This window comes from Oscillibacter sp. (assembly GCF_028693505.1).
GTDB lineage: Bacteria > Bacillota > Clostridia > Oscillospirales > Oscillospiraceae > Oscillibacter.
The window spans coordinates 1-57,671 of record NZ_JAQUVF010000014.1 but is presented as its reverse complement, the minus strand read 5'-3'; the positions used below and the strand labels follow the sequence as shown (position 1 = coordinate 57,671).

Annotated in this window: 46 protein-coding genes, 1 riboswitch and 1 other annotated feature (1 of these 48 running past the window's edge); of the genes, 28 read left to right on the top strand and 18 right to left on the bottom strand. The window is 57.8% G+C overall.

Going from position 1 to position 57,671, the window contains the following annotated elements; translation table 11 throughout:
* The 4 genes in view from PHI30_RS06030 to PHI30_RS06015 are tightly spaced (at most 2 nt apart) and all read right to left on the bottom strand, a layout consistent with a single transcriptional unit that may run on beyond the window.
* On the bottom strand, window positions 1-286 hold the beginning of the coding sequence (locus PHI30_RS06030; RefSeq protein WP_367186342.1) for a MurT ligase domain-containing protein. 1,037 nt of this gene lie to the left of the window's left edge; the window shows 286 of its 1,323 coding nt (coding positions 1-286); the start codon lies at window positions 284-286; its stop codon lies beyond the left edge, outside the window.
* Window positions 287-288: 2 nt separating this feature from the next.
* The gene (locus PHI30_RS06025) at window positions 289-960 is read right to left on the bottom strand and encodes a cyclase family protein (RefSeq protein WP_300025285.1); all 672 of its coding nucleotides are present in this window, start codon (window positions 958-960) and stop codon (window positions 289-291) included.
* Window positions 957-2,858: a tRNA uridine-5-carboxymethylaminomethyl(34) synthesis enzyme MnmG gene (gene mnmG / locus PHI30_RS06020; RefSeq protein WP_300025303.1), complete on the bottom strand. Its 1,902-nt coding sequence runs from the start codon at window positions 2,856-2,858 to the stop codon at window positions 957-959. Before mnmG ends, PHI30_RS06025 begins: the two co-directional genes overlap by 4 nt.
* A complete protein-coding gene (locus tag PHI30_RS06015) occupies window positions 2,858-3,724 on the bottom strand; it encodes a metallophosphoesterase (protein ID WP_300025283.1) in 867 nt (288 codons plus the stop codon). Before PHI30_RS06015 ends, mnmG begins: the two co-directional genes overlap by 1 nt.
* 45 nt (window positions 3,725-3,769) lie before the next feature.
* On the opposite strand from PHI30_RS06015, the gene PHI30_RS06010 reads away from it, so the two are divergent.
* The 5 genes from PHI30_RS06010 to PHI30_RS05990 all read left to right on the top strand — a co-directional run bounded on the left by PHI30_RS06010 (window position 3,770) and on the right by PHI30_RS05990 (window position 9,400).
* Window positions 3,770-4,180: a hypothetical protein gene (locus tag PHI30_RS06010; protein WP_300025281.1), complete on the top strand. Its 411-nt coding sequence runs from the start codon at window positions 3,770-3,772 to the stop codon at window positions 4,178-4,180.
* A 296-nt stretch (window positions 4,181-4,476) separates the two neighbouring features.
* Complete coding sequence (locus tag PHI30_RS06005; protein WP_300025278.1) at window positions 4,477-5,163, top strand: hypothetical protein; 687 nt, start codon at window positions 4,477-4,479, stop codon at window positions 5,161-5,163.
* Window positions 5,164-5,375: 212 nt separating this feature from the next.
* Window positions 5,376-7,463: a sodium-translocating pyrophosphatase gene (locus PHI30_RS06000; RefSeq protein WP_300025275.1), complete on the top strand. Its 2,088-nt coding sequence runs from the start codon at window positions 5,376-5,378 to the stop codon at window positions 7,461-7,463.
* A 227-nt stretch (window positions 7,464-7,690) separates the two neighbouring features.
* Window positions 7,691-8,383, top strand: a complete 693-nt coding sequence (locus PHI30_RS05995) for an iron-sulfur cluster assembly scaffold protein (RefSeq protein WP_300025272.1) — start codon at window positions 7,691-7,693, stop codon at window positions 8,381-8,383.
* Window positions 8,384-8,401: 18 nt separating this feature from the next.
* A complete protein-coding gene (locus PHI30_RS05990; protein ID WP_300025269.1) occupies window positions 8,402-9,400 on the top strand; it encodes a GGGtGRT protein in 999 nt (332 codons plus the stop codon).
* A gap of 241 nt (window positions 9,401-9,641) precedes the next feature.
* Here the strand turns inward: PHI30_RS05990 and PHI30_RS05985 are convergent, their stop codons facing one another.
* Window positions 9,642-10,823 carry a helix-turn-helix domain-containing protein gene (locus PHI30_RS05985; protein ID WP_300025266.1) on the bottom strand — a complete coding sequence of 394 codons (1,182 nt, stop codon included), beginning with the start codon at window positions 10,821-10,823 and terminating at the stop codon, window positions 9,642-9,644.
* Between the two features lie 546 nt (window positions 10,824-11,369).
* Here PHI30_RS05985 and PHI30_RS05980 point away from each other — a divergent pair.
* From PHI30_RS05980 to PHI30_RS05950, 7 genes are all read left to right on the top strand, one after another.
* Window positions 11,370-12,437, top strand: coding sequence for a TRAP transporter substrate-binding protein (locus PHI30_RS05980; RefSeq protein WP_300025264.1), 1,068 nt, complete (start codon window positions 11,370-11,372; stop codon window positions 12,435-12,437).
* 299 nt (window positions 12,438-12,736) lie between these two features.
* On the top strand, window positions 12,737-13,804 hold the full coding sequence (locus PHI30_RS05975; RefSeq protein WP_300025261.1) for a TRAP transporter substrate-binding protein: 1,068 nt from the start codon (window positions 12,737-12,739) through the stop codon (window positions 13,802-13,804).
* 148 nt (window positions 13,805-13,952) lie between these two features.
* Window positions 13,953-14,465, top strand: coding sequence for a TRAP transporter small permease (locus PHI30_RS05970; protein WP_300025258.1), 513 nt, complete (start codon window positions 13,953-13,955; stop codon window positions 14,463-14,465).
* 4 nt (window positions 14,466-14,469) lie between these two features.
* Window positions 14,470-15,750, top strand: coding sequence for a TRAP transporter large permease (locus tag PHI30_RS05965; protein ID WP_300025255.1), 1,281 nt, complete (start codon window positions 14,470-14,472; stop codon window positions 15,748-15,750).
* A gap of 73 nt (window positions 15,751-15,823) precedes the next feature.
* Entirely contained in the window at window positions 15,824-17,095 is a 1,272-nt protein-coding gene (locus PHI30_RS05960; protein ID WP_300025252.1) for a hypothetical protein, read from the top strand.
* A gap of 54 nt (window positions 17,096-17,149) precedes the next feature.
* Entirely contained in the window at window positions 17,150-17,296 is a 147-nt protein-coding gene (locus PHI30_RS05955) for a hypothetical protein (protein WP_300025249.1), read from the top strand.
* Between the two features lie 57 nt (window positions 17,297-17,353).
* Window positions 17,354-17,989, top strand: a complete 636-nt coding sequence (locus tag PHI30_RS05950; RefSeq protein WP_300025247.1) for a corrinoid protein — start codon at window positions 17,354-17,356, stop codon at window positions 17,987-17,989.
* 258 nt (window positions 17,990-18,247) lie between these two features.
* Here the strand turns inward: PHI30_RS05950 and PHI30_RS05945 are convergent, their stop codons facing one another.
* Window positions 18,248-19,288, bottom strand: a complete 1,041-nt coding sequence (locus PHI30_RS05945; RefSeq protein ID WP_300025244.1) for a uroporphyrinogen decarboxylase family protein — start codon at window positions 19,286-19,288, stop codon at window positions 18,248-18,250.
* A gap of 300 nt (window positions 19,289-19,588) precedes the next feature.
* On the opposite strand from PHI30_RS05945, the gene PHI30_RS05940 reads away from it, so the two are divergent.
* Window positions 19,589-19,885, top strand: a complete 297-nt coding sequence (locus PHI30_RS05940; protein WP_300025241.1) for a cysteine-rich small domain-containing protein — start codon at window positions 19,589-19,591, stop codon at window positions 19,883-19,885.
* A gap of 78 nt (window positions 19,886-19,963) precedes the next feature.
* Here the strand turns inward: PHI30_RS05940 and PHI30_RS05935 are convergent, their stop codons facing one another.
* Window positions 19,964-25,186: an S-layer homology domain-containing protein gene (locus PHI30_RS05935; protein WP_300025238.1), complete on the bottom strand. Its 5,223-nt coding sequence runs from the start codon at window positions 25,184-25,186 to the stop codon at window positions 19,964-19,966.
* Window positions 25,187-25,798: 612 nt separating this feature from the next.
* Between PHI30_RS05935 and PHI30_RS05930 the strand changes: the two genes are divergently transcribed.
* The 6 genes from PHI30_RS05930 (at window position 25,799) to PHI30_RS05905 (ending at window position 34,287) form a co-directional block, all read left to right on the top strand.
* Complete coding sequence (locus tag PHI30_RS05930; RefSeq protein WP_300025235.1) at window positions 25,799-27,370, top strand: ASKHA domain-containing protein; 1,572 nt, start codon at window positions 25,799-25,801, stop codon at window positions 27,368-27,370.
* Window positions 27,371-27,384: 14 nt separating this feature from the next.
* The gene (locus PHI30_RS05925) at window positions 27,385-27,921 is read left to right on the top strand and encodes a DUF2284 domain-containing protein (protein WP_300025232.1); all 537 of its coding nucleotides are present in this window, start codon (window positions 27,385-27,387) and stop codon (window positions 27,919-27,921) included.
* A 24-nt stretch (window positions 27,922-27,945) separates the two neighbouring features.
* A riboswitch (cobalamin riboswitch) is annotated at window positions 27,946-28,163 on the top strand.
* A gap of 116 nt (window positions 28,164-28,279) precedes the next feature.
* Window positions 28,280-29,905: an S-layer homology domain-containing protein gene (locus PHI30_RS05920; RefSeq protein ID WP_300025229.1), complete on the top strand. Its 1,626-nt coding sequence runs from the start codon at window positions 28,280-28,282 to the stop codon at window positions 29,903-29,905.
* 14 nt (window positions 29,906-29,919) lie between these two features.
* Window positions 29,920-30,741, top strand: a complete 822-nt coding sequence (locus PHI30_RS05915; protein ID WP_300025227.1) for a DUF4430 domain-containing protein — start codon at window positions 29,920-29,922, stop codon at window positions 30,739-30,741.
* On the top strand, window positions 30,686-31,678 hold the full coding sequence (locus PHI30_RS05910; RefSeq protein WP_367186341.1) for an energy-coupling factor transporter transmembrane component T: 993 nt from the start codon (window positions 30,686-30,688) through the stop codon (window positions 31,676-31,678). Before PHI30_RS05915 ends, PHI30_RS05910 begins: the two co-directional genes overlap by 56 nt.
* A complete protein-coding gene (locus PHI30_RS05905; RefSeq protein ID WP_300025225.1) occupies window positions 31,651-34,287 on the top strand; it encodes an ATP-binding cassette domain-containing protein in 2,637 nt (878 codons plus the stop codon). The genes PHI30_RS05910 and PHI30_RS05905 overlap by 28 nt, the downstream gene beginning before the upstream one ends.
* Before the next feature lie 102 nt (window positions 34,288-34,389).
* On the opposite strand, the gene PHI30_RS05900 is transcribed toward PHI30_RS05905, so the two are convergent.
* The 6 genes from PHI30_RS05900 to pta all read right to left on the bottom strand — a co-directional run bounded on the left by PHI30_RS05900 (window position 34,390) and on the right by pta (window position 40,799).
* Window positions 34,390-35,532, bottom strand: a complete 1,143-nt coding sequence (locus PHI30_RS05900) for an amidohydrolase family protein (RefSeq protein ID WP_300025222.1) — start codon at window positions 35,530-35,532, stop codon at window positions 34,390-34,392.
* Window positions 35,533-35,623: 91 nt separating this feature from the next.
* Window positions 35,624-36,922, bottom strand: coding sequence for a TRAP transporter large permease subunit (locus PHI30_RS05895; RefSeq protein ID WP_300025219.1), 1,299 nt, complete (start codon window positions 36,920-36,922; stop codon window positions 35,624-35,626).
* Complete coding sequence (locus PHI30_RS05890; protein WP_300025216.1) at window positions 36,919-37,419, bottom strand: TRAP transporter small permease; 501 nt, start codon at window positions 37,417-37,419, stop codon at window positions 36,919-36,921. Before PHI30_RS05890 ends, PHI30_RS05895 begins: the two co-directional genes overlap by 4 nt.
* 47 nt (window positions 37,420-37,466) lie before the next feature.
* On the bottom strand, window positions 37,467-38,537 hold the full coding sequence (locus PHI30_RS05885; protein WP_300025213.1) for a TRAP transporter substrate-binding protein: 1,071 nt from the start codon (window positions 38,535-38,537) through the stop codon (window positions 37,467-37,469).
* Between the two features lie 187 nt (window positions 38,538-38,724).
* A complete protein-coding gene (locus PHI30_RS05880) occupies window positions 38,725-39,435 on the bottom strand; it encodes a FadR/GntR family transcriptional regulator (RefSeq protein ID WP_300025212.1) in 711 nt (236 codons plus the stop codon).
* A gap of 383 nt (window positions 39,436-39,818) precedes the next feature.
* Window positions 39,819-40,799 (bottom strand): phosphate acetyltransferase, encoded by a 981-nt coding sequence (pta, locus tag PHI30_RS05875; protein WP_300025209.1) that lies wholly within the window; start codon window positions 40,797-40,799, stop codon window positions 39,819-39,821.
* Window positions 40,800-41,109: 310 nt separating this feature from the next.
* Here pta and PHI30_RS05870 point away from each other — a divergent pair, with 310 nt between their 5' ends.
* Window positions 41,110-42,951: a peptidoglycan DD-metalloendopeptidase family protein gene (locus PHI30_RS05870; protein WP_300025206.1), complete on the top strand. Its 1,842-nt coding sequence runs from the start codon at window positions 41,110-41,112 to the stop codon at window positions 42,949-42,951.
* A gap of 73 nt (window positions 42,952-43,024) precedes the next feature.
* On the opposite strand, the gene PHI30_RS05865 is transcribed toward PHI30_RS05870, so the two are convergent.
* Complete coding sequence (locus PHI30_RS05865) at window positions 43,025-43,708, bottom strand: FadR/GntR family transcriptional regulator (protein WP_300025203.1); 684 nt, start codon at window positions 43,706-43,708, stop codon at window positions 43,025-43,027.
* Between the two features lie 562 nt (window positions 43,709-44,270).
* Here PHI30_RS05865 and PHI30_RS05860 point away from each other — a divergent pair.
* Window positions 44,271-45,128 carry a sugar phosphate isomerase/epimerase gene (locus PHI30_RS05860; protein ID WP_300025201.1) on the top strand — a complete coding sequence of 286 codons (858 nt, stop codon included), beginning with the start codon at window positions 44,271-44,273 and terminating at the stop codon, window positions 45,126-45,128.
* Window positions 45,129-45,141: 13 nt separating this feature from the next.
* Complete coding sequence (locus PHI30_RS05855; protein WP_300025199.1) at window positions 45,142-45,894, top strand: SDR family NAD(P)-dependent oxidoreductase; 753 nt, start codon at window positions 45,142-45,144, stop codon at window positions 45,892-45,894.
* Between the two features lie 40 nt (window positions 45,895-45,934).
* On the opposite strand, the gene PHI30_RS05850 is transcribed toward PHI30_RS05855, so the two are convergent.
* On the bottom strand, window positions 45,935-46,453 hold the full coding sequence (locus PHI30_RS05850) for a CarD family transcriptional regulator (RefSeq protein ID WP_300025196.1): 519 nt from the start codon (window positions 46,451-46,453) through the stop codon (window positions 45,935-45,937).
* A 320-nt stretch (window positions 46,454-46,773) separates the two neighbouring features.
* Window positions 46,774-47,029 (top strand) — a binding site (T-box leader).
* Between the two features lie 73 nt (window positions 47,030-47,102).
* Here PHI30_RS05850 and PHI30_RS05845 point away from each other — a divergent pair.
* The 6 genes from PHI30_RS05845 (at window position 47,103) to PHI30_RS05820 (ending at window position 55,262) form a co-directional block, all read left to right on the top strand.
* Window positions 47,103-48,617 carry a 2-isopropylmalate synthase gene (locus tag PHI30_RS05845; RefSeq protein WP_300025193.1) on the top strand — a complete coding sequence of 505 codons (1,515 nt, stop codon included), beginning with the start codon at window positions 47,103-47,105 and terminating at the stop codon, window positions 48,615-48,617.
* A gap of 15 nt (window positions 48,618-48,632) precedes the next feature.
* Window positions 48,633-49,901, top strand: a complete 1,269-nt coding sequence (gene leuC / locus PHI30_RS05840; RefSeq protein ID WP_300025190.1) for a 3-isopropylmalate dehydratase large subunit — start codon at window positions 48,633-48,635, stop codon at window positions 49,899-49,901.
* Window positions 49,898-50,395 carry a 3-isopropylmalate dehydratase small subunit gene (locus PHI30_RS05835; RefSeq protein ID WP_300025187.1) on the top strand — a complete coding sequence of 166 codons (498 nt, stop codon included), beginning with the start codon at window positions 49,898-49,900 and terminating at the stop codon, window positions 50,393-50,395. Before leuC ends, PHI30_RS05835 begins: the two co-directional genes overlap by 4 nt.
* The gene (leuB, locus tag PHI30_RS05830) at window positions 50,392-51,462 is read left to right on the top strand and encodes a 3-isopropylmalate dehydrogenase (protein WP_300025184.1); all 1,071 of its coding nucleotides are present in this window, start codon (window positions 50,392-50,394) and stop codon (window positions 51,460-51,462) included. The genes PHI30_RS05835 and leuB overlap by 4 nt, the downstream gene beginning before the upstream one ends.
* Window positions 51,463-51,687: 225 nt before the next feature.
* Window positions 51,688-53,526, top strand: coding sequence for an NAD(P)-binding protein (locus PHI30_RS05825; protein WP_300025181.1), 1,839 nt, complete (start codon window positions 51,688-51,690; stop codon window positions 53,524-53,526).
* Window positions 53,520-55,262 (top strand): NADH-dependent [FeFe] hydrogenase, group A6, encoded by a 1,743-nt coding sequence (locus PHI30_RS05820; protein ID WP_300025178.1) that lies wholly within the window; start codon window positions 53,520-53,522, stop codon window positions 55,260-55,262. Before PHI30_RS05825 ends, PHI30_RS05820 begins: the two co-directional genes overlap by 7 nt.
* Window positions 55,263-55,320: 58 nt before the next feature.
* On the opposite strand, the gene PHI30_RS05815 is transcribed toward PHI30_RS05820, so the two are convergent.
* From PHI30_RS05815 to PHI30_RS05805, 3 genes are all read right to left on the bottom strand, one after another.
* On the bottom strand, window positions 55,321-55,884 hold the full coding sequence (locus PHI30_RS05815; protein ID WP_300025175.1) for a chromate transporter: 564 nt from the start codon (window positions 55,882-55,884) through the stop codon (window positions 55,321-55,323).
* Window positions 55,881-56,444: a chromate transporter gene (locus PHI30_RS05810; RefSeq protein WP_300025172.1), complete on the bottom strand. Its 564-nt coding sequence runs from the start codon at window positions 56,442-56,444 to the stop codon at window positions 55,881-55,883. Before PHI30_RS05810 ends, PHI30_RS05815 begins: the two co-directional genes overlap by 4 nt.
* A gap of 93 nt (window positions 56,445-56,537) precedes the next feature.
* Window positions 56,538-57,671: gamma-glutamyltransferase family protein (locus PHI30_RS05805; RefSeq protein ID WP_300025169.1), on the bottom strand; the 1,134-nt coding region annotated here is incomplete at its 5' end.

Here is a 57,671-nt window from a genome sequence, read left to right as displayed (position 1 = left end):
GCGTTGCGTGGGTGAGGACCAGTGTGGTGACGCCCTCAATCTGGTTGGAGCCCTCTTCGTTGTAGACCACGTTCCGGCCGTCCGCCCGGAGGATGGCCGCGATCATTTCCACGGTGGAGGTCTTGCCGTTGGAGCCGGTGACGGCGATGATGTGGGGCGGCATCTGGACCCGGCGCAGAATGTCCGGGCAGATTTTCAGGGCAAATTTACCGGGCATGGAGCTGCCCTTGCCCACCAGCTTTCCCACAAATCTGCCCAGCTTGCATACCAGAATCGCCAGAAACATTCTCACGGCGTTTCCATCTCCTTTTCGGAAAACTCCCGGAACTCGGCAATAGCGCGCACCGGCGCGCCGTCCGCGTTTTGAAACTTCAGTGGCAGAGCAAAGAGCATGAATTCCTTCCGGCAGACCACCTTTTTCAGGCATAGGTTCTCCAGAATGACCAGACCGCCGCCCAGCAGCGCCTTGTGGGCCAAAAAGGCGGGGTCCCGCAGGGTGTCCACGCTCAGCGCGTCGGTGCCCACGCCCTTGAGTCCGCAGGAGACCAGATACTTGGCCGCCGCCTCGTCGGGGACGGGGAAATCGTCCGCAAAATAGGCGTCCGTGCCCCAGCGCTTTTCCCAGCCGGTATAAAACAAAACGAAATCCGCCGAACGGATCAGATCGCATTTCTCCCGCAGAAGGTCCGTTGTGATGATGCTGTTGGGAGCAAGGGAGGATACGTCCAGCACCACGGCGCGCCCGCAAAACTGAGATACCGGCAGCACCTCCAGCGGCGCGCCGTCCCGCAGCAGATGGGCGGGGGCGTCCATGTGGGTGCCGGTGTGGGAGGTCAGGGACAGGCGCGTCTCCCGGTACCCGGTGCGGGTCAGGGAGCCGGTGGAGGTCAGCGTGGGGGTGGCGGAACCGGGATACGCGGGAATGTCGGGGGTGATGGTATGGGTGAGATCAATGATCATTGCTCCGTTCCTTCCTGCCTGAAATGGCCAGCGGGTTTGTTTTCGAGATAAATCATCAAAGCGGCGATATCTGCCGGAGAGACGCCGGAAATCCGACCTGCCTGTCCCAGATCCAGCGGGCGGATGGCGGTGAGCTTTTCCCGGGCCTCCAGACGCAGACCCTGCATGGTAAGATAGTCAAGATCGGGGGGCAGCCGATGGGATTCCATGCGGCGAAACTCCGCCACCTGCTTTTGCTGGCGAAGAATATAGCCCTCGTACTTAATGGAAATCTCCACCTGCTGGGCAATGTCCACGCGCAGTGCGGGCCGCTGGGGATCGAAGGGGGACAGCTCCGCGTAGTGTACGTGGGGACGCCGCACCAGCGCAATGAGGGGGCAGCCGTCGGCAACGTCGGCGGTGCCCTTTTCCGCCAGGAAGGCGCTGAGGGCGGGGGAGGGGCACACGCCCGTGTGGGTGAGCCGTTTGATCTCCCGTTCCACGGCGGCGTACTTTTCCTCCGTGGCGCGCAGCCGCTCCGGGGAGACAAGGCCAAGCTCGAAGCCCCGGCGAGTCAGCCGCCGGTCCGCGTTGTCCTGGCGCAGCAGCAATCGGTATTCGCTGCGGGAAGTCATAATGCGGTAAGGCTCCTCCGTGCCCTTGGTCACCAGATCGTCGATCAGGGTGCCGATGTAGCTTTCGCTGCGGGAGAGGATGAAGCTTGGCTTACCCAGCAGCTTGTGGGCGGCGTTGACGCCAGCCACAAACCCCTGCACGGCGGCCTCCTCATAGCCGGAGGAGCCGTTGAATTGCCCCGCGCCGTAGAGACCGGACACCGCCTTGCACTCCAGCGTGGCGCGCAGGGCCAGCGGGTCGATGCAGTCGTATTCGATGGCGTAGGCGGGGCGGGTCATCACCGCTCGGGAAAGGCCCGGCACGCTGTGCAGCATCTGCATCTGGATTTCCTCCGGCATGGAGGAGGAAAGTCCCTGAATGTACAGCTCCTCGGTTTGCAGCCCCATCGGCTCCACAAAAAGCTGGTGGCGGAGCTTGTCCGGAAAGCGGACGATTTTCGTTTCAAAGGAGGGGCAGTACCGGGGGCCGACGCCCTCAATCAGCCCGGAGTACATGGGCGCGCGGGATAGGTTTTCCTGCACGATGCGCTTCGTTTCCTCCGTGGTCCAGGTGAGATAGCACACCGCCCGGTTTTCCGGCGGCGTGACGGTGGCGTAGGAGAATGGCTCGGGCTGTTCGTCCCCCTGCTGAAGCTCCATCTCGTCAAAATCCACCGTGCGGGCGTTGACCCGTGGCGGCGTGCCGGTTTTAAAGCGCCGCAGGGGAAGGCCCAGCGAACGCAGGGAGTCGGTGAGGCGCACGGCGGCGTGCATCCCGTCGGGGCCGGATTCCTCCACGCACTCGCCCACGATGGTGCGCCCGCTCAGATAGGTGCCGGTGGCGAGAATGACCGCGCGGACGTCAAACACCGCGCCGGTGGACAAAACCACCTGACGCACAGCGCCCGCCTCCGCCCGCACCGCGATCACCTCGCCCTGACGGACGGTGAGGTGGTCTTGCTTTTCCAGCGTGTGCTTCATCCGCTCCTGATACCGGCGTCGGTCCGCCTGCGCCCGCAGACTCCATACCGCGGGGCCTTTGCCCTTGTTCAAAAGGCGGTACTGAATGCAGCATTCGTCGGCGGCTTTCGCCATCTCCCCGCCCAGCGCGTCCAGCTCCCGGACCAGATGGCCCTTGCCGGTGCCGCCGATGGCGGGGTTGCAGGGCAGGTTGCCCACGGCGTCCAGATTGATGGTAAAGACCACCGTTTCCAGTCCCAGTCTGGCCGCAGCCAGCGCCGCCTCGATGCCGGCATGTCCGGCGCCCACGACGGCAATATCAAATTGTCCGGCATAAAATTCCATCATGATGGTAAACCTCTGTGCAGCGTTAAAACGGCCACCTCCGGCCGGTTGAACAGCCGGAGCGAAGGGCCGGAATTGCCAAGCCCCCGGGTGACGAACAGGGCGGAGCCGTTTTCCTCATACAGCCCGGCGGTGTAGGAGGGAAACAGGGTGCGGTCCGTGGAGAGCAGCCCGTCGGTAAAGGGCAGGCGGATGATGCCGCCGTGCCCGTGACCGGACACCACCAAATCGGCGCCCAGCAGACTGTATTGCTTTTCAAACCGATCGTTGCGGTGGGCCAGCAAAAGCCAAAAGGGGTCGCCGCACTCCGCGTAGATCTCGGCAGAGAGTTCCTCCGGCGTTTTCTGATCGGCGTAGCCGTTGGGATCGTCGATACCGGATAGAATCACGGAATCGCCGCCGCGCTCCAGCACCTCAAACCGGTTGGAGAGCACGGTGACGCCGTGGGCCGTCAGGGTCTCCTTCAAAGCCGGTACGTCGCCCACGGCCCATTCGTGGTTGCCGGTGACGTAGTAGGTGGGGGCGATGGCGCTCAGTCCGTCCGCCACGGCGGCGGCATAGCCCTGCGGAATCTCCCGCATGCGGTCCAGCAGGTCGCCCAGCAAAAAGATGTATTCCGGGGACTGGGCGCGGACCGTCTCAAACAAAGCTTTGTTCCCCTCCCCGAAGGAAGTGCTGTGCAGGTCCGCCAGCACGACGATCCGGCAGCCGTCAAAGCCAGTGGGCAGACGGGAAAAAACGGGGTCAAAGGAAGTGACCTGCAAGGCGGTGTTGTCCCAGCGGACAAAGCACCCGACAAGGATAACAGAGAGCAGAAAAATCAGAAACGCCCGGACCGGGCGATGCCTTTTCGCGTGTTTTCGCATAGAGGGCGGCCCCCTTTGCCGCCGAAATAAAACGCGCCGAAGCGCGTGAAAAAAGCAAATGCAGGCAGTCTTTCAAACGGTGCATTGACACAAAGAACGCCTCCTGCGCGGCGCGGAAATTCGATTGCATTCATAGAATCAATTGATTATATCATAGGAAGTATTTGCATAGCGAGAGAAAAAATATACAAAGAACGCTTAACTTTTGGGGGAAATTCCGAGGGTTCCGGGCGTTTTGCACACGAGTCACAGAAAATCGGCAAACTATACAAAGAATTAACACAAAGTTCATTAAATATGACTATTGACCTCTTGCGTATTTTGAAAAGGCATGCTATAATCAACTCAATTACAAAAGAAGGAGGAAACTATATGACAGAATGGACTGTGCTTCGCGCAGCAGATGTAGATGATCTGATTTTTCACGATGATGTTTGGTCTTACAGCGAGCGGTAAAGCAAAGAAAAGGAAACCACGCCCGGTTGGCGTGGGTTTTTTCTTTTTTCGCCGCTGAGAGGAACTACCGAAAAAAATAAACGGCAGCCGCCACCGCGGTTGCCGCGCAGATTGCCGCCGCCCGTAAAAACGGGCGGTTTTTTTAATAAACTTTAAAAAAAGAGTAAGAAAAGTCGAAAAAAAGAAAAAAGACCGTGGAATTTCGTGAAGAGATATGATACGCTCTTCTTGGAAGAAACATCCTTTTGCGAGGCTTCCTGAAGCGGGAAGGGATGGCCCTTCAAGGAGGAGAGAGTATGAAAAGAATTTTATGCCCCCTGCTGCTGGCGGCGCTGCTTCTTTCAGGCTGTGCAAACACGGCGCAGATGGCTCCGCAGGTCAGTGAGGAGCCCCGGTCGGCTCCTGCTGCCGGGCCGACAGCGGCCCCCGCCGTGGAGACTGCCGCCGCGCCTGCGCCGACGCAGACGGAAGGGAATTTATCCGCCGCGCTGGTGGAGAGCGAGCCGCGCCCGCTGTCGGAGGATGAAATTGCCGGGGCCTATGAGCGGGCGGTGACGGCATACGGCTGGTTTGTCCTCTCGCCGCTGCCGGACACGGGGCAGGTGGTGATGGAGGGCGATACCGCCTATCGCCGGGTAGACACCCGGGGAATGACCGAGCTGGACGACCTGCGGACCTATCTTGGCGGGGTGTTCTCGCCGGAAATTATCGAGCGTTTGCTGGATGGAGAGGGCGAGGGCGTGGCCTATCGGGATATCGACGGAGCGCTGTATGTGACCGGTGTGGGCCGCAGACGGGATAGCGCCAAGGGCGCCACCCGGCTCCAGACGAAACAGCTCAGCGGCACAGAGTATTCCGTCAATGTGACGGTGGAAGTGCTTGACAGCACGCAGGAAACGGTTACCGGCCTGGAGTGCTGGTCCTTTCCCTACGTATTTACCGGCGACCGATGGGTCTTTACGGATTTTCGCCTGATATTTTAAAAAATGAGTAAGGCCGGGACATCGTATGTCCCGGCCTTTTTAAAATGAGACTGCAATGGGGATAATGCAAGAAAACAACCGGTGTTTTTAGCTAAAACGTAAAAGTACGTACGATTGCGCAATTAACGATGGAATGTTGCTTGAAAAACCATAAGTCTGTGCTAAAATAAGTAAGACTGATGGTACGAAACCAATATTGGAGGGGAACGAACATGGAAAACCTGTTCTGGATCGGATTTGTCGGCGCGTTGATCGCGGGTATTTTTGCTTGGACGCAGGCAAGAAAAGTGATGGCCTATTCTGAGGGTACCGAAAAGATGCGCAAAATTGCCGCCAATATCCGGGAGGGCGCCAACGCGTATCTCAAGCATCAATACGCAACGGTGTGCAAAGTATTTGCCGTGGTATTTGTGATCCTGCTGCTCATCGCCTTTGCAACCGGCGGAAAGATGCTCTCCCGGTTTACGCCCTTCGCCTTTGTCACCGGCGGAATCTACTCTATGCTGGCCGGTTTCATCGGCATGAAGATCGCAACCAACGCCAACGCGCGGACGGCGCAGGCGGCCTCGGAAAGCCTGAATCGCGGGCTGCGGGTGGCCTTTTCTTCCGGCTCGGTCATGGGCTTCACCGTGGTGGGCCTTGGCATGCTGGACGTCACCATGTGGTTTTTCATCCTGCACATGGGCTTTGGCATCACGGACCCCCTGGAACTGGGCAACATTATGGTCATGAACGGCATGGGTGCATCCTTTATGGCGCTGTTTGCCCGTGTGGGCGGCGGTATTTACACCAAGGCTGCCGACGTGGGCGCGGATCTCGTGGGCAAGGTGGAAGCAGGCATTCCGGAGGATGACCCCCGGAACCCCGCCACCATTGCCGACAACGTGGGCGACAACGTGGGCGATGTGGCCGGTATGGGCGCGGACCTGTACGAATCCTATGTCGGCTCCATTCTGGCGACTTTCGCGCTGGGCGCGGCGGGCGGGTACGGATTTTCCGGTATGCTGCTGCCGTTGCTGCTTGCCGCGGTGGGCATTGTCTGCTCCATCATCGGCTCCTTCTTTGTCCGCACCAAGGAGGACGCGGATCAGATGTCCCTGCTGCGCTCTTTGCGCACCGGGACCTACCTGGCGGCCGCACTCTCCGCTGTGGCGGCGGCTCCCCTGACGTATTTTACCGTGGGCAACTGGGGCGTCTATGTGGCGATCCTCTGCGGCCTTGTGGGCGGCTGCGCCATTGGGTACTTTACGGAATATTACACCTCCGACAGCTATAAACCCACTCAGGAGCTGGCGGCGGCCTCCGAAACCGGCTCCGCCACCATCATCATTGGCGGAATTTCTCTGGGACTCAAATCCACCATGGTATCCATCCTGATCGTGGCGGCGGCGACGCTTATCAGCTTCTTCGCAGCCGGCGGCAGGGCTTCCTTTAATCTGGGCCTGTACGGCATCGGCATCACCGCCGTGGGCATGCTCTCCACGCTGGGCATCACGCTGGCTACCGATGCTTACGGTCCCGTGGCGGACAACGCCGGCGGCATCGCGGAGATGAGCGGGCTTCCGGAGGAGGTCCGTCAGCGCACCGACGCGCTGGATTCTCTGGGCAACACCACCGCGGCCACCGGCAAGGGCTTTGCCATCGGCTCTGCGTCCCTGACGGCGCTGGCGCTGCTGGTTTCCTATGTGAACATTGTGCAAAGCGGCACGGAGGAGGTGCTGGACCTCTCCCTCACCAACCCGCTGATTCTGGTGGGATTGTTTCTGGGCGCCATGCTGACCTTCGTGTTCTCCGCCTTCACCATGAGCGCGGTGCAAAAGGCGGCCCAGTCCATCGTGATGGAGGTCCGCCGCCAGTTCCGGGAGATTCCCGGCATCATGGAATACAAGGCCGACCCGGATTACGCTTCCTGCGTGGGTCTTTGCACCAAGGGCGCGCTGCGGGAGATGGTGGCGCCCGCCCTGCTGGCCATCGTCGTGCCCATCCTCACCGGACTGGTCCTCGGTCCCATCGGCGTGGTGGGGCTGCTGGGCGGCGTGTCCGTCACCGGGTTTGCCATGGCGGTGTTCATGTCCAACGCCGGCGGCGCATGGGACAACGCCAAAAAGTATATCGAGGGCGGACATCACGGCGGCAAGGGCTCTCCCCAGCACAAGGCCGCTGTGGTGGGCGACACTGTGGGCGACCCCTTCAAGGATACCTCCGGCCCCTCCCTGAATATCCTCATCAAGCTGTGCTCCACGGTTTCCATCGTGTTCTCCGGATTGATTTTGTCCTTCAACCTGATGAATCTGCTGTAAAAGCACCCCTCCGGCGCCCTCCGCTTTTGCGGAGGGCGCCGTGCCGCTTCCGGTTTCCCGTTTGAGGCAAAACAGGCAGTGCCCGGAAAAAGAAAATAATATTGGGAAGCGTGCCGGGTTGCTTGACAAGGTAATCGTTTACCGATATAATTAACAAGGAAAACCTGCGGAAGCCGTGAAGAATTCCGGCATTCCGAAAATACATACGAAGAAAGGATTGTGCGAACATGATCTACTCTACCGAAGTACAGAATATGTGCCCCGTTGCCAAGGGCGCGTATCATGGCCCCGCCCCCATCCCTGAGGAGGGGAAATGGGTGCAGGCCAAGGAGATCAAGGATATCTCGGGCCTGACCCACGGCGTGGGCTGGTGCGCGCCCCAGCAGGGCGCCTGCAAGCTGACGCTGAACGTGAAGGAGGGCGTCATTGAGGAGGCGCTGGTGGAGACGCTGGGCTGCTCCGGCATGACCCACTCCGCCGCCATGGCGTCGGAAATCCTGATTGGCAAAACGCTGCTGGAGGCGCTGAACACCGATTTGGTGTGCGACGCCATCAACACCGCCATGCGGGAGCTGTTTTTGCAGATCGTTTACGGGCGGACCCAGACGGCCTTTTCCGAGGGCGGATTGCCCGTCGGCGCTTCCTTGGAGGATCTGGGCAAGGGCCTGCGAAGCCAGGTGGGCACCATGTTTGCCACCAAGGCCAAGGGACCCCGCTATCTGGAGATGGCGGAGGGCTATGTGACCCGGGTGGCGCTGAACAAGGACGACGAGATCGTCGGGTATGAGTTCATCAATCTGGGCAAGATGATGGACAGCATCAAAAAGGGTGTGGATGCAGGCGAGGCACTGGAAAAGGCCAAGGGACACTACGGCCAGTTTGAAAATGCCGCCAAATACATCGACCCCCGTCAGGAATAAGAGAAGGAGGAATTGAACATGGCTCTGTTTGAAAGCTACGAAAGAAGAATCGATAAAATCAATTCCGCCCTGACGCAGTACGGAATTTCCAGTGTGGAGGAGTGCCGCGAGATCTGCAAGGCCGCCGGCTTTGACCCCTATGAGATCGCGAAGGGGATTCAGCCCATCTGCTTTGAAAACGCCTGCTGGGCGTACTGCGTGGGCGCTGCCATCGCGCTGAAATCCGGCGTCAAGACCGCCGCCGAGGCCGCCGAGGCCATCGGAATCGGCCTTCAGGCCTTCTGCATCCCCGGCTCTGTGGCCGAGGACCGGAAGGTGGGTTTGGGTCACGGCAACCTGGGCGCCATGCTGCTGCGGGACGAGACCAAGTGCTTTGCCTTCTTGGCGGGCCACGAGTCCTTTGCCGCCGCTGAGGGCGCCATCGGCATTGTCCGCAACGCCAACAAGGCCCGCAAGGCCCCGCTGCGGGTGATTTTGAACGGCCTTGGCAAGGACGCCGCCCAGATCATCTCCCGCATCAACGGGTTTACCTATGTGCAGACCCAGTTTGACTATTATACCAGCGAGCTGACCATCGTCCGGGAAGTCCGCTATTCCGAGGGCGAGCGGGCGGACGTGCGCTGCTTTGGCGCGGACGATGTGCGGGAGGGCGTGGCCATCATGCACCACGAGGGCGTGGACGTCTCCATCACCGGCAACTCCACCAACCCCACCCGGTTCCAGCATCCCGTGGCGGGCACCTATAAAAAAGAGTGCATCGAGCAGGGGAAGAAGTACTTCTCCGTGGCCTCCGGCGGCGGCACCGGCCGCACGCTGCACCCGGACAATATGGCTGCCGGACCTGCCAGCTACGGCATGACCGACACCATGGGCCGGATGCACTCCGACGCCCAGTTTGCAGGCTCCTCCTCCGTCCCCGCACACGTGGAGATGATGGGCTTTCTCGGCATGGGCAACAACCCCATGGTCGGCGCGACCGTGGCCGTCGCTGTGGCTGTTGCTGAGAGCCAGAAGTAAGGAAAACAGCGGTTTTCCGAAATTTTTTACTGCAAATGAAAGCACCCGATTCCAATTGGAATCGGGTGCTTTTGCCAGTTTGTCAACAGGTTGTCAGCCAAATCTTTCGGAATGAAACCTTGCGCCTGAAAAGCCAAATCCAAAGTGGGTGACCAACGACGCGGAGTTCCGCTTATTTTGGACAGCAAGCGCGCTTCGTTGCTTCATGCAAATAATTGGTCAACTTAGTCGGAGACTTTGCCTATTTTTTATTTTTGAATCGCACTTCCCGATACTTACACGGCGCTGTGCCCACATTTTTTTTGAAGATTCTGGTGAAATAGCTCTGGTCGTCGAATCCCACGGAATAGGCGACCTCCGCAATGGGGAGGGCCGTATTGCTCAGCAATTCCTTCGCCTTTTCGATGCGCAGCCGGTTGACGTACTCCGTAAAGGTGCAGCCCAGCTCGCTTTTTATCACCCGGCAGAAATAGGACTTGGACAAATAGGCCTGCTCCACCACCTGATTCAGCGACAGCTTTTCGGCCAGATGCTCCTTGATGTAGGCTGTGGTCTTGTAAATGGTGTTGCGGTGCTTGATATCGCTGAAATCAAACACAAAACTCACGAATTTGTGCAGAATCAGCCCGATCCAGCGATTCAGCTTTTCAATCCCATCCATAGAACCGGCCTCTTGATCGTAGCGGCGGCAAAGGGAAAAGATCTCATCCATGTCGGCGCCGCCGTCGATGGCGGCCCGACTCATCAGAACCAGCAGCTCCCGCATGCGGGTCTTGATTTCCTCCAGATTGTTTTCAGAGGCACTGTACAGGTGCACCAACAGCTCGTTGAGCAGGTTCTGGGCAGCTTCCTTGTCCCCCACGCGGATATGCTCCTGCAACAGCCGTTCCTTTTCAATGGGATAGCTGCTGCCCTCTTTGCCGGTCAAATCGTACATCATCTGGAGCATTGCGGCCTGAGAACCGGAGTCCACATCCGGCGGCGCCTCTGCCAGTGAGAAGGATGCCACCGCGGCTGCAATCATTTCGCACAGGGAATGGGTTTGAGCCGTCGTCAATTTGGGGACCGGCTGCAAAGTCTCCGCCTGCCCCATGGGGTCCTCAAAAAGGTCATCCGTGTCATTGGTCATCATGACGGGACCGACGATCAGGCTGTATCGAATGCTCTCCCACTCTCCGGCGGGAGTTGCCGCAATGAATACCAGTCCCCGCGGGCAGTAGTAGATATATTTCATTCCCCATCGCTCCGCCTCATAGGTGCCGTATAAATGGGTTGTGTATGCATCGCAATTGCAGGCGGAGCAGCCAATGTGGAAGGGCTCCCGTAAAAAGGACCGTTCCTCCACATCCAGTAAAGTCGTGTGAATGCCGGTGAGCGTCTCGATATGTCGGCACAAATGCATACAGCGTTCTGACAGTTCCATGCAGGTTCCTTTCTCTGTTTCTCTCGTGCTGCCTGAATAGGAGTCCCGCTCCTTCAAATTCGCCGGGGCTTCCAAACAGGGGCGCTGGCATAAAACCACGGGCAAACGCGCTCTGTCGACAAAATTTATCCGCCTGCCAAATAGAAGGTTTGCCGCAGCCTGTTGTAATTACGTACGAGTATCTTAGTAAAATTATAGGGATAAATTATTTATTTTGTCAATGAATAGTGTATTAGTTTCCGATCTTGAAGTCAATCTTTTGTTTTAGGAGTATTTAGCCATAAAATTTTAGACCTTTTTCGACCGTTCTTTGTATTAAATTTTTATTTTTGGGAAAATCTCATCCAGTTTCGGAAAACGAGTTGACTCTTCTTGGAATTCATATTAAATTTTGGACAGATCAATGGTATTGGGTCCTGCGCCGCTGCCTTCGCTGCTCCCCTCCATCGGTAAGATGGAATATCTGATGTGGTGGGCAGAAAAGTGCCTAGGGGCGCTGGAACCGGTTCCAAACAGCTAACAAACCGAAAGAATGGAGAAAATGGTATGAAAAAGATACTCAGCATCGTTTTGGCCCTTGCTCTGATTGCCTCTCTCGCGGCCTGCGGCGGTTCCAAAACGGACGCAGCTCCTGAGACCACAGCTCCCTCCGACACGACACCCGCCGCCTCCGGCAGCGGCTACACAGGCGGAGAGTACAAGCTGACGGCCTCCTCTCACATGGCTCCCGAAGATCTGGTTTCCATGTACATGGATGATTTCTGTGATCGCGTGGAGGAGAAGTCTGAGGGAAAAATCACGTTTGACCGCTTCTATTCCAGCCAGATCGCCAATCAGGCCGAGTCTGCGGAAGGCCTCAAGGTAGGCACCATCGATGTTTCCCTCAACGACTGGGGCAGCATGGCGTCCGTAAACGGGTATACCAAGGGCAGCGTGGTATCTCTGGGCTACCTGTTTAGCAGCTACGATCACCTGAAGGCTTTTGCTGCCAGCGATGACTATAAGCAGATGCAGCAGGAGCTGATTGACCAGACCGGTATCCGCAATCTGGCAATGGGCGCCAGCGGCTTCCGTCATGTGGCTACCAAGAATGCACCCATTACCTCCGTGGACGATTTTAAGGGCCTGCGTATCCGCGTGCCTGATATCGCCATCTACGTGAATACCTTCCAAGCGCTGGGCTGCGCCACCACCATCGTGGCAAACTCCGAGGTCTACACTGCTTTGCAGACCGGCATCGTGGATAGCGTTGAAAACCCCATTCAGACGATCTGGAACATGTCCTGGTATGAGCAGATTGACTACATCAACGAAACCAACCACATTTTCTGCGATCAGGACCTGTTTATGAATGAGGACTCCTTCCAGAACCTGGATTCCGAGGCCCAGGCGGTGGTTCTTGAAGCCGCCGCAGAGGCCAGCGCCGTCAATATGGAGCTGGCGGAAAGCAAGAGCGAGGAGTTCCTGCAAAACTGCATCGACGCGGGCGTGGAGTACAATACCTTTGATACTGCGCCCATCGTTGACATTATGAAAAATCAGGTGTGGCCGTCCTTCTTTGCGTCGGTTGACGGCGGCGAAGAGCTGGTCAACCGCATCCTCGCGCTGGCCTGATTCCGTTTTCCCGCGATCAATATAAAACTGCGCGGCGATATGAACACCATACCGCCGCGCAGTTTTCCACAAGGACTGGAGCTGCTCAGTGCGGCGCACAGAAGCGGCAGGGCGCCTGCACGGCCGAAAGGTTTAAGATAGCAGTTTGATATGTTTTTGTATTAGATTTTTATTTTTTGAAGGATTTGACCCAAATGGGTTGTAAAGATTGAAAAAATGTCGGCGGTAGATTATTCTTAATTTTAGAAAATGTGACAAATGTAGGTTCTGTATAAACCGAAAGGATGGAGAAAAAAATGATGAAAAAAGTGTGTAGCTTCTTTTTGGCGCTTACGTTAATGTGCTCCCTCGTGGCCTGCGGCGGTTCTGGGACAGAAAAGACCCCCGAGTCCACGGCACCCGCCGACGCGGCTTCCACCAACTCCGGCAGTGGCTACGCGGGTGGAGAGTACAAGCTGATGGCGTCCTCTCATGTTGCGCAGGAAGAACTGGCTTCCATTTACATGGCCAATTTCTGCGACCTTGTGGAAGAGCGGTCTGAAGGCAAGATCACGTTTGACCGGTTCTATTCCAGCCAGATCGCCAACCAGGCCGAGTCTGCCGAAGGGCTGAAGGTCGGGACAATGGATGTCGCCATCAACGATTGGCCTTCCATGTCCTCCGTCAACGGCTTTTCCAAGGGCGACGTCATGGCTTTGGGGTATCTGTTCAATAGCTTCGATCATGTCAAAGCCTTTGCCGCCAGTGATGATTATGCGCAAATGTGTCAGGAATTGATCGACCAGTGCGGAATCCGATGCCTGGCAGTGGGCGCCAGCGGCTTCCGTCAGGTTGCCACAAAAAATGCCCCCATTACCTCAATTGATGATTTCCAGGGCCTCAGAATCCGCGTGCCGGATATCTCTATTTATGTAAATACCTTCCAGGCGCTGGGCTGCGCTACCACGATTGTGGCAAACTCCGAGGTCTATACGGCGCTGCAAACTGGAATTGTGGACAGCGTTGAGAACCCGGTTCAGGGTATTTACAATATGTCCTGGTATGAGCAGCTCAATTACATCAATGAGACCAACCACATTTTCTGCGACATTGACTTGTTTATCAATGAAGAGAAATTCCAGTCTCTGGACAAGGAGGCACAGGCCGTGCTGATGGAGTGTGCGAAGGAGGCCAGCGGCCAGAATCTGGAGATGACGGAGGAAAAGAACGACGAGTATATCAAGCTGTGCGAAGAGGCCGGCTGTAAGTACTCCACCTTCGATACCGCGCCCATTGTCGACGTGATGAAAAGCCAGGTGTGGCCCGCTTATTTTGCAGCCGTTGACGGCGGCGAAGAGCTGGTGAACCGGATTCTTGCGTTGGCTTGATCGGCCTTGTATCCGTTTGCCGCGCTTTCCGGCAGCATTTTAACAGAGCGGTTGTGAGGTGATACACAGGACTGCGCCGCCCCTCTTTGTTACAAGAGGCTCTTTACTCCATGTTGCTGTGGTTCATAAAGATTAGGAGAAATTTAATATGCGAAAATTTTGCGATTTCATAGAAAAATTCTATAAGTTCTTTTTCTATCTTTCCGGTGTGTTTCTGTTTATCATGTTTTTTGTTTGCGCGTATAGCGTCATTACCAGACTTTTTGGCGCACCCTCCATCTGGGCGGACGAGCTGATCCGTTTTCTGATGGTATTCATGGCCTTTACCGGCGCGCCCTGGCTGATTAACACCAAGGGCGATCTGGTGGTGGATCTGAGTGAGATTTTCTTCTCCAAAAAGAAGAAGCTTCTGCACGCCAACCATCTCATCGGCGATGTGATCACCCTGGCCATCCTGGTCTATCTGATCTTCCCTACGTACAGCATGTCCATGAAAAATATGACATCCATGACGTCCGCCATGCAGTGGACCCTGGGCTATGTCTATTTGTGCATGCCTGTCAGCTTTGGCTTCTGCGCCATTGCACAAATCAAAAATATCGTAAAATTTCACATCCTCCCGAAAAAAGAAGAGGGTGTTTCCGTGAAGGGGGAGGCGTAATCCAATGGGTTTGGCTTTAACTTGTTTTGGAATTTTTCTATTCCTGCTGCTCTTTGCAGTGCCGCTGGGCCACGCGATGGCGGCGGCCGGTATCGTGGTCATGGCGGTGGACGGCATCAATGCCGTGGGCGCCGTGCAGCGCATTTTTGCAGGCATCAACTCGATTTCGCTGATTGCCGTGCCGTTTTTCATTCTCTCCGGTCTTTTGATGGAGGGCGGCAATATTTCAAAGGGCATCGTCGATTTTTCCCGCGCGTTCTTCGGGCATATTCGCGGCGGCTTAGGCCACGTGTGCGTGGTGTCCTGCATGATCTTCGCCGCTGTTTCCGGTTCCGCCATGGCCACCGCTTTGGCATTTAGCAACCTCCTCTCCCCCGCTATGAAGGAGGACGGCTACGAAACGGAGTTCATTGCCGGCCTGCAAGCCTGCGGCGGCACCCTCGGTCCCATTATTCCGCCCAGTATCCTGATGATCATGTACAGCTCCTATGCCGGTATTTCCGTGGCATCGCTGTTCATGGCCGGTATCATTCCCGGCGTTTTGATGGGAATCGGCCTGATGATCTGCTGTTACCGGTATGCCAAAAAGCGCAACATTCCGCTGCGACCCAAGATTGCCGGTAAGGAACGGGCAAAGATCATCGGCAAATCCATTTGGGCGCTGCTCATGCCCGCCATTATCATTGGCGGCACGATGGCTGGCTTCTGCAGCCCCTCCGAGGCCGGCATGGTGGCCTGCCTGTACGGTCTGCTGGTCGGCATGTTCATCTACAAGGGCCTCAAGATTCGGGATCTGCCGAAGCTGTTCGCCCGGGCTGCCATTACATCCACCACCGTTCTGATTCTGATGGGACTTGCAAATATGATGGGCTATATGCTTGCCCGCTTGAATTTTGCCAGCACCATCGCCAATTTCTTCGCGTCCTTCACCGACAGCGCCATTCTGGTGTTCCTGATCATTGTCGTGTTTTTGCTGCTGCTGGGCATGGTCATGGAATCCAATGCCGCCACCGTCATCTTTGCGCCGGTGCTCTATCCGATTGCCAACGCGTTCGGTATCGACCCCATCCAGTTTGCTCTGGCAGTCGTCATCTGCGAGTGCATTGCGCAAATCACGCCTCCTGTGGGCGCGCTGCTTTCCGCCACCGCCTCCATTCAGGGAGTTTCCCTCCAGAGCACTGTCAAACATGTGATGCCCATGCTGGCCGCCCAATGTGCCGTGCTGCTGCTGGTTGTATTCATTCCGACCCTGTCCACCTTCCTGCCCAATTTGCTGCTGGGCTGATCTCACCGGCAAAGCTGGGCAGACGCCGCGACTGCGGCGGGATAAACGTTTTGATTGCTATGGAGGTTAATCAATGATTCAATACACGAAAAAGGACGTGGAGCGGCTGCGGGATTTGGGCCGCAAGGTCCACGAGCTTGCGGAGCTTCCCATCCAGAAAGAGCGGATCGCACTGTGGACCAACGTGAACGACTTGCGCATGACCAAGCCGGTATTGTATCACCGCGATACACCGGCCGCCGTTTTGAATGACAACAATGAGCTGACTACCCAGATCGAGGATCCCTTTTGGAATAAGGTGGAAGCGGATTTGTTGATGCGCCTGTATAACTGGAAGCACATGCCCCTTGACTACGTGGTGGAAGATTCCGTCAAATGCGAGTGTGCAATCCACGACAATGGCTGGGGAGAGCTGGTCATGTACGATTCTGACCTGACCAAAGACCGTCAGGGACAGGCCACCGTGCACTTCAAAGCCCTCATCAACACCATGGATGATGTGGAAAAGATCAAAACCCCTGTGGTGGAGCATGACGAGGCCGAGACCAAGGAGCGTTGGCGCGTGATGAACGAGATCTTCGACGGAATCCTGAAGGTCCGGCTCCACGGACGCTGCTACTGGAATATTGCCCCTTGGGACGATATTCTGGAGTGGATGGGTATGGGCGACGCCATGATGCGCTTTTACGAGGACCCTGACTTGATGCACGCCTGCGCAAAGCGCTACATTGACTGCAGTATCGAGTGGTACAAGAAGTATGAATCGATGGGACTGCTTTCCTCCAATAACGGATATGAGAACATCCTCAATAACAACCCCGGCTATACTACCGAATTGCCAGCGCCGCCGGAGGGCGGCATCGGCTGCAAGCTCAAGGACATCTGGGGCGCCTGTTCCGACCAGATCATGACGTCGGTCTCTCCCGCCACGTCCAGAGAGTTTGGCTTCGCGTATGAGAAGGAATTTGCAAAGCTCTTCGGTAAATTCGGTTATGGCTGCTGTGAGAGACTGGACCACAAGATGCTGGATGTGATCGACGCCTTCCCCAATCTGCGTATGGTCTCTGTTTCCCCGTTCAGCAAGCCGGAACCTGCGCTGGAAGCGCTGGGCAGCAAGTACGTTGCCTGCTTCAAGCCCAACTCCAATTATCTGTTCCAGCCGAACTTTGAAGACGCCAAGGAGCACTTGACCAAGGAAATGGAGAACATTCTTCAGCTGAGTCAGAAGTACAACACCAATTTGGTCATCAATATGAAAACCATTATCACACTGCGCGATGAGCCGCAGCGGCTGTGGTGGTGGAGCGAAATGGCCAGAGAAATGGTTGAAAAGTACTATAACTAAGATTTTTTCTTAGGCCGGCCACTGCGTGCGCGGCCTCTCCACAGAAGGGAAGGGATGGCGATCGATATGGTCTCCATCCCTTGCTTTCACGGAAGGCGGAAGGAGACGCGGCAAATGGCGCGTCTTTTTTCAGAAGAGAAAATCGTTCAAAAAAAACATAAAAAATTTCAAGATATTCCGCCTGTTTTTATGCTACTATAAATACATAAAGGAATATGTTGCGCAACGCCTGTGAAATCAAAAATGGAGGACATCAACGTGAGCATTTTAGATGATATCAACTCTGCGCTGCAGCAGGGACGGGTCCCGAAGGTAAAAGAGTATGTGCAGCAGGCTCTGGATGAAAACATTCCTGCCGGTGAGATTTTGGAGCAGGGACTCCTCAGCGGTATGAATACGATTGGCGAAAAATTTAAGAACAATGAGGTTTTTGTGCCGGAGGTGCTGATCGCCGCCCGCGCCATGAGCAAAGGGACGGAGATTCTGCGCCCCTATCTGGTTGCTGCCGGCGTTGAGGAAAAGGGAACCGTTGTGATCGGCACAGTCAAGGGCGACCTGCATGACATCGGCAAAAACCTCGTCCGCATGATGATGGAGGGCAAGGGCCTGAAAGTGGTGGATCTGGGGGTCGACGTGCCTGTGGAAACCTTCCTGGACGCCGCTCGGGAGCATCATGCCCAGATCATTGCCTGCTCGGCACTGCTGACGACCACCATGGGCGAAATGCGCAATGTGGTGGAAGCGGTGAAAGCCTCCGACCTGGGTGACACGGTAAAAGTCATGATTGGCGGCGCCCCCATCACGCAGGACTACTGCGACCAGATCGGCGCGGATAGCTACACTGCGGATGCGGCCAGCGCGGCAGGCGTGGCGCTTGCGTTTTGCACGAAATAAGGAGTTCACCGCGCTTTCCAATGGGAGCGCAGAAATTCCAAAGGCGGCGGACCCTGCCTGAAAAGGAGAGCCGAGCGCCGAAATTACTGCACACAAGGCCGCTGAAAAGGCCGAGCTTGGCAAATATAAGCGAAAGGACCGCCCCGAAAGGGGCGGTCCTTCAGCATTGCTTTTTACAGGCAATGCCGCCAGCGCCGGATGGCGCTGGCGGCATACTCTTTTTGCAAACTTGGTTCCGGTGGCGTTTCCCGGGCGGAGTCAGTTGTGTTCCGCGTAAAAATCATCCACCGCCTGAAAGAAGGCGTCAATATTGGCCCAGTTGGACAGCGGGGGGATGTCGCAACCGGAGGAGATCGTAAAGTTGGGATGGGTGCAGCAGCGCTCCATCAGGGACAGCGTGGCCTTGCGGACCGAAAACGGCGTTCCGTTGCGGAACTGACGGGCGGGATCCACATTGCCCAGGGCCGGAATGTCGGCGGGGAGCTTTTCCAAAAGCTCCTCCATATCCACTGCGTTGCCGAAATGGTATGCATTTGCGCCGCAGGAAGTGATGGAATCCAGGGTAATGGTGGCGGTGTTGCCGCAGTTGTGATAAATAACGGCGAAATCCTCACTGCGAACGGCCTCTACAATGCGCTTGCAGTAGTCGCCGGAAAATTCCTGCGCCAGCGCGGGAGACAGCAGACCTGCCAGAGGTTCGGCAATCACAACGCCATTGACGCCGATCTCCTTATAGGCAAGAATATATTTTATGATAAACGCAGTGGCCTTTTCCAGAACCACATGAACCATGTCCGGCTCGCTATAACAATAGACCATGGTTTCCGTCACATCCATCAAACGCCCGGCCAGAGAAAAGGGACCGATGACCCCGGCAAAAACCGGACGATCCGTAATAAGCTCCATAGCCTTCTCCATGGCGTCAAGATAGATTTGTGTGCGGCCGGCGCCCACAGAAGGCACTTCCAGCGCCTTTGCGGCTTCCATACGTTCATCCTCATCCACGTCCACAGACAGGACGGGGCCGGTAACCGTGGGGACTTCATCATCGGAGATGTGAATGGGTGCGCCAAAGCATTCCGCCTCAACGGATAAATCCATCAAACTGACGGAACCGCCGGCCTTGGGTGTCCGGTCAGCAACCGCCTTCATGCCCCGTGCCTGCGTATCACTGTCCGAAATCAGGTCACGGACGGTAACGCCCAGCAGTTGAATGGAGGGGAAGGACAAGACTGGCAGGGCCTTTTTGACCTTGGCGGACAGCAATTCGCTGGTCCATTGATCCATGTTTCGTTTCATAGGCAATTCCTCCTGATATTAGGTAATTATGAAAAACATGTAGGTTCTACACTGTAAAGAATAGCATGTCCGGGCTGTTTTCTTTAGTAGGAAGTTGTGCTTGTTTGGGACACTTTTGCCGTTTTAAACGGGACGGTGGAAAAAATTTTAAATGTATGAGAGAATATGCCTGCCGGGTCCCGGCCTGACCTGCCGGACGGACTTTTTGAAGGCGCGGATGTGCCCGAATGCCCACCGCCGCAGGCCCGCAGGGCGCGTTTTGGAACATATCAAATACCAAAAAGTGAAAGGGATGCGAGGATGGAGAAAACTTTTTCCCCGAAAGAGCCGCCGAATGAGCGGCGGTATGCCTTTTTTCAGCATCGGTCGTGCGAATACTTTCCCTGCCACGCAACGCAGCATCCTGAGACCTTCAACTGCCTGTTTTGCTATTGCCCGCTGTACACCTTTGGGGAGCGGTGCGGCGGAAATTTCACGTATCTCAAAAACGGAGCGAAAGATTGCAGCGGGTGCCTGTTTCCCCACCGGAAGGAGCGGTACGACGAGGTGATTGACAAATTTCGGGAGCTGAACGAGCAGGGGCGACAGAACAGATAAAGAATGGCTCGTATTTCAAAAAGGACCCCGGAAATCTGCGGCGCGCCGCAGATTTCCGGGGTCCTTTGCCGGAGAAAATTACGCGCGCACCGTCTCGCAAAAGCGCTGTAAAATCACAGCGACCTGCGCGCGGGTGGCATTGCCCTGCGGGGTAAGAGTCGTTTTGCCGGTGCCGCCGACCAGCCCTGCGGCATTGGCCCATGCGAGGGCCTCCTGCGCGTAGGCGCTTACCTGTGCGGCGTCGGTAAAGACGGAGAGGTCTGCCCGGGCGGAGCTCTCGTACTTCATCAGCTGCGCATAACGGAACAGGAACGCAGCCATTTGCTCTCGAGTGATGGGCGCATTGGGCCGGAAGGTTGCGTCGGCATAGCCGTTGGCAAGCCCGTTTTCACAGGCCCAGGCAATGGCCTGGGCACAATAGGCGGTGTCAGCCACATCCCGGAAGGAGGTCTTGCCTGCGGCGGGGCTGCCGGCCATGCGCCAGAGAATGGTTACGATTTGACCGCGGGTGGTGGTGCCGTTGGGGCCAAAGGTGGTGGCGGTGCTTCCCTGCATCAGATCATGGTCATAGACGTACTGGATGGCATCCAAGGCCCAGCTGCCGTCAACGTCCGTAAAGGGCAGGGGTGCTTCCGCTGTGACGACGAAGGTGGACAGGTGGCCGGTGGAGATGCGGACCACCGGCACACTGCCGGACTTTACGCACTGCCCGTGTGTGCGCTCTACCTTGCCGTCGTCGGAAATAATGTATGCGCGGTAGCTGCTTCCCACAGAAAAACGCTTTGCATCCACAGCCAGCTCGATGGTGAGCTCCTGTCCATCGAAGGAGGTGAGTTTTTCTCCATTGGAGCAAATGCTTACTTCTGCGATGCAGGGGGCGGTCAGTTCCCGTCCGGTCAGCGTTTCCGCCAGCGCTGCGTCTTTTTTGGCGATGATGATTTCAATGCTGCTGCCGCTGGCTTGCGCGGCGATGGCTTTCAGTGCCTTACTGGGGATGGAGACGGTTCCGTGGGCGGTTTCAATCACCAGCGCAGCATTGGTGCCCGAGACGATGGACTGGACGGCGGATTTGGGCATGGTGACCGAGACGGTGCCTGCCTCGCCGATATTGGAGGGCTGAATGGTGATCGTCTCTCCGCCGCGGGTCTTAACGGAAGCGATGGCATCGCTCATTTCCTTGGCGGTAACAGAGACGCTGGCGACGCCCTTGGAGACGGACGCGTCGGTGCGGATGACGGAGCCGGACCCGGTGGCGGGGTTGTAGCTTTGTCCAACGTCGCTGCCGAGGTCTCTGGTGTATAGCCATTCTACATAGTCGCCGGACCTTAACGTCACAGAGGAGGCGCTTTCGGAGGCAAATTCACCGTTTACCCGGAACATCCAGCCGCTTTGAGAGCCTTCGTCGTATTCCCCCAGTCCCTCAATCCGCTTTACGTAGGCGCCGAACTGGGAGAAGGAGGCCTCCACCTCGAGGTCCGTCATACACAGCAGTTCGTAAGCGGTGGTGCCGCTGGAGACGGTGTAACCGGTCTTGGTGAGATAGGTGCTGCCCTGGGGGTCGGCTACGGATATGAATACGGGGAAGGTGGAAGGGGAGGTGGTGGTGTCAATGGTTACGGGGATGCTTTTGGGGGTGTGGGCGACCTCCTCCTCCGCGGTGACGGTAAAGGACCCGGAGGCGGAGTCCCCGCCCTTGGCGGCAGTATAGGTATAGGTTCCCGCAGGCAGATCGTACACGTAAGCGGAACTGCCGCAGGGGACGGGATTGCCGGCGCTGTCCTTCACCGTCAGCACGGCGTCGGAGGGGGTGATCGTGAAGATCACGGGACAGTGAGCGGACTCCGCCGGGGCAACGGCAAAGAGGTAGCCGGAGTCATTGGCAAAATACAAAACGCCGTTTGCGTCGCACATGACATTGGCGATGCTGTAATTCTGCCGGGCGGCGCTTGGCACAAACAACTCGCTAAGCTGCATGGCACCGGTCCTGTCATCCACGCACAGCGCCTGAATACCGCCGGGTCTGGCGTTGCAGACAAAATAGAGATATGTCTTTTCCTGATAGGCGGTGGAGGCCAGGAACGAGGACTGGGAATATGCCGGTGCGGCAACCGTCTCTACGTCGCCGCTGCTCAAATTGATCTGGGCGATGGTGCCGTTCCGCACGCCTACGTAGGCATACCCGTTCACCACCACGGGCGTGGAGGTGCTCTCCCCGCCGATGGACGCGAAGCGGGTCAGCTCCCGGATCTGACCGGCTTCGTCGATCACAGCGGTATAAAAGCCACCGCCCTTGGTAACAAAGCAGATCTTGCCATCCCAGGCGGCGATGGAGCAGCGGATGTCCCCATCCACGTCTTCGCGATCAACCAGCGCACCGGTCTGCCGGTCTAGGGTCAAGAGTGCGGCATTGTCTCCGCCCACCGTCAAATAGCCCTCCGTGAGATAGGCGCCGGACCAGTAAAAGCCGCCCTTGTGGGAAAAAGTCCACGCGGCATATTTGGGTTCCGTTCCGGAGGAGGGGACCTCGTCTGCTGTTTGAATGCAGACCCAGTTCTGCGTTTGGGAGGAGGCGTCGTTGCCGAATCCGGTATAGAGATGCCCGTCGGCATAGGTCATGGCGCTCAGGGCCTGCCCGCCCAGGGCGTCCGTATAAAGCCACTTGGACTCCAGCGTCCGCGCGTCAAAGGCCTGAATTTTGCCGTCGGACAGGGAGACGAAGAGCATGCCGCCGCCATAGACCGGCGGCATATAGCCATACCCGCGGCTATCTGCCATGGTGGCGGATTTTTCGATGGCGCCGGTATCGCTGTTGAGCAAATACAGTTTTGTGCCTGAGGCGGCCACGACCTTGCCGTCCACCATCAGATACGTGACGGGAGAATAGCCCTCTCCAACGGAGGTCTCCCATTTCAGTTCCGCCCCGGCGGCGCTGACGGGCGTTTGAGCGGACACCACCGCCATGTTGCTGTCGCTGTTGCGGAAATTTTTCCACTCCGCCGTGATGTCGGAGACGGGCGCCTCGGCGGCTTCCAAATCCACATCCAGCGCGGGGTGCTCCGCCGTGGGGACAAACGTGCCGCCCTTGGCGGTGTGACCGTATTGACCAACGGTATAACGGTAGGGTTCCCCGCACATCAGCCTGGGGATACGGTAGGTATCCCTTCCGTCCGCGCTGGTGGGCGCTGAGAGGGAGAGACTGTTCCCCGAGGGGTCCGTCAGGCTGAGAAACGCGCCTTCCGGAACGGTTATGACGGCGTCTGCCGCCGCAATGCCAACTACGCTGAGCGTGTACTCCCGCTCGCCGATTTGATCGAGATCCTTGCTGACGGCGCGCAGGGTAAAGATGTTTGCGCCCTCGCCCACGGGATATCCGCTCTCGGAGAGGTCCTCATAGACCCCGTCCCCCTGCGTTACCTGAAATTTGGAGCCTGTGGGCTCTTCGGCGGTGGGGAGGAGCTTCACGGTGGACCCCGCCGCCAGCTTTGCGGTATAGGCTGTGGTGTTTGCCGTAAACGACGGAGCCAGCGCCACAGACCGGTCGTCGCCGTCCGTCAGAGCGATGGATTTCACGGCGGCCTGTCGACTGACGGTGTAGGTGTAGGTTTTTGGCAGCGCGTTGGATGAAGAGGGGGGCGCGACGGTGATGTCGATGACGTTTTTACCGGCAAAAAGGCTGATGCTCTTGCTTTTTCCGGAGGTAAGCGCCACCGGCGCGCCGCCATTGTTGACCGCGGAGATGCTGCCGGCACTCGCGGCGGTCACCTGAAAGCTGAGGGATTTTTTCGTGCCGCTTTGCACGGGAAGCGTATAGGCGTAGACCTCTTCGGAAAAGTCGGGGGTGGAGGCGGCGTCCGCAACGGTGATGGCGCTGGCTTTGTTATTGGGAATGCTGCCAGCCTCGCCCACCTCCACCACGCAGTAGGGCGGGAAGAATTCCCCGTACCCATCCGTGGCGGAAAGCGTATAGGTACCGGCCTGCGCAAAGGACAAGGTCACCTTCCCCTCCGCGTCGGTCGTGTAAGAATCGCTTTCAACGCCGTCTATAAGGAGGGTGTAGCCCTCGGCCGGCTTCTCCGGCTTGGAGGGGTATCCGTACATCTGCCAGAGCGGGAAGCACTGCTTGAGCGTCACTTCAAACGGTTCGCCCGCCTCCACTGCTACGGATCGCCGGGTGAAGTAGAGCGCATCGTCCGTGCAGTAGGCGTCTGTAAAGAAACCGAATAAGACCGCGTCGCCGTCGTGAAGGACGGCGGCGTCTGCCGTGTCTCCCTCAAAATAGGAATCCCCCATTTTGCCGGGAGCTTCCCCGTTGACAAGCGTGCAGCAATAGGAGGCCGCCTCCCCAAAGAATGTGGACACGAAGCCGCTGGCGGAGACCGCCAGATACGCCGTGGGGTCCTCTTCGAACGCGTCCCCAAAGGTCGCAAGATGCGCACTTACCATGGCGTCCAGCGCCGTGACATTGCCGGGGGCTGCCGGGTGGTCGGTCTCATAGCCGTACTTGGCGGCCAACCCGGGGGATACCGTCAAAGACGTTGGCTCCATCAAAAACCCGCCCAGTTCGCCGCTGGCGACTTCAAACTCCACGGTAATGGGGTCTGCCACGGTGACAACGCAGACGGGCGCAGTCAAGGGGAAATTGTCGGAGCCCTCTGCGGAAACCACATAAGTACCGGCGTCGTCGAAGGTCAGCACGGCGCTGCCCTGGGCGTCGGTGGTGTCATCGGTGGCAACGCCGTTCACGGTGATGGAGGCGTTTTCTACCGGGTCCGTTTGCGGGGAAAAATTCACAAAATGCTCATAGCTGAGCGTCAGCGTCAGCGCCGCGCCAGTTTCGACAGCTGCGGTGGTTTTGTCAAAATAGGCATAGCTGTCGCTCCAATCACTGCGGTAAACGATCGCGTCGATCACGTCTCCGTCGGAAACGGTGGCTTGATCCACTGTGGCCAGCGGCATGGAATGATTGACATAAAATCCGCCCACGCCTTCGGTCTCTCCCCACAGCGTTGTCATGGAGAGGGTGCCGTATTCGTTTTCCGCCGTGGCAAAGCCTGCGTCGCCGCCGCTGTAATGCTCGGCGTGCAGGGCGGTCAGCGCGTCCAGCACGGTGTAGCTTTCCTGACCGCTGAGCTCCACGGGTACCATGGACATCCATTCCTCGTGCTTGCCCTGGGGGATGACGCCCTGGTTGCTGACCGAGACATAGACCGTGGCGGCGGTGTTTGCCGCCTGCGCGGTGACCGGCAGCATCGTCAGCAGCAGGGCCAGTACCAAGAGCAAAGAGCTGAGTTTCTTTTTCAAAGTGCTTCCTCCTTTTTTCACACAACGGTGTGGGACGGAGATCAAATCTCCTGTCGAATGAATATGAACAGCCTCTCAGAGAGGCAAGGTGCGGGTACCGCATATGCGGCAAAGAGAGCGTACAAAAAATGCACCGAACGCTCATGTCGAGCATTCGGTGCATTCGTTTTTATGCACACCCAAACCGGGAAAGCCGGTATGGCAGCCAAAACGCGAATATCCTGACTTGCGATAGGGAGGGGGGCCCTCCTGCGTCCGTTACCTGCCTTCCCGCAGTTCCCCGCAGTGGTGACATTGTGTCCATGCGGCCTGCGCCGCACGTCGGAACGGTCTCTCGCTTACAGTACCGTTTCTGTGTGGGGAGTTACACCCCGTTTCTCGTGCCAGTGAGGCTGATGGCCCTCCGGCGTCGTTTGGCCTATCAAGTTGGATCGGGAGCACAAAAATTGCCTGCCCGATTGAACAAAAGCATAGCATGGGCGCCAAAAAATGTCTAGGACGATTCTGTCGTTTTTGTAATAATTTTATTTATTTTTGGCTTTTATAGTGACAACGCGGAGGAAATGAATTAGGATAAGGCTATTCTGAAATGAAGTAAAAGGCGGATGAGAGATGCCGGTTTTGACAGTGCTTTACAACCATACAAGGCTGGAGATTCAGGTGGACGCGGGATCCACCGTGCTGGAGGGCCTGCGGCTGAGCGGGCTTTCCCATCACGCGGACGCGCCCTGCGGCGGCAATGGCCTGTGCGGAAAATGTCTGGTAACCGTCAGCGGAGCGGTGGCGGCGCCGGATGCGCGGGAGCAGGCGCTGCTGGCGGGAAAGAGTGAACGACGGCTTGCCTGTCTTGCCAGGATCGAGGGGGCGTGCACCGTCTCTCTGGCAGAGGACGACGGGCTCACTGTGGTGGAAAACAGCGTATTCCGCTTTGAAGCGGACGGTAAGCGCCGCGGGCTGGGCGCGGCGGTGGACATCGGCACGACCACTGTGGCGCTGTACTTATATGATCTGCGCACCGGCGTGCGGCTGGCAACCGCCAGCGGAGCCAACGGGCAGAGATCCTATGGCGCAGATGTGATCTCCCGCATCCAATACGCGATGGAGCATGTGGACGGTCTCTCCGTGCAGACGGCGGCCATCCGCGCCCAGCTGCGCCAGCTTCTGCGGGAGGCTTGCGAAAAGGCCCGCAGAACCCCGGAAGAGGTAACGGCGGTTGCGGTGGCGGGCAACACCGTCATGGAGCATCTGCTGACGGGACTGGACCCGTCGGGCATCGCGGCGGCGCCGTTCACGCCCCGCTCCCTGTTTGGCGAAAGCGTGTCCGCCGAAGAATATGATCTGGGAACCGCGCCGGGGACCGCGCTGTACATCGCCCCCTGCGTTTCCGGTTATGTCGGCGGCGACATCACGGCGGGATTGATGGCGGTGAAAGCGCTGGAAAAGGAACAGCCCATCCTGTTTGTCGATGTGGGGACCAACGGCGAAATGGCTGTGGGCGATCACCGGGGCCTGACCTGCTGCGCCACGGCGGCAGGGCCTGCGTTTGAGGGCGGAAGCATCTCCTGCGGCATGGCGGCGTCTCCGGGCGCCATCGACCGGGTATGGGTCGAGGATGGCGCGCTGCGCGTTTCCGTGCTGGGCGGCGGGGAAGCAATCGGCGTTTGCGGTTCCGGACTGGTGGACACACTGGCGGCGCTGCTGGAGCTGGAGATCGTGGATGAGACGGGCCGGTTGCAGCCAGCGGACGAGGCGCCGGGGGCTTATGCGGACCGATTGGAGGGCGAGGGCGGCAATGTGCGCTTTCGCCTGAGCGGGGATGTGTGGATAACGGCGGAGGATATTCGAAAGCTGCAACTGGCAAAGGCCGCTGTTGCGGCAGGGATCGAGACGCTGCTGGAGCATCAAAAGATTTTGCCGGAGCAGCTGGGCGCATTTTATCTGGCGGGCGGCTTTGGCAGCTATCTGCGTCCGGAGAGCGCAGTCAGGATCGGGCTTTTCCCCGCGGCGCTTTTGGACCGGCTGCAGGTGGTCGGCAACAGCGCCGGAGCCGGCGCTTCCATGCTGCTGCTGTCCGATAAGGCCGGAGAGGATTTGCGGCGCACCAAGGAGCAGTGCACCTATTTGGAACTGTCCGGCATGGCGCAGTTCAACAATGCCTATATGATGTGCATGATGTTTGAGTGAGGGGGAAAATTCTTGTGAAGATACAGGAACTGCTGGACCTTGCTGGGGAAATCGGCTTTTCCCATGCCGGGGAACTGAATACCGCCGCGCTGAACTTTCGCACGGAGGTGCGGGATATGTGTGCCGCCGGTCGCTGCCAAACCTACGGAAAGCGGTGGACCTGTCCGCCGTACTGCGGGACGTTGGAGGAGATTGCGGCACAGGCCGCCAAGTATCCCCACGGCATTTTGCTGCAGTCCACCGGAGAGCTGGAAGATGATTTTGACGCTGAGTGCATCATGGGAACAAGCAAACTCCAGCAACAGCGTTTTGCTAAATTTGCGGAGCGGGTGCGGAAAACGGACCCGAACTGCCTTGCGATGAGCTCCGGCGGGTGCAGCCTTTGCAAGCAATGCACCTGTCCCGATGCCCCCTGCCGTTTTCCGGAGAAAGCCATTCCCTCCATGGAGGCCTATGGCCTCATTGTCGGCGATGTATGCCGCGACTCGGGCCTGCCCTACTATTACGGGCCTAAGACGATCACCTATACCAGCTGCCTGCTGTTCAACTGAAGGCTGGCGGAGACGGGGACCAAAACAAAATACCAGGGCACAAGTGGTTCCTGCGGGGCTCCGGACAGACGGTACTGCGGGAAATGAAAAGGGAAGCCGGTGTAAATCCGGCGCGGACGCCGCCGCTGTAAAGGTCGGCTGATCGTCGGCGAAAGCCGGCCATTGCACCGCTTCGGTGTGATAAGGCAGATCAGGCTACCACGACCTGAGCCAGAAGACCTGCTTGTGTATTTCGCGTCCAGCTGCGAAGAACGGACGCGAGGCATTGCTGCGGAAATACGGCCGCGCTGTATGGGGTTCCATACAGCGCGCTTTTTTGTAAAAAAACGGACGGGGGATTTCCCGGAAAGGAAAAGCCATGAAACGAATTTGGAAACAGGCGTCCGCCATGCTTTTAAGCTGCGTGCTGGCGGTGGGATGGAATGTTCCAGTGCGGGCTGCCGCGACAGAGCGCGATGTGGCGGCGGCAGCGGCGCGGAGCGCGGCGTACATGCTGGAGCAAGTGAAAGCGCCCCAGGTAGGCACCGTGGGAGGCGAATGGGCGATCATCGGCCTGACCCGCGGCGATTTTGAGGTCTCTCAGGACTACATACAGCAGTATCAGGGGGCCGTCGAGCGCTATGTCAAGGAGCGCAACGGCATCCTGCACGGACGAAAATACACGGAGTACAGCCGCGTGGCGCTGGCGCTCACGGCGATTGGAGCAGACCCCGCAGATGTGGCGGGCTATAATCTGCTGGAGCCGCTGGGCGATTTTGAAAAGACGGTCTGGCAGGGAGTCAACGGCCCGGCATGGGCGCTCATCGCGCTGGACAGCGGCAACTATGCCATGCCGGAGTGCCCGGGCGCTTCCACCCAGGCTACCCGCCAGATGTACGTGGAAGAGCTGCTGGGCCGCCAGCTGGAGGACGGCGGCTGGAGCTTGTCGAATGAGGGCGGCGCCGACCCGGATATGACAGGCATGGTCCTGCAAGCCCTGTCCAACTATCAAACCCAGGAGACGGTGAAGGCCGCCACGGAAAAAGCGGTGGACTGCCTGTCGCGGATTCAGAATCCGGACGGCGGCTTCTCCTGCCGTGGAGAGGACACCGTGGAGGGCTGCGCGCAGGTGCTTGTGGCGCTGTGCACGCTGGGGATTTCCGTGGAGGACGCGCGCTTTATGAAAAACGGGAATTCACCGTTGGACAGCCTGCTGCGCTATCAAAACGGCGACGGAAGCTTTTCCCACAGCAGTGGGGACGCGCAGGGGGACCAGATGGCGTCGGAGCAGGGACTCTACGCGCTGGTTGCCGTGCTGCGCAGCGAGGCGAACCGCCCCGGCCTTTATGACATGCGCGATGTGGCGGCAGACCCTGCCCCAGAGGGCGTGGGGCTTGCCGGCAAAAACGCGGCGGTAAAAAAACTGGAAGTGACCCATCCGGGGATCACCTTTGATGACGTGCAGGGACATGCCAATCAGGAGGCGGTGGAGGCCATGGCGGCCCGGGGGGTAATCAATGGACGGAGCGACGGGCGCTTTGATCCCGACGCTCCTGTGACCCGCGGAGAATTTGCGGTGATGATGGTGCGGGCGCTGGGGCTTTCCCCCGTGAGCCGCGGCGAGTTCAGTGACATTCCCTCCGGCAGCTGGCTGGCGGCGCAGGTGGATACCGCCAGCGCCTACGGAATCGTCAACGGCGTTGGCGGCGGCAGATTTGAGCCCAACGGGGAAATTACCCGCCAGCAGGCAGCCGTTATGACGGCGCGGGCGGCAAAGCTGTGCGGAATGGACACGGAGGTAACGGACCAGCAGATTCAAACCGCGCTGGCCCCGTTTGCGGATGACGCGCAGATTCCTGCATGGTCCCGCCCCGGCGTGGCGTTTTGCTATCGGGAGGGGATTCTGGACCAAACCGATGGGAGCGTGGAGCCTACCCGCGCCATCCTGCGGGGTGAGGTGGCGCAGATTCTGTACAATCTGCTGGGGCGCAGCGCATTACTGTAAAGGAGAGGGTTCCCATGTGGTGGAAGCATAACAAACGCAAAATTCTTGTGACGGCGCTGATTGCGGCGGTGCTGGCTGCGGCCTTTTATATCGGCGGCGACACGCCGGGGGCCAGAGGCTGGACGGCGGGCAGCGGCAGCGCGGCGGGTTCCGCGCCCCAGGAGTTGGCGGGCGCGGCGCAAGCCGCTGCGGAAAAAGTTGAGGCGGAAAAAGCCGATGCGAAAGAAGCTGACGCGGCGGAAGCGGCCGCGAAGCCGATTGAAAAAGAAGCGGCCGCGCCTGCCGCGTCCGACCCGCCGACGCCGGAAGGCGATCAGACGGAGAACCCCCCTGCGGAAAGTGCCCGTGAGCAGGTGGAGCCGACCCCGGAAACGCCTCCCGCGCCGGTGAAGCCGCAGGAAGCGGCGCAAAGCGCATACAGCTGCACCATCTCCATTTCCTGTGCGGAGGCTTTGAACCATTTGGACTTTGCCGACGCGGAGAAGGCAGAGGTGATTCCGTCGGACGGCTGGATCCTAAATCCCCTCAGCGTCTCCTTTGAGGAAGGGGAGAACGCGTTTGACGTGCTTTCCCGCACCTGCCAAGCGCAGGGGATCCACATGGAATATATGAACACCCCCCTCTACAACTCCGCTTATATCGAGGGAATTGCGAATCTGTATGAATTTGACGTGGGCGAGCAGTCCGGCTGGATGTATCGGGTGAACGACTGGTTTCCCAATTACGGCTGTTCCCGTTATCAGCTGAAAGACGGCGACCGAATTGACTGGGTGTATACCTGTGAGCTGGGCGCGGATGTGGGCGGCGGGCTTGCAGGCGGCAGCCAGAGGGACTGAGCGCTGCGAATGGGAACCGGCGCAAAAGAGAAAGGAGCAGGCCATGCGGGAGAGGGACGCCTTTTCAACCTATCATCCATTTGTGAACTTCTTATATTTTGCGCTGGTGCTCCTCTTTAGCATGTGCTTTATGAATCCGGTGTGTCTGGCAGTCTCGCTCCTGTCGGCGCTGACCTACGCGATTTGCCTGAAGGGGGAAAAGGCGGTGCGGTTTGCCGCCCGCTGCGTGTTGCCCATACTGCTGGTGACAATCCTGCTGAACCCGCTTTTCAATCATGAGGGCCGGACGCTGCTGGCGTATTTGCCCTCCGGGAACCCGCTGACGCTGGAGAGCATTCTCTATGGCTGCGGAGCGGCAACCATGCTGGCGGCGGTGGTGCTCTGGTTTTTCTGCTATCAGGAAATCATGACTTCCGATAAATTCGTCTATCTGTTCGGACGGGTCCTTCCCGCCCTTTCTCTGGTGCTGAGCATGGCGCTGCGGTTTGTGCCCAGATTCTCCGCCCAGCTCAAGCGGGTTGCGCGGGCACAGCGCTGCGCGGGACGCACCGTCTCCGGCGGCGCGGTTGGGCGGCTGCGCAGCGGCATCGTCATCCTTTCCACATTGATTACATGGGCGCTGGAAAATGCCATTGAGACAGCCGACAGCATGAAAAGTCGGGGCTATGGGCTTCCGGGGCGAACGGCTTTTTCCATTTACCAGTTTGACGGGCGGGATCGTCTGGCGCTTTTGTGGCTGTTGTTTTGCGGTTGGTACGTCACAGCGGGCGCTTTGGCGGGGCAGTTGTGGTTCCGCTATTATCCGACTGTGAAAGGCACGGCGGCGACGCCGTTTTCCCTCAGCTTTCCACTGGTGTATCTGGCGCTGTGCCTGACGCCTGCAATCTTGACTGTAAAGGAGGACAGAGCGTGGAAACGTATGCAATCCAAAATCTGACCTTCTATTATCCGGAGCAGGCCGCGCCGGCTCTTTGCGAAGTGAATGTGCGTGTGGAACGCGGACAGTTCGTGACGCTGTGCGGACCGTCCGGCTGCGGGAAGTCCACCCTGCTGCGCCAGCTCAAAAGTGTGCTGACGCCCAAGGGTCCCAGAAAAGGACAGATTCTCTTTGAGGGCGTGCCTCTGGAGGGGGTAGACCTGCGGACCCAAAGCCGGTGCATCGGCTTTGTGCAGCAAGACCCGGACAATCAGATCGTGACCGACAAGGTGTGGCATGAACTGGCCTTCGGATTGGAGAGCCTTGGCTACGATACGCCATTCATCCGAAAGCGCGTGGCGGAGATGGCCAGCTTTTTCGGAATCCAGACATGGTTTCATAAAAACGTGTCGGAACTCTCCGGCGGACAAAAGCAGCTTTTAAATCTGGCGTCCATCATGGCGATGCAGCCCCAGGTGCTGGTTCTGGATGAACCCACCAGCCAGCTGGACCCCATCGCCGCCGGAGAGTTTCTGGCAACGGTGGGCCGAATCCACAGAGAACTGGGTACCACGGTGATTATGACGGAGCATCGTCTGGAGGAGGCGTTCCCCATGTCTGACCGGGTGTTGGTCATGGACCGGGGCGCGATCATTGCCGACGGAACGCCGGAGGAGGCGGGGAGGGCGCTGCGCCAGCGCGGACATGCCATGTTTCTGGCAATGCCGGCCGCCATGCGGATCTGGGCGGCGGCGGAGCGGCAGGAGGATACCCAAGTGTGCCCGGTGACTGTGCGGGATGGGCAGCGCTGGCTGGGCCGCTTTGCACAGGGACACTCGCTCACGGCGCTGGAAGCGGAGAAAGCGCCTCCGGCGGAGAAAGAAATTGCAATTGAGCTGGAGGACACTTGGTTTCGATACGGACAGGAACAACCGGATGTGCTCAAGGGCGTCACCATGACAGTAGGGCGGGGAGAATTTCTGGCCCTGCTGGGTGGAAACGGAAGTGGAAAAACGACGCTGCTCTCCGTGATCGGCGGCATGGAAAAGGCATATCGCGGCGACATGAAAATTTGCGGCAGCGTGGGCATGCTGCCCCAAAATCCGAAGGTCCTGTTTTTGAAAAAGACGGTCAGGGAGGATTTGGGGGAACTGCTCAGGGGAAGCGGACTGCCGGATGCGGAGGAGCGTATTGCCCGCATGGTCCGTCTGTGCCGGTTGGAAGAACTGCTGGACCGGCACCCCTACGATCTCTCCGGAGGGGAACAGCAGCGGGCCGCCCTGGCAAAGATTTTGCTGCTCTCTCCGCAAATTTTGCTGCCGGACGAACCCACGAAGGGGCTGGACGCAGAATTCAAACAGCTTTTCGCGCAGATTCTCCGAACACTGCTGCGAGAGGGAGTCACCGTGTGCATGGTAAGCCATGATGTGGAATTCTGCGCGGAATATGCCCACCGCTGCGCACTGTTTTTTGACGGCGCCATTGTGTCTGCCGGTTCGCCCCGGGCATTCTTTTCCGGCAACAGCTTTTATACCACGGCAGCCAGCCGAATCGCGGGCCAGCTTGTGCCGGGAGCGGTTACTACCGGGGATGTCATCAAGGCCTGCGGCGGTTTTGTGGAGTCTGCGCCGCTTCCGGAGGATTCCTCGCAGCCGCTGCCTCAGCCGCTTCCAAGGGCGGCGGGCGGAAAATTGCCGGGGTGGCGCAGGGCGGTTGCCGCAGCGTCCGGCGCGGCGGCCTTACTTGCATTTATCAAAGCCATTGGCGTCACCGATTTGTCGGCGCTGCTGACCTCCGGCGGGATGACGGCGCAGGTGGGCGCGTACGCAAAAATTTATGCTGTGCTGGCGGTCTCCCTGCTGCTATTCGCGCTGTCTGTCGGACAAAGGGCGCGGCAGCCGGTTTGCCCCGTTCGCCAGCCGCGCCCGCAGCGAAAACTGCCCCGGCGCACGGTGGCGGCGGCGGGGATGATTCTTCTGCTGATCCCAATCACACTGTTTGTGGGCGTTTGGTATCTGGGAGATCGGAAATACTACTTCATTTCCCTTCTGGTTTTGCTTGAAACCATGCTGCCCTTTGCACTGACGTTTGAAGGCAGGAAACCCCAGCCGCGGGAGCTGGTGGTCATCGCGGTGCTTTGCGCGCTGGGCGTGGCGGGCCGCACGGCGCTGTTTATGGTTCCGGAGTTCAAGCCGGTGGTGGCGCTGGTCATCCTTTCCGGCGTGGCCTTTGGCGGAGAGACCGGCTTTCTGGTGGGGGCCATGACGATGCTCACGTCCAACATGCTCTTCGGGCAGGGGGCGTGGACGCCCTGGCAGATGTTTACCATGGGGCTGATCGGTTTTTTGGCAGGCGTGCTGTTTCGAAAAGGCGTCCTGTGCCGCACGAAGGGGTCTTTATGTATCTTCGGCGCGCTGGCAGCTCTGCTTTACGGCGCAATTATGAATCCGGTCTCCGCGTTGATGTGGACACACACCCTCAATGGACAGATTTTGCTTACCTATTATATATCCGGCCTGCCGCTGGATGTAGTACGTGCTGCGGCGACTGTCATTTTCCTGCTGATGCTGGGAGAGCCGATGCTGGAAAAACTGGACCGCATAAAAGTTAAATACGATTTAATTGAATAAGAGGAACGACCGACAGCTGGGCTGTCGGTCGTTCCTCTTATTGCGTGCAGAAGATCGTGGGCTGTGTCGGTGCTTTCAAATCATGATGCAGTGCCGGATGTCTTAGCAGAACAACATCTGCCGATATACAATTGTGCCGGCTTTCATGGTCAGCTGCGGGACCAAAAGCTGATGCCCTGTAATGGCATCGTCCCGATAATCGGCAAAAACCAGCTCTTTGTCAACCAGCCGGAATACAGCAATGTCTGCATCCAGTCCTTTGGCCAAAACCCCCTTGCTGTCCCAGCCTGCAAAGCGGGCCACGCCAAGGCATGTGCGCTTCAAAATTTCCTCTAACGGCATTCCGAGCGCAATGTATTTTGACATGATGTAGGGCAGAGAGAAGCAGCGGGGCTTATAAAACGAATGAAACACATGGCTTCCGTCCGTTGTGATGAAATCCGGATAGAATTTTTCTGCCAGCGCCGCTTTTGCAATTTCGTGGCAATAGTTGTTTGTGCCGTTGCTGGCATCAAACAGCACGCCGCGGCGCTTTGCTTCCCAGATGGCCGGTTTTATCTTTCCGTCAGCGCCGATAATCGAATCTCCCTTGGCTTGAAAACAATGGCAGAAAATATCGCCCGGACGCAGTTTAGCCGCAATTTCCGCCATATCCACCGGCGGATTTGTCACATGCACCACCAGAGGCAGATGCATTTTTTCGGCAAGCTCCAGACACCGGTCCAGCGCCTCAACGGGCATTTGGGGATTCAGGTCCAAGCTGTAACGCAGCTTTAACGCAATGATTTCCCCCTGATAACGTTGGGCGGTTTCCAGCAGCCGCTTTTCTTCGTAATCCTCTACACGGGTGTTTTCAAAAACACGGGCATGCAGCATACCAAGCGACGATACATTTAAATATGCTTTCACGCTGGCAATGCTGTTTTGCACATCAATCTGGTGGAACGCATCAAAGGTAGAGACGCCGGCGGTACCCCCATCCACGGCAGAGGTGATGCCATTTGGCAATAGGGATACATCCGGCGGGATCCCCTCGTCAGACGCCTTGGTAAACAGGTGCAGATGTCCATCCATCAATCCGGGAAGCACCATGCATCCGGCGGCGTCTACTTCAACCGTGGCGCTCTCGCCGGAAAGGTTTCCAACCTCTGCAATCTTTTCTCCTGTCACAGCAACATCCGCCTGAAAAAAGCGGCTGTTTTCCGAATCAAAAACCTGACCATTTCGAAAAATCACATCAAACATATGAGATATTCCTTTCCAAGTGATTTCAATAAAAGACCGGCATCGCCAAAAGCGATGCCGGTTTTTGGCTTGAACAGCAAACCTATTTCAGTTACTTCATGACGTTTACAAGAAACATGGAGATCGGCTGCACATAAGTAACCAGCAGAATACCGACACAACCGGTCAAACAATAGGGGATAACGCCTTTGTAAAGGCCTTCCAGAGTAATGCGCTTATCCAATCCGGTCGCTACAAACATGCATCCACCGAAGGGCGGGGTCACAATACCCATGGAAAGGTTGATACCGGTAATCACGCCAAACTGCACAAGATCGATGCCGAATGCCGCTGCGGCCGGATACAGTAGCGGACATACCAGCAAAATGGCGGTGGTTGCATCCACAAACATCCCGCAAAACAGATAGATAATATTGGCGCCCAACAGGAAAACCAGGGGGCTTGCGATAACCTTGGTCATGGCGCCGGTTACCATCTGCGGCAATCCCAAAACGGTCATGCAATAACCGAAGAGTGTTGCGCAGCAGCAGAGAAACATAACGGAGGCACTGGAACGGGCTGCGGACAAAATGGCGTTGTACGCCGTCTTAAAATCCAGCTCCTTGTAGAGGAAGATTCCGACGATCAGGGAGTAGAGGCAGGCAACAATTGCCGCTTCCGTGGCGGTAAAAATGCCGCCGTAGATACCGCCCAGAATGATAATGGGGGAAAGCAAGGCCCATATTGCTTCGCGGAATACCTGGCCAAAGCTTTTTTCATCCACCGCTGAGGAGTTACCGTGTCTGCCGTACCCATGCTTGCGGGCAATTGTGAGGCCTGTAATCGTATAAATGACCATCATCATCAAACCGGGAATAATGGTCGCAATAAACAGGCTGGACACGGAGGTTCCGCTCAGGCAACCGTAAAGAATCAGGGGGAGAGACGGCGGAATCATGGTGCCAAGCGTTCCGCCTACTGCCTGAACAGAGGCTGCAAACGGCACCGGATATTCGTCGTCTTTGGTCATCTCCGGATACATGACATTGCCGATGGCGGCCGTCGTTGCAAGCGCGGAGCCGGAAATCGCACCGAAAAAGGCGCAGGTGACAAAGGAGATGATCACCATGCTTCCCGGCAGCCAACCCAAGGCCTTTCGGAAAAGCGCTACCAGACGTTTGGTAAGGCCGCCTTGCAGCATAAGCTCTCCGGCGATCATAAAGTAAATGACAGCTAAAATCGGAAAAGAATCCGCGCCGGCAAATATTTTCGTCGCGATGAGGGAGAAGGATAGAGGCTTGCTCAGAATAATGGCCAGAACGGAGGACATTCCCAAACTAAAGGTGATGGGAATACCGATTGCCATAAAAATGATCAGAGAGGCAACCAGAACGATTGCTGCAAGATTCATTTTGCATTCCTCCCTGTCAAATGTGCAATAAAGTCGGGAAGCTTCGCAATGCTAAACAGAATCCCGATGATACCGGAAAGTGGGATGCAAGCATAGACGATTGCCATGGAAATCTGCGTGGCGGCGGCCTTTTTAACCACATACGCGGCGCAAACCTTCCAACCCTCCAACAGCATTATGCCATAAAAAATAATTGGAAATACGAACCGCAGGGCGGCAAGAAACTTGCCGGCGAGTTTTGATTTGGCCTCAATTTTGTCGGAAATCAGCGTAATCACTGAAAATGTTTCCCGGTAAAAGCATACCGTGCCGCCGATGGTGACAAGCCATACGTGGAGATAGCGGATGCTTTCCTCAGACCAGGAGAGAGATGCGGAAAATACATAGCGAAACAGAATCTGCAAAACGCCAATGATCATCATGGTAACTGCAACAACGACGATCATAACGTTAATGCCGGATTCAAAAGCTGAACAGATTTTTTTAAAATGTTTCATGGCTTGAGTCCTTTACTTCGGAATCTTTCCGGAAATCCCGACATGTTTTAGGTGTTGGCGGGGTCAGCTGCACGGATTTGAGCCACCAGATCGCTATATTCCGGGTGCTTTGCATACATTTCGTCGGCAACTGCCATGAAGGGAGCCTTGTCAACGCGGGTAACCGTTACACCATAGTCCTTTTCCATAATTTCCAGAGCCTTGTTGTTTTGACGCTGGGCATCGGGACGCTGCATTTCAATGCTGCGGGCCGCGGCTCTGCGGATGGCTTCCTGGTCCTCGGTGGGCAGGCTGTTGAAATAATCCGCATTCATTGCATAGACAATGGGCGTGTAGATATGCTCAGAAACAGCAATGTAGGGGTTGACCTCGTAGATGCGGTTGGAGAGGATACCCATGCTCAGATTTTCGTGACCATCAATCGTGCCCTGCTGCAGGGAGGTGAAAACCTCTGTCATGGCCATGGGCGTTGCATTTGCCCCCAACATATTGAAATATTCAATGTGCATCGGCACATCCATGGTGCGCAGCTTCATGCCCTTCATGTCTGCGGGAGTGTTGATCTGGAAGCTGGAGGTGATGTTGCGGAACCCGCTCTCACCGTAACCCAGGCCGATCATGCCATACTGCTCCAAGCTGTCCAATGCGCTCTGGCCGATTTCACTGTCCATGACGGCGTAGGCGTGCTCATTGCTGGAGAACAGATACGGCAGGTCGAAGATGTTAAAATCATCGGAAATGTTTGCAAATAAACCGCTGCTGTTCAAAACAAACTCGTAAGTACCGTTCAAGCAGCCCTCCACCATCTCGGAGTCAGAACCCAGCTGGCCGCCAACATAAATATCCAGACCGTATTTGTTGTTGGTTTCTTCCCGCAGGCATTGGTCAAAAAAGACCTGAGCCTGATAAAAGGGATGCTCACCGTCCAGAAGGTTGGAAGAAATGCAGGAAAGCCAGGTGTTTTCGGCTTCCCCCCACTCCTTTTCGCCGCTATCATCAGCGGTGTTCGTCTCTCCCTGCGCGGGAGCTTCGGTGGAAGGCTGTTCTCCCTTAGAGCCGCAGCCCGTCATCGAAAGAATCATTGTGAGGGTTAACGCCAGTACAAGAAATCTTTTCATAGTATGTTCCTCCTAAATAATGATTTCACACATATTCCAATTCTCTGTATGTCTTACGTCAGACATTGTGGATATTATATAAGCCCCATGCCTTTTTGTCAAGAAAGCTTTGTAAAATATATTCAGCTTCACTAGTTTCCTTAACGGTTTGGCGTGGGGAAATGTTTTGGGAAAACGATTGATTTTTTCAAATACCCCTCCATAGCTCTTCCCAATAATTCCGGTTTGCGTCCAAATGTGCCATGACCGCATTGCTGGCGCCTTCCGGATCGTGGGAACAGATGCAATCACAGATCTGCCTGTGTGAAATATTTGTTTTCCGCCGCAATGTGCTCTCGCTGATGTCACTGAACACCTGAACGGAATAAATAATGATGGGGGTTAAATTGCAAATGACGCGATTATGTGTACAGTGCGCAACACATTCGTGGAAAGCCTTGTCCACATCCTGATGCGCTTTTCCCAGGAGGCTAAGATCAACCACGCGATCACAATATCCGCAAAGTTCTTTGATATCTGCCTCGGTTGCCCGCTGTGCAGCTAAATACGCCGTCCATGGCTCAATGTGCGTGCGCACCTCGATCAGTTCCTGGGCCAGCTTTATCTTGTCCTGCATATAAGCAAAACCAAGAGGATCTTCATTGATTCCGGGGTTTTTTGTGACAAAAGTCCCCTTGCCCCGCTTAATTTCAAGGACATTGCGGGCAACCAAAATTTTCAGCGCTTCACGAACGGTGCTCCTCCCGACGTTTAGAATTTCCATCAGCTCAAATTCTGTCGGCAGTTTGTCGTTTTCGGTCAATCGCTGGTCAATAATCAGCTGATTAATTCGCTCAGCAATCTGCTCTGCCAAGGGGAGACTATGTCCCTTGAAATTATTCAGTGTTGATAAATCCAAATTCGTCTCATCCTTCTTTCCAAAAAGATATGCAAGTGGTAGAGGGCCTGTTTCCAATTTTGCCCTGACACGCGCCCAGTTATCCGATTGCTTAAAACATCTTGCCTTTTGAAAGGTTTCTCTAAAACTATCACAGATATGGAATTGTTTGCTATTATAATCGACGAGGACTCAAAAGTAAAGACCGGAATATTGAATTCAAAACCTCAAGTCAATTGGATAACAAAATCACGCGCACCGCGCCCGAAAATAGAGCCGGTATGCTTTATGCGATTTTCTGTTTGCGTCTGGTACCGCCAAAGAAAAGAGGAGGACGCCTTTGGCGTCCTCCCTTTGATGTAATGGGTTTTTCAATGAAATGCTTTCATTATAGAAGGAGCAACTCAGTCTGCGCACAGACCGGCCGTAATGATGGCCATGGAATAGACCTCCTGGGCGTTGCAGCCCCGGGAAAGGTCGTTGATGGGAGCGTTCAGACCCTGCAAAATGGGACCGTATGCATCGAAAGCACCCATGCGCTGGCAGATCTTATAGCCGATGTTGCCGGCATTGATGTCCGGGAAAATGAAGGTGTTGGCATGACCGGCCACGGCGGAATCGGGGCACTTGGTGTGAGCGACCGTGGGGGAGACGGCGGCGTCGAACTGCAGCTCGCCTTCCATTGCAAGCTCCGGAGCGGCGGCGTGGGCCTTGGTGAAGGCATTGCGCATCTTGTCCACATCCTCGCCCTTGCCGGAACCCATGGTGGAGTAGCTCAAAAAGGCCACCTTGGGGTCCATGCCAAAGAGCTTGGCGGTGGTGGCAGTTTCCAGTGCGATCTCCACCAGCTCGTCCTCGGTGGGCTTGATGTTGATGGCGCAGTCGCCCATGGCCAGCACCTCGCGGTCGCCGGTGGCGGAGGGACGGACCAAAATGAAGCAGGAAGAGACGATCTTGCTGCCGGGCTTGGTCTTGATGATTTGCAGGGCGGGGCGAACCGTGTCGGCGGTGGAGTAGGTGGCGCCGCCCAGCAGAGCGTCCGCATAGCCCATCTTCACCAGCATGGTGCCGAAATAGTTGCCCTGCTGCAAGGCGGCGTGGCACTGCTCCGGAGTCATCTTGCCCTTGCGCAGTTCCACCATGGTGGCAACCATCTTGTCCATGCCCTCAAAATTCTGGGGGTCAATGATCTGAGCGCCGCGGATGTTGAAGCCAATCTCCTCGGCAATCTTCTGGACCTCTTCGGGATTACCGACCAGTACGGGCGTGAGGAAGGTACCGGACAGCAGGCGGGCGGAAGCCTCCAGAATGCGGGGATCGGTGCCTTCGGTAAAGACGATCTTCCGAGGGTGATTTTTCAGCTTGTTGATGAGAAACTCAAACATGTTCCATTTCCTCCAAATTTGTCAGATTGGGGCAGATTTATACTCTATCCATTATACACGACCGTTGCGCAGGGTCAACCGAAAAAAACAAACATCGTAACTAAAATTTACGCTGTGTTCACCACTGTTTCGGTAAAATATGCAAAACTAATTCAGCGTTTTTATGCGAAGCACCACAAAACAGCCCTGAAAACCGGGAAAAATGGAACTTTTCGGGGAAAAACAGGGGTTGACGGAGATTCAAAAAAGAGGTATGATGAACAACGGTAACAAAATGTAACTATTTCAGAAACCGTCTGATAGGAGTCTTATGAGTCAGGATTTGAAAAAAGAAAAGGACCCGCCGTCCCGGGGCGGGAGACGACTGACCCAAGAGCAGCTGCGCCATTCGAGGGAGTCTTCCCACAGGGATGCAAGCCGTGGGGAAAAGGACCGGTCATTTGCGCAGACCGCCGTCAAGGAGCGGCCCGCGGAGAGACCGGCGGAGCGCGCCGGGTCCCGCGCCGCGTCCTCCCAGCGGGAGGACAGGCAGCGGGGAGAGGGCGCGGCGCGGCGGAAGCGGGAAGAACTTCATCCGCTCTCAGCGCTGTACCTTGCGGCGGAACATGAATGGACCCGGGCGCGGCGGCGCTGGCGCCACATTGTGCGGGAGAAGAAGGCCCACCGCTTCCCGGAGTCGGAGCGCCTGCCTGTGCAGCTGCTGCTGTTTGGCTGGTGTATGCTGCCCATGCTGGGCAGCTTGCTGGAAGAGCGGCTGTGGGGCCGCCGCCGGCGGGCGGCCGGTAAAACCACGCAGGTGCATCACTGGCTGGAAAACCACAAGGTCCATCCGGCGCCCTTTTTGGGCGGCGCCTGCGGCATTGTCGCCGCCGTGGCGTTTTTCTCGATTTATACAGTGGGTACCACAGTCAGCTACGACGGCCAGATCATCGCCGCGGTCAGCTCCCAAAGCATCGCGGAGAGCGTCCGCTCTGATTTGGAACGGGTCACCACCCGCACACTGGGAGAGAGCTTTACCATCGACGATTCCCTCATCCGCTATTCCTCCGGGCTGCTCAAGCGGCAGGAGGTGGTGGACAACGCCACCTTTGAAGAGGACTTGTCTGAGGAGATCGGTCTTGTGACCTCGGCATACTGCCTGTATGTGGATGGGGAGCGCATTGGCGCCACCCCCTATCAGGATGCGCTGGAGGAGCTTTTGGCGCAGCTCAAGACCGCCTCCACCGATGCCGAGACCATTTCCTGCGAATTTGCGGAGAAGGTGGAGATCAAGCAGGAGTACGTCCCCACCGAGGAGATCATGAATCTGGGGTATCTGGCGGAGATGCTGTACAGCACCAAGACCGCCGAGGTCACCTATGAGGTCAAAAAAGGAGATACCTGGTCGCAGATCGCCAACAGCCACGACCTTACCTCCAAGGAGCTGCTGGCGCTGAACCCCGGCTACAACATTGAAAAGCTGCAAATCGGCGAAGTGCTGACGCTGTCCGCCTCCGTGCCCTACCTGACGCTGACGGTGGTGGAGCGGGAGCGGTATGTGGACGACGTGGATTTCGATGTCGTGTACACCGACAGCCCTAATATGTGGAAGAACGACGAGAAGGTGACCTCCGCCGGGCAGTACGGCGCCGCCGACGTGGTGGCCAACGTCACCTACGTCAACGGCGAGGAGACGGAGCGGACCATCCTCTCCTCCGTGACGCTGCGTCAGGCCGTGACCGAGCAGCGGCTCCGGGGCACCAAGGAACGGCCCACCTGGCATCCCACCGGCACCTTCCGCTGGCCCACCACCGGCCGCATCACCTCCTCCTTCGGCGGACGCAAGTCCCCCGGCGGCATTGGTTCCTCCAACCACAAGGGCATCGACATTGCCGGGCGGTACGGCAGCCCCATCTATGCGGCCGACGGCGGCACCGTCACCTACGCGGGCTGGATGGGCGGCTACGGCTACCTGGTGCAAATCGACCACGGCAACGGCTACGTGACCTATTACGGCCACAACAGCAGCCTGATTGTCTCCGTGGGCCAGCACGTCTACAAGGGCCAGCAGATCGCCAAGATGGGCTCTACCGGCAACTCCACCGGAAACCACTGCCACTTTGAGGTGCGCTACAACGGCGTAGCGAGAAATCCGCTGAACTATTTGCAGTGACAGCGCTACGCGCAAAATCAACAGGCGGGGATATCCGATTGGATATCCCCGCCTTCTTTTTGCCGAAAAGACGTTACTCAAAAAACATACTCCAGGTGGAATTCACATGCTCTTCCATGATTTGCCGACAGGCGGCCGCGTCCCGCCGGCGAAACGCTTCCAAAAGCCGACCGTGGTAGTAAAGCCCGTCGGTGGTGCCCTTGGCGGTGCCGATGTTTTTCCAGCAGCTGCGCATCACGGTGTTTTGAACGCGGTAGATTCCCTCGATCATGGCGTTTTGCGTCATTTTTCCGATCAGCATGTGAAATTCAAAATCGTAGCTGGAATTTTCTGAAATGTTGGAGGCGGTATCCGCCATTCCGTGGTATAAGACGCCCAGCTGGTGAATTTGGGCCTCTTCGGCGCGGGCGGCAGCCAATTCCGCTACCGGCCCTTCAAACAGCCGTCGAAACTCCATCACCGTGCGCAGGGAGTCGTCCGCCAAGTAGATCCCGGGGATGGAGCCCTGCACAAAATCTCCGATGCTTGGCTGCTTGACATAAGAGCCGTCGCCGCTGCGGGTTTCAATCAGACCCTGCGCGGACAGGGATTGCAGCGCCTGACGAATGGAGACGCGGCTGACCTGAAAAATTTCGGACAGCTCATGCTCGGAAGGCAGCCGCTCGCCCGCCTTCCACTTGCCATTTAAAATCTGCTGCTTCAGCTGCTCCTCAATTTGCGCCGACAGCCGAATGCGGCGGACCGGTTTCAGACTCATGGGAAGCCTCCCTCTCTTTTTATGCGGTATTGCGGGATAACAGGTAGCCAATGGTATCAGTATAAGCCGCGAAATGAAATGTTTCAACTGGCATTGTCAGATTTTTATTGTCAAAAAGGCACAAATCAAGAAATGCCTTTTGACGCTTTCACCAAAATCACAAAATAACGGCACTTAACATTTTTGAAAGAAAAGTACTGAAATTTAATGTTTTATTCGTTTGCTTTTACAATAAGCTATAAAAAGTGTGGAGAAATTAGCTTAAAGCAAGAAAACGCCTAAAAAGAAGCTCCTTGAAATCCGCCGGTGGACTGCTATAATAAAACCATTCCCGGGCCGTTGCGCGTCTGGGAAACGAAAAACAAACCCATGGCTGCGTAGCCGTTTTTTTGTTGGCAACTTGTATGACAGCTATCCAGGTACATAGCCATACCATGGAACGGCGCCGGGCGGCCTGAGGGCGGTCACCCTGACGGAGGTTGTCAGTTCTCCCGCGATTTTGGCCGAGTGCCTGATTATCGGCATCTTTATTTATTGAGCGACGATTGACGGAGGAAAAAGCATGAGTAATTTTAAGTATGGCGTGGCCTGTTCACTGAGCGACGTGTCCACCACCGCCCCCATTATTTTGCGGGGAAGCATCGAGCAGCTGTGCGAGCAGGCAAAGGAGATCGGGTACGACGGCCTGGAGATCCAGCTGGCAAATCCCAGACAGTACGACTGGAACCACATCAAAAAGGTCTGCGGCGAGTACGGGTTGGAGCTCATCGCCTTCGCCACCGGGCGGGAGCTGGGGGAAAACGGGCTGTGCCTGCTCTCTGACGACGAGAAGGTGCGCCGGGCGTCCGTCGCGCGGCTGAAGGAGCACATCGACTGCGCCAAAGAGGCCGGGTGTCAGGTGATCGTTGGCTCCATGCGCAAGCACATTCCGGACCAGAGTCAGCGGGAAAAGTACTGGAATTATCACCGGGACGCGGTTTTGGAGCTGGCGGACTACGCAAAAGACGCCGGTGTGCGCATCTGGATCGAGAATATTTTGAGCTATATCAGCAACTTCCTCAACACCATGCGCGAGGTGCAGGACTTCGTGGTGGAGCTGGGGAAGGACAACGTGGGCGTGCATCTGGACACATACAGCATGAACATGGAGGACAACGATATTGCGGGGTGCTACCGGTACTGCGCGAAGAATCTGGAATACGTCCACTTCTCCGACACGGCCCGGCTGTATCCCGGCGGGGGCAGCGTGGACTTTAAGACCCATATGCGCGCCTTGAAGGAGATCGGTTACACGGGCTTCATCACCACCGAGTGCGTGCCCTTGCCCACGGCGTATGACTGCGCCAAAAACGGGTTTGAGTACATGAAGGCCATGGAGAAGATCGTCGACATCGAACTGGGCGCTTCCCGGTTCCAATAAAAAGGAGGACGTTATGAAAAAGATGGTAGAGGGCAAGATTGCCATGGTCACCGGCGGCGGCGCCGGTATGGGCGCATGCGACTGCTGGAAATTTGCCGAGGAGGGCGCGGCGGGCATCGTGATCGTGGACCTGAAGGTGGAGGATGCCCAGAAGGTGGCCCAGGAGATCATGGAGAAGTATCCCGCGTGCAAGTGCGTGGCCGTCAAGGCCAACGTGGCCAGCGAGGCGGATGTGGACCACTGCTTCGAGGTGCTGGAAAAGGAATTCGGCACGCTGGACATTCTGGTGAATAACGCAGGCGTCACCAATAAGATTCCCTTTGACGAGATGACGCTGGAGCATTGGAACTTCACCTATGGCATCAATATCACCGGCGCATTCCTGTTTGCCCAGCGGGCCATGCGGATCATGAAGGCCAAGGGCTATGGCCGCATCATCAACATGGCCTCCGTCGCGGGACATGTGGGCGGACTGACCTCCGGCGTGGATTATGCCACCACCAAGGGCGCGATCCTCACCCTCACCCGCTCCGTCGCCAAGCAGGGCGCCGCCTTCGGCGTGACCTGCAACAGCGTGGCGCCAGGAAACATCAAGACCGCCATGGAGAAGGTGTTTGGCAGCGACTGGGACCCCATGGCCGTGCCCATGCACCGCTTGGGCGAGCCGGACGACATCTCCGATGTGGTGCTCTTCCTCGCTTCCGACCTCTCCCGCTACATGACAGGCACCTGCCTGAATGTCAACGGCGGACTGTTCATGCAATAAAAACAGAAGCTCCCCGTCCGAAAGACGGGGAGCTTTTTCATCAGGATTTGCTGGTCAAGCGGGCGACGCGACCGGCGATGTAGGGCTGAACTTCATCGAAGGGAATTCCCAGTGCCGAGGAAAACTCCCCGTACAGCAGATTTTCCGCCTGCCGCATAAAGCGTTCGTCCACCATGCCCAGCCGGCGCTTTTGCGCTTCCGCCTGCTTTTGCTTGGCATAAATGGACATCACCATCTCCATCAGGTCCCGGCAGTCGTGGCTGCGGACTGCGGACTGATACAGCTGGGAAAGAGCCTGCAGCGTGGGCGCGCGGCAGACCTCCGGCTCAACGGTGGGGATGAGATCAATGAGCGCGTTGGCTTCCTTTGCGGAAATGATGGGGCGCATCGGGACTTTGCCGTTTTCGGCAGGGGTGTAGATCACACCGTCCTGATACAGGGGTTTAAGAAGATAGTACGGCCGATTCCGGTCCGTGCCGGTTTTGTTCGGATGGACAATTTCCTGCACTTTGCATACGCCGGTGGTACCGTATAAAATCAAGTCTCCGGGTTGAAACATGGGGCATTCCTCCTCACAACAAAAAACATGCGCGGTTCCGGCAACTGGACTTACGTCTGCCGGGACCGCACGCTGCACTTATAGTTTAACACAAATCTCTTAAAAAAGGTAAGAAAAAATTCACAAAAACCGGGGAAAAGCTGAAAAATTTCAGGTTAATTTTTTTGGAACTTTGCAGAATGCATAAAAATGGCCGAAAATTGGTCCGGAATTGCCCAATCGGGATGCCGGACGGCAGGTTTCCCCGGCGAAAAAAAGGAAAATTTGCTCTTGACAAACGGAGGCCGGTCCTGTATGTTATAAGGCAACAACAAAAAATGACAGATACGCTGACAGGGAGAAAATCTTTTCAGGACGCTTCAGAGAGTTGCCGGTCGCTGCGAGGCAATGCGGATAGAAGAGATGTTACTGGCCCTCGAGTATTTTCGCTGAATCAGATTCGTAGGCGAAAACGGGTTTCCTCACCGTTACCAAAGAGGCGGGATTCGTCCGGGAAAAGAACCGGACCGATGCCGAAAGTGGGCAGTTTTCTGCCAACAAGAGTGGTACCGCGGAAGTGAAGCTTTCGTCTCTTTTTAGAAGAGACGGAGGCTTTTTTTGTTGCCCTGAAACAGGAAAGAAATTTGCAGGAATGCAGGAGGAATGGACCATGAAGCGCATTAAAATTTTCGACACCACCTTGCGGGACGGCGAGCAGTCCCCGGGGTGCAGCATGAACCTTTCTGAAAAAATCGAAATGGCAAAGCAGCTGGAAAAGCTGGGCGTGGACGTGATCGAGGCGGGCTTTGCCATTGCCTCGCCCATGGACCACAAAAGCGTAAAGACCATTGCCGCCGCCGTTTCTCAGTGCACGGTGGCAAGTCTTGCCCGCTGCACCAAGGGCGACATCGACGCGGCGTGGGACGCCGTGAAGGAAGCCAAGCACCCCCGAATCCATGTGTTTCTCGCCACCAGCGACATCCACATGGAGTATAAGCTGAAGATGACCCGGGAGCAGGTGCTCGCGCGCATCAGCGACATGGTGGCCTACGCCAAGAGCTTTTGCGACGACATCGAATTCTCCGCGGAGGACGCCTCCCGCTCCGACCATGCGTTTTTGGCCCGGTGCTATATCAACGCCGTGGCCGCCGGCGCCACCACGCTCAACGTCCCCGACACGGTGGGCTATTCCACGCCCCAGGAGATGGCGGCGCTGATTACTTACCTGCGGGAAAATGTTGCCGGCATTGAGCGCACCGATATCGCGGTGCATTGCCACAACGATCTGGGCATGGCGGTTGCCAATACGCTGGCCTGCATCGCGGCGGGGGCCACGCAGGTGGAATGCACCGTCAACGGCATCGGCGAGCGGGCGGGCAACGCCAGCTTGGAAGAGATCGTCATGGCCATCCACACCCGCCGGGATTTTTACAACGCGGAAACGGGCATCAATACCCGCCAGATCTACCGCAGCAGCAAGCTGCTCTCCAACATCACCGGCGTGCCCATTCCGCCCAGCAAGGCCATTGTGGGCGCCAACGCCTTCGCCCACGAGTCCGGCATCCATCAGCATGGCGTCATTTCCAACGCCCAGACTTACGAGATCATGAACTCCACGGATGTGGGCGTGCCCCAGAACACCATGGTGCTGGGCAAGCACTCCGGCAAGCACGCCCTGCGGGAAAAGCTGGTCTCCATGGGCTATGAGCTGGACGATCAGGAGCTGGAGGCGGTGTTCACCCGCTTCAAGGACCTTGCGGATAAGAAGAAAAACATTACCGGCAGCGATATCGAGGCGCTGGTCCTCCACCGGCACAATGTGGCGATGGGCACCTGCGAGCTGGTGAGCCATGTGGTCAACACCGGCAACGGCGTGCCCAACACCTCCTACATCAAACTCAAGCGGACGGACGAGATGCTGGAAGAGGTCGCCATGGGCTCCGGCCCGCTGGACGCGTCCTTCAAAGCCATCAACCGGATGCTGGGGCTGGAGGATATCCGGCTGGAGAGTTACAGCCTCAACGCCGTCACCGACGGCGAGGACGCCATCGGCGAGGCCGTGGTGAAGCTGGAGGACGGCAAGGGCGCCACGTTTACCGGCACCGGCCTTTCCACCGACATCATCGAGTCCTCTATCCGCGCGTATGTAAACGGCATCAATAAGATGATGGAATCTGCCGTCTGAAAGGGAGAGAACAAAATGGGAATGACAATGACGCAAAAAATTCTGGCCGCTCACGCGGGAAAAGACGCCGTCCGCCCCGGGCAGCTCATTCAGGCGAAGCTGGATCTGGTGCTGGGCAACGACATCACCACCCCGGTGGCCATCAACGAGTTTGAATCTGCCGGGTTCGAGAAGGTCTTTGACAGCAAGCGCATCGCGCTGGTGATGGACCACTTCACCCCCAACAAGGACATCAAGGCCGCCACCCAGTGCAAGCAGTGCCGGACCTTTGCCAAGCGCTTTGACATCGATCATTTCTACGATACCGGCGCGGTGGGCATCGAGCACGCGCTGCTGCCGGAGCAGGGGCTGGTGGCCCCCGGCGAGGCCGTCATCGGCGCGGACTCCCACACCTGTACCTACGGCGCACTGGGGGCCTTCTCCACCGGCGTGGGGTCCACGGACATGGGCGCTGCCATGGCGGCGGGGGAGACGTGGTTCAAGGTGCCCTCCGCTATTCAGGTCCACCTCACCGGCAAGCTGCGGCCCTATGTCTCCGGCAAGGACGTCATTTTGACCCTCATCGGCATGATCGGCGTGGACGGGGCGCGGTATCAGTCTCTGGAATTTACCGGAAGCGGCGTTGGCGAGCTGAGCATTTACGACCGGCTGACCATCTGCAACATGGCCATCGAGGCCGGCGCGAAAAACGGCATTTTCCCGGTGGACGACGTGACGCGCGCCTATGTGGAGGGCCGGGTCGACCGCCCCTGGACCGCTTTTGCCGCGGACGCGGACGCGGAGTATGAGCGCACGGTGGAAATCGACCTGGGCGCGGTGGACTGCACCGTGGCCTACCCCCACCTGCCGGAAAACGCCCGCAGCGCACGAAGCGGAGCCGACGTCGCCATCGATCAGGTGGTCATCGGCTCTTGCACCAACGGCCAGCTGGCGGATATGGCTGCTGCCGCCGCGATTTTGAAGGGCCGCCATCTGGCTCCCGGCGTCCGGGGCATCATCATCCCCGCCACGCAGGAGATTTACCGCTCCTGCATGCACGAGGGCTATACGGACATTTTCCTGGACGCGGGCTGCGTGGTCTCCACGCCCACCTGCGGACCCTGCCTTGGCGGTCATATGGGGTGTCTCGCCGCCGGTGAGCGGTGTGTCTCCACCACCAACCGCAACTTCGTGGGCCGTATGGGCCACGTGGAAAGCGAAGTCTATCTCGCCTCTCCCGCCGTTGCCGCCGCCTCCGGCGTGGCCGGCCATCTCTGCCATCCTGAGGAGGTCATGAACAAATGAACGCACACGGAACAGTCCATAAATACGGGGACCATGTGGATACCGACGTCATCATCCCCGCCCGGTATCTGGCCAGCCAAAATCACCAGGAGCTGGCCTCCCACTGCATGGAGGATATCGACAAGACCTTCATTACCCGGGTAAAGCCCGGCGATTTGATGGTGGCGGGGGTCAACTTTGGCTGCGGGTCCTCCCGGGAGCATGCGCCCATCGCCATCCGCGCCAGCGGCATCGACTGCGTCATCGCGGCGAACTTTGCCCGCATCTTCTACCGCAACGCCATCAACATCGGCCTCCCCATTCTGGAATGCCCCGCCGCCAGCGCGGGCATTGACGACGGCGACGAGGTGACGGTGGACTTTGACAGCGGCGTCATTACCAACATCACGAAAAAGGAGACCTATCAGGCCGAACCGTTCCCTCCCTTTATTAAGGAGATGATCGCAAAGGGCGGCTTGATGGCCTCTTTGAAGGCAAAGGAGGCGGCGAAATGAACAAAAGCATTGCGGTGATCCGGGGCGACGGCATCGGACCGGAGATCGTGGGGCAGGCCATGGGCGTTTTGGACGCGGTGGCTGCAAAATACGGTCATAGCTTTTCCTACAAGGAAGCGCCCATGGGCGGCAACGCCATCGACGCCTTCGGCGTGCCCCTGCCGGAGGAGAGCCTTAAAACCTGCATGGAATCGGACAGCGTGCTGCTGGGCGCGGTGGGCGGACCCAAGTGGGACGCCCAGCCCTCGGCAAACCGCCCGGAGCGGGGCCTTTTGAAGCTGCGCGGTGCTATGGGGCTTTATACCAACGTGCGGCCCGCCCGCATGTTTGCGGACCTTTCCGCCGCCTGCCCCCTGCGCGCGGATATTGCCGCAAAGGGCATTGATTTCGTGGTGGTGCGGGAGCTGATCGGCGGCGTGTACTTCGGCAGCCACGCAACGGAAACCGTGGATGGCGAGCAAAAGGCCACCGACATCATGGCCTATACCGAGCATGAGATCCGCCGGGTGGCCCACGTGGCCTTCCAGATGGCCCAAAAGCGGCGCGGGCGGGTGACCTCCGTGGACAAAGCCAACGTGCTGGACACCTCCCGCCTGTGGCGGCGGGTGGTCGGCGAGGTGGCATCAGAGTATCCGGACGTGGAGCTTCTCCACATGTACGTGGATAACGCCGCCATGCAGATCGTCCGGGACCCCAGCCAGTTTGACGTCATCGTGACGGAAAACCTCTTTGGCGACATCCTCTCCGACGAGGCAAGCCAGATCACCGGCTCCATCGGCATGATCCCCTCCTCCAGCATGGGCGAGGGGAAGCGGGGCCTCTACGAGCCGATCCACGGCTCCGCGCCGGATATTGCGGGGCAGGACAAGGCAAACCCCATCGGAACCATTCTGGCTGCGGCCATGATGCTGCGGTACAGCTTTGACATGGCGGCGGAGGCGGACGCCGTGGAGGCGGCGGTGGACGCCGTTTTGAAGGAGGGCTATCGCTGCGGCGATATCCTGCAAAGCGGCGGAACGCTGGTGGGCTGTTGCGAAATGGGCCGCTTGATCCGGGCGCATATCTGAAACTGTTTTTCTTTAAAAGGGCCGGTCCGCTTTGGCGGACCGGCCCTTTTAAAGAAAATGGAGTACGGGGAAGATTCCTGCAAAAAAGCTTTGTTTTTGGGAGAAAAGAGACTATACTGAAAGACAAAAGCCAAAAGAATCGATATTGCAATCCAGTTTCCCGGAATGAACATTGTAAAGGACGGTTATTTGTGAGATGCTGAACAAAAGGAGGGGACAGCAGACATGAGCAGATTGGAAGTAAAAACGCCCGGGCAGGCCCAGGCGGTGGTGGAGCAGCTGTACCGGAATATGGAGCGGCGGATTGCCGCCAGCCCGCCGGGATTGTGCCCGGTGGACATGGCGCTGAATTTCCTGAACCTCTGTCAGGCACAGACCTGCGGCAAATGCGTACCGTGCCGGATCGGATTGACCCAGCTTTCCAATATGATTCGCGAGGTGCTGGAGGGCGAACCGAACATCGGCATCCTGCGGCGGATCGGAAGCACGGCGCAGGTGATCGTGGATACCGCGGACTGCGCCATCGGCATTGACGCGGCGAATCTGGTGCTGATGGGCCTCAAGGGCTTTTCCGACGATTATGAGGAGCATATCCTCCACCACCGGTGCCTTGGCTCTTTGCGCAACCCCGTGCCCTGCGTGGCCCTTTGTCCCGCGGGGGTAGATATCCCCGGCTACATCTCGCTGGTGGGGGAGGGCCGCTGCGCCGACGCCGTGCGGCTTGTGCGCAAGGACAATCCCTTCCCGGCGGCCTGCGCCTACATTTGCGAGCATCCCTGCGAGGCCCGCTGCCGCCGCAACATGGTGGACGACGCGGTGAACATCCGGGGACTGAAGCGCTACGCGGTGGATCACGCCGGCGATGTGCCCCAGCCGAAGAAGGCACCCGGGACCGGGAAGTCTGTGGCGATCATCGGCGGCGGGCCGGGCGGACTCTCCGCGGCCTACTATCTTGCCTTGATGGGCCACCGGGTCACCGTCTATGAAAAGCAAAAGAAGCTGGGCGGCATGATGCGCTACGGCATTCCCGACTACCGCCTGCCCCGCCAACTGCTGGATGCGGAGATCGCCTCCATCCTCTCCGTTGGCATTGAGGTACATACCGGGGTGGACGTGGGCACGGACATCACCTTTGACCAATTGAAAAAGCAGTATGACTGCCTGTATCTCTCCATCGGCGCCCACACAGACAAAAAGACCGGGATATCCGGCGAGGACAGCCGGGGCGTGGTTTCCGCCGTGGAGCTGCTGCGCAGGATCGGCGATGACGAGATGCCGGACTTCACGGGACAAAACGTGGTGGTCATCGGCGGCGGAAACGTGGCGATGGACGTCACCCGCAGCGCCATCCGGCTGGGAGCCGCCAAGGTCGCCTGCGTCTACCGCCGCCGGCAGGAGGATATGACGGCGCAGCAGGAGGAAGTGGAGGGCGCCATCGCGGAGGGCGCGGAGGTGCTGACGCTGCAGGCCCCGCTTCGTATCGAGGCCGACGAGGGCGGACACGTGGCCGCGCTTTGGACGCAGCCTCAGATCATCGGCGAGGTGGACCAGCAGGGCCGTCCCCGGCCCAATACCGCGACGGTGGAACCCCAGCGGATTCCGGCGGACACCATCATCGTCGCCATCGGGCAGGGAATTGAGTCCCACGGGTTTGAGGAAAGCGGCGTCAAGATTCAGCGCGGCGGCGTGCTGCTGGCGGATGCCAGCACCCGCCTGCCGGATATGGAGGGCGTGTTTGCCGGCGGAGACTGCGTGACAGGGCCAGCCACCGTGATTCGGGCCATTGCCGCAGGCAAGGCGGCCGCCGCGAATATCGATGAGTACTTAGGATTTTGCCACGAGATCGAGGCGGAGGTCAAGGTGCCCACGCCCCGCTGCACGGACCTGCGGCCCCGGGGCCGGGTCAACGCCACCGAGCGGGACGCCTGTGAGCGCAAGAAGGACTTTTGCTGCATCGAGTGCGGCATGACGGACGAGGAAGCCGCCCAGGAGTCCTCCCGCTGCCTGCGCTGCGACCACTTCGGCTACGGAAGCTTTAAGGGAGGACGTGTGGAGAAATGGTAACATTTAAGATCAACGACAAGGAGTTGTCCGCGGCCAAGGGCACCACCATTTTGAAGGCTGCCGAGCAGGCGGGCATCCCCATTCCCCACCTGTGCTTTTTAAAGGAAATCAATCAAATTGCCGCCTGCCGGATGTGCATGGTGGAGGTGGAGGGCACCGAGCGTCTGGTTCCCGCCTGCAACACCAGCGTTTTGGAGGGCATGGTCATCCACACCAACAGCCCCCGGGTCCGGCAAGCCCGCAAAACCAATCTGCGCCTGATCCTCTCTCAGCACAATTCCAACTGCACGGTGTGCGTGCGCAGCGGGAACTGCGAGCTGCAAAAGCTCTCTCACGACATGAACATCCACTATCAGCCCTATGAGGTCCAGCTGGAGCGCTCTCACGTGGATCTGGAGGCCCCGGTGGTGCGGGAGGCCAGCAAGTGCATCAAGTGTATGCGCTGCGTCCAGATCTGCGACAAGGTGCAGGGAATGCACATCTGGGATGTGGCGGGCACCGGCTCCCGCACCACGGTGGACGTGAGTTATAACCGCCGCCTCAAAAACACGGCCTGCACCTTCTGCGGCCAGTGCGTCACCCACTGCCCCACCGGCGCGCTGACGGTCCGGGACGACACGAACCGGGTCCTGCGGGCGCTGGGGGACCCGGAGATCACCACCGTGGTGCAGGTTGCCCCCGCCGTTCGGGTGGCGTGGGCGGAGGCCTTCGGCCTCAAGGACAAGCAGGCCACCGCCGGGCGCATGGTGGCGGCGCTCAAGCAGATCGGCTTTGACTATGTGTTCGATACGAATTTCGCCGCGGACCTCACCATCATGGAGGAGGGCAGCGAATTTCTGGAGCGGTTCACCCACCGGGGAAAGTACCGCTGGCCCATGTTCACTTCCTGCTGCCCCGGCTGGGTGCGCTTCATGAAAACGGAATTCCCGGCCTACGCGGAAAACCTCTCCACCGCCAAGTCCCCTCAGCAGATGTTCGGCGCGGTGGCGAAGAGCTATTTCGCGGAGAAAATGGGCATCAACCCCAAGAAGATGTGTGTGGTTTCCGTGATGCCCTGCTCGGCGAAAAAAGCGGAGCGGGAGCTGCCCACCATGAAAAACGCCTTCGGCGACCCCGATGTGGATATTGTTTTGACCACCCGGGAGATGAGCCGTCTTTTTGAAAGCGACTGCATTGTGCCCACCGATTTGGAGGAGGCGGAGTTCGACAGCCCCTTGGGGAGCGGAACCGGCGCGGCGGTGGTATTTGGAACCACCGGCGGCGTGATGGACGCCGCTTTGCGCAGCGCGTACTTTCTGATAACGGGGAAAAACCCCGACGCCGACGCCTTTGCGCAGGTGCGGGGGAGCAAGCCGTGGAAGGAAGCAACCTTCGCCATCCCCGGCGCCGGGGATGTGCGGGTGGCGGTGGTCAGCGGACTTGGCAATACCCGAAAGATGATGGAAGCCATCGAGAGCGGGAAAGTGGATTATGATTTTGTGGAGGTCATGGCCTGCCCCGGCGGCTGCGTCGGCGGCGGCGGACAGCCCATCCACGGCGGCGCGGAAATGGCATCCCAGCGCAGCAGCCGGCTTTGGAAGCTGGACGCCAAAGCGCCGCTCCGGTTTTCTCACGAAAACCCGGACGTGCAGGCGCTGTACAGCACGTATCTCAAACGGCCGCTGGGGGAGAAGTCCCACCACCTGCTGCACACGGACCATACCGCATGGTCCGTCCCCTGCGAAGAGGACACCTGACCGAAAACAAAAAAGCTCCTTCCGAAAGGAAGGAGCTTTTTGTTGGGTACAGTGGGATTTAAAAAGAGAGCATCAGGCCGATCACCGCGGCACAGGCAATGTACACGATGGGGTGGAGCTTAAACTTCTTGATGGCGACAAACGCCAGGGCGAAGAAAATGATCTTCTTAAAATCAATGGCGTCCAGCAGCGCGCCGGTTTTTTCATACAGGTCAAAGTGGAACATGGAGACCTTGATGACGCTCAGCCCGGCGGCGGCGATCAATCCGGTGACGGCGGGACGCAGACCGTAAAACGCGGCGTCCACCAGCTTGCTGCCCCGGAACCGCTCCAGAGACTTGGAGACCAGAACCACAATGACGATGGAGGGCAGAATCTCGCCCATGGTGGCCACCACGCCGCCAAAGAATCCCGCCACGTTGCAGCCCACGTAGGTCGCCATGTTGATGCCGATGGGGCCGGGGGTGGATTCGGAAATGGCGATCATATCGGTGATGAGGGCCTGAGAGTACCAGCCGGTAGAATCCGCCAGACGCTGCAGGAAGGGAAGGGTGGCCATGCCGCCGCCCACGGCGAACAGGCCGATCTTCAGAAATTCCCAAAAAAGCTGTAAGTAGATCATTTCCCGTTCTCCTCCTTTTGGGCGTGGATGCTCTTCCACTTTGCGCCGATCCCCAGCAGAGCGCAGGCGATGACCAGCAGAATGGGAGAAATTTCTGTAAACACGCTCAAAGCCAGCATGGCCAGGCACAGTACAATGCCGAAGCCGTCCTTGACGCCTTTTTTCCACATGCTGATGACCGCGTCCAGAATCAAAGCCGCCACGCACACGGAAATGCCCGCCAGCGCGTGCTGGACGTAAGGATTATCCTGAAAGTTGGAGAGAAAAAACGCGATGACGGAAATGATGATGATGCAGGGGGAGACCATGCCCAGCGCGGCCGCGATGGCGCCGGGAATTCCCCGCCGCTTGTAGCCGATGAACACCGACACGTTGATGGCGATGATGCCGGGAAGGCCCTGACTGAGCGCGTAGTAGTCCATGATGGACTCCTCGTCCATCCACTGGCGGTTTTCAATGATCTCCCGCCGCAAAATCGGCAGCATGGCATAGCCGCCGCCAAAGGTCACAGCCCCCATTCGGAAAAACAGGGTGTACAGGGTCAGTAAATCGTGGAGCATGGGATGCCTTCTTTCTGTTGTATTGACGAAGCATGCCGCGCGCCAATGGCGCGCGGCTGCAATGCGCAGTGCGTTACGATTCTATCACACTTTTTACCAGGCTGCAATGGTGCCGTCGGCGCGGGGCTCCGTGCCGCCCACCAGCGTGCCGTCGTCCGTGCGCCAGATGATCTGGCCCCGGCCCATGCCGAGATTGGAGTTGACGATCTCCACCTGATGGCCCATGTCGGAAAGCTTCTGGGCGATGTGGGCGGGAACCTCCCGCTCCAGCTGGACCTTCTTTTCACCCACCCACTGGAACCGGGGAGCGTCCAGACACTCCTGGGGGTTCATGTGATAATCCACGGTGTTCACCACCACCTGCACGTGGCCCTGGGGCTGCATGAAGCCGCCCATCACGCCGAAGGGACCGATGGCCTTGCCATCCTTGGCCAAAAAGCCGGGGATGATGGTGTGGTAGGCCTTCTTGCCGCCTTCCAGATAGTTGTCGCTATTGGGGTCCAGAGAGAAGTTGGCGCCCCGGTCCTGAATGGTGACGGCGGTGCCCGGCACGACAATGCCGGAGCCGAAGCGGTTATAGTTGCTCTGGATGAAGGAGACCATATTGCCCTCACCGTCGGCCACGGCGAAGTACACCGTGCCGCCGCAGGAGGGATCGCCCGCCTCGGGGTAGACGGCCTTGTCGGTGATGAGGGCGCGGCGCACGTCGGCGTACCGGTCCGAGAGCATGTCGGCGACCTTGGTTTTCATATAGCGGGGGTCGGCAACAAACTTTTTGGTGTCCACGAAGGCCAACTTGGTGCTCTCGATCATCTTGTGGTATACGTCGGCGGTCTCGCGGTCGCTGCCAAGGTCCAGACCCTTGAGCATGTTCAGCGCCATCAGGGCCGTAATGCCGTGGCCGTTGGGGGGCATTTCAAACACGTCATAGCCCTTGTAATTGGTGGAGATGGGCTCCACCCAGCCGGCCTTGTAGTCTGCAAAGTCGCTTTCGGCAAAGTAGCCGCCGGTCTTGTCGGAAAATGCCACGATCTTCTTCATGATGTCGCCGTGGTAGAAGCTCTCGCAGTCACTCTCGGCCAAGGACTCCAGCGTGGCGGCGTAGTCCGGGTTGCGGAAGGTGTCGCCGGGGGCGTAGGGCTTGCCGCCGTTGGTGAAATACTCCACCCAGGGGCCGTAAACCTCCGGCTCCTTTTCGGCGGCGGCGGTGAAACGGACCACCTCGGC

What these genes read in the sequence shown, in the direction of transcription:
- PHI30_RS06005 (WP_300025278.1), top strand. Translation starts at nt 4,477, where the DNA reads ATGAAAAGAATTTTATGCCCCCTGCTGCTGGCGGCGCTGCTTCTTTCA.
- PHI30_RS05975 (WP_300025261.1), top strand. Translation starts at nt 12,737, where the DNA reads ATGAAAAAAGTGTGTAGCTTCTTTTTGGCGCTTACGTTAATGTGCTCC.
- PHI30_RS05815 (WP_300025175.1), bottom strand. Translation starts at nt 55,884, where the DNA reads ATGATCTACTTACAGCTTTTTTGGGAATTTCTGAAGATCGGCCTGTTC.
- pta (WP_300025209.1), bottom strand. Translation starts at nt 40,799, where the DNA reads ATGTTTGAGTTTCTCATCAACAAGCTGAAAAATCACCCTCGGAAGATC.
- PHI30_RS05930 (WP_300025235.1), top strand. Translation starts at nt 25,799, where the DNA reads ATGCCGGTTTTGACAGTGCTTTACAACCATACAAGGCTGGAGATTCAG.
- PHI30_RS05870 (WP_300025206.1), top strand. Translation starts at nt 41,110, where the DNA reads ATGAGTCAGGATTTGAAAAAAGAAAAGGACCCGCCGTCCCGGGGCGGG.
- PHI30_RS05895 (WP_300025219.1), bottom strand. Translation starts at nt 36,922, where the DNA reads ATGAATCTTGCAGCAATCGTTCTGGTTGCCTCTCTGATCATTTTTATG.
- PHI30_RS05960 (WP_300025252.1), top strand. Translation starts at nt 15,824, where the DNA reads ATGATTCAATACACGAAAAAGGACGTGGAGCGGCTGCGGGATTTGGGC.
- PHI30_RS05915 (WP_300025227.1), top strand. Translation starts at nt 29,920, where the DNA reads ATGTGGTGGAAGCATAACAAACGCAAAATTCTTGTGACGGCGCTGATT.
- PHI30_RS05955 (WP_300025249.1), top strand. Translation starts at nt 17,150, where the DNA reads ATGGCGATCGATATGGTCTCCATCCCTTGCTTTCACGGAAGGCGGAAG.
- PHI30_RS05865 (WP_300025203.1), bottom strand. Translation starts at nt 43,708, where the DNA reads ATGAGTCTGAAACCGGTCCGCCGCATTCGGCTGTCGGCGCAAATTGAG.
- leuB (WP_300025184.1), top strand. Translation starts at nt 50,392, where the DNA reads ATGAACAAAAGCATTGCGGTGATCCGGGGCGACGGCATCGGACCGGAG.
- PHI30_RS05965 (WP_300025255.1), top strand. Translation starts at nt 14,470, where the DNA reads ATGGGTTTGGCTTTAACTTGTTTTGGAATTTTTCTATTCCTGCTGCTC.
- PHI30_RS05820 (WP_300025178.1), top strand. Translation starts at nt 53,520, where the DNA reads ATGGTAACATTTAAGATCAACGACAAGGAGTTGTCCGCGGCCAAGGGC.
- mnmG (WP_300025303.1), bottom strand. Translation starts at nt 2,858, where the DNA reads ATGGAATTTTATGCCGGACAATTTGATATTGCCGTCGTGGGCGCCGGA.
- PHI30_RS05885 (WP_300025213.1), bottom strand. Translation starts at nt 38,537, where the DNA reads ATGAAAAGATTTCTTGTACTGGCGTTAACCCTCACAATGATTCTTTCG.
- PHI30_RS05920 (WP_300025229.1), top strand. Translation starts at nt 28,280, where the DNA reads ATGAAACGAATTTGGAAACAGGCGTCCGCCATGCTTTTAAGCTGCGTG.
- PHI30_RS05890 (WP_300025216.1), bottom strand. Translation starts at nt 37,419, where the DNA reads ATGAAACATTTTAAAAAAATCTGTTCAGCTTTTGAATCCGGCATTAAC.
- PHI30_RS05945 (WP_300025244.1), bottom strand. Translation starts at nt 19,288, where the DNA reads ATGAAACGAAACATGGATCAATGGACCAGCGAATTGCTGTCCGCCAAG.
- PHI30_RS05835 (WP_300025187.1), top strand. Translation starts at nt 49,898, where the DNA reads ATGAACGCACACGGAACAGTCCATAAATACGGGGACCATGTGGATACC.
- PHI30_RS05860 (WP_300025201.1), top strand. Translation starts at nt 44,271, where the DNA reads ATGAGTAATTTTAAGTATGGCGTGGCCTGTTCACTGAGCGACGTGTCC.
- PHI30_RS05850 (WP_300025196.1), bottom strand. Translation starts at nt 46,453, where the DNA reads ATGTTTCAACCCGGAGACTTGATTTTATACGGTACCACCGGCGTATGC.
- PHI30_RS05855 (WP_300025199.1), top strand. Translation starts at nt 45,142, where the DNA reads ATGAAAAAGATGGTAGAGGGCAAGATTGCCATGGTCACCGGCGGCGGC.
- PHI30_RS06015 (WP_300025283.1), bottom strand. Translation starts at nt 3,724, where the DNA reads ATGCGAAAACACGCGAAAAGGCATCGCCCGGTCCGGGCGTTTCTGATT.
- PHI30_RS05980 (WP_300025264.1), top strand. Translation starts at nt 11,370, where the DNA reads ATGAAAAAGATACTCAGCATCGTTTTGGCCCTTGCTCTGATTGCCTCT.
- leuC (WP_300025190.1), top strand. Translation starts at nt 48,633, where the DNA reads ATGGGAATGACAATGACGCAAAAAATTCTGGCCGCTCACGCGGGAAAA.
- PHI30_RS06000 (WP_300025275.1), top strand. Translation starts at nt 5,376, where the DNA reads ATGGAAAACCTGTTCTGGATCGGATTTGTCGGCGCGTTGATCGCGGGT.
- PHI30_RS05845 (WP_300025193.1), top strand. Translation starts at nt 47,103, where the DNA reads ATGAAGCGCATTAAAATTTTCGACACCACCTTGCGGGACGGCGAGCAG.
- PHI30_RS05995 (WP_300025272.1), top strand. Translation starts at nt 7,691, where the DNA reads ATGATCTACTCTACCGAAGTACAGAATATGTGCCCCGTTGCCAAGGGC.
- PHI30_RS05940 (WP_300025241.1), top strand. Translation starts at nt 19,589, where the DNA reads ATGGAGAAAACTTTTTCCCCGAAAGAGCCGCCGAATGAGCGGCGGTAT.
- PHI30_RS05990 (WP_300025269.1), top strand. Translation starts at nt 8,402, where the DNA reads ATGGCTCTGTTTGAAAGCTACGAAAGAAGAATCGATAAAATCAATTCC.
- PHI30_RS06025 (WP_300025285.1), bottom strand. Translation starts at nt 960, where the DNA reads ATGATCATTGATCTCACCCATACCATCACCCCCGACATTCCCGCGTAT.
- PHI30_RS05900 (WP_300025222.1), bottom strand. Translation starts at nt 35,532, where the DNA reads ATGTTTGATGTGATTTTTCGAAATGGTCAGGTTTTTGATTCGGAAAAC.
- PHI30_RS05825 (WP_300025181.1), top strand. Translation starts at nt 51,688, where the DNA reads ATGAGCAGATTGGAAGTAAAAACGCCCGGGCAGGCCCAGGCGGTGGTG.
- PHI30_RS05810 (WP_300025172.1), bottom strand. Translation starts at nt 56,444, where the DNA reads ATGCTCCACGATTTACTGACCCTGTACACCCTGTTTTTCCGAATGGGG.
- PHI30_RS05970 (WP_300025258.1), top strand. Translation starts at nt 13,953, where the DNA reads ATGCGAAAATTTTGCGATTTCATAGAAAAATTCTATAAGTTCTTTTTC.
- PHI30_RS05985 (WP_300025266.1), bottom strand. Translation starts at nt 10,823, where the DNA reads ATGGAACTGTCAGAACGCTGTATGCATTTGTGCCGACATATCGAGACG.